The sequence below is a fragment of the Vibrio sp. R12-SG2-ISO1 genome (assembly GCF_059834045.1).
Map to the genome: position 1 here is coordinate 1 of NZ_JCBDGO010000010.1, position 57,671 is coordinate 57,671.

At 49.9% G+C, this 57,671-nt stretch carries 42 protein-coding genes, 9 tRNA genes, 1 rRNA gene and 2 pseudogenes (1 of these 54 running past the window's edge); 21 read left to right on the forward strand and 33 right to left on the reverse strand.

Annotation, left to right across the window (positions count from 1 at the left end):
- The 3 genes from AC6R10_RS09140 to AC6R10_RS09150 all read right to left on the reverse strand — a co-directional run.
- Positions 1 to 1,140, reverse strand: a 16S ribosomal RNA gene (locus AC6R10_RS09140); the annotation flags it as partial.
- Positions 1,141 to 1,650: 510 nt separating this feature from the next.
- The gene (locus tag AC6R10_RS09145) at positions 1,651 to 2,910 is read right to left on the reverse strand and encodes a cyclic di-GMP phosphodiesterase (RefSeq protein ID WP_500627061.1); all 1,260 of its coding nucleotides are present in this window, start codon (positions 2,908 to 2,910) and stop codon (positions 1,651 to 1,653) included.
- 146 nt (positions 2,911 to 3,056) lie between these two features.
- Positions 3,057 to 3,461 (reverse strand): VOC family protein, encoded by a 405-nt coding sequence (locus AC6R10_RS09150; protein ID WP_334555126.1) that lies wholly within the window; start codon positions 3,459 to 3,461, stop codon positions 3,057 to 3,059.
- Positions 3,462 to 3,727: 266 nt separating this feature from the next.
- Between AC6R10_RS09150 and ahpC the strand changes: the two genes are divergently transcribed.
- The 6 genes and pseudogenes from ahpC to AC6R10_RS09180 all read left to right on the forward strand — a co-directional run.
- Positions 3,728 to 4,285: an alkyl hydroperoxide reductase subunit C gene (ahpC, locus tag AC6R10_RS09155; protein WP_334555125.1), complete on the forward strand. Its 558-nt coding sequence runs from the start codon at positions 3,728 to 3,730 to the stop codon at positions 4,283 to 4,285.
- A gap of 154 nt (positions 4,286 to 4,439) precedes the next feature.
- A complete protein-coding gene (gene ahpF / locus AC6R10_RS09160; RefSeq protein WP_500672058.1) occupies positions 4,440 to 6,008 on the forward strand; it encodes an alkyl hydroperoxide reductase subunit F in 1,569 nt (522 codons plus the stop codon).
- 298 nt (positions 6,009 to 6,306) lie between these two features.
- Complete coding sequence (locus AC6R10_RS09165; protein ID WP_500672059.1) at positions 6,307 to 7,773, forward strand: methyl-accepting chemotaxis protein; 1,467 nt, start codon at positions 6,307 to 6,309, stop codon at positions 7,771 to 7,773.
- Positions 7,773 to 8,192 carry a hypothetical protein gene (locus tag AC6R10_RS09170; RefSeq protein WP_500672060.1) on the forward strand — a complete coding sequence of 140 codons (420 nt, stop codon included), beginning with the start codon at positions 7,773 to 7,775 and terminating at the stop codon, positions 8,190 to 8,192. The genes AC6R10_RS09165 and AC6R10_RS09170 overlap by 1 nt, the downstream gene beginning before the upstream one ends.
- Positions 8,193 to 8,269: 77 nt before the next feature.
- A pseudogene (locus tag AC6R10_RS09175) lies at positions 8,270 to 9,046 on the forward strand (PAS domain-containing protein); the annotation flags it as partial.
- Positions 9,047 to 9,148: 102 nt separating this feature from the next.
- A pseudogene (locus AC6R10_RS09180) lies at positions 9,149 to 9,571 on the forward strand (methyl-accepting chemotaxis protein); the annotation flags it as partial.
- 127 nt (positions 9,572 to 9,698) lie between these two features.
- Here the strand turns inward: AC6R10_RS09180 and AC6R10_RS09185 are convergent.
- A tRNA-Leu gene (locus AC6R10_RS09185) sits at positions 9,699 to 9,783 on the reverse strand.
- A 191-nt stretch (positions 9,784 to 9,974) separates the two neighbouring features.
- On the opposite strand from AC6R10_RS09185, the gene AC6R10_RS09190 reads away from it, so the two are divergent.
- The gene (locus AC6R10_RS09190; RefSeq protein ID WP_334555102.1) at positions 9,975 to 10,451 is read left to right on the forward strand and encodes an RDD family protein; all 477 of its coding nucleotides are present in this window, start codon (positions 9,975 to 9,977) and stop codon (positions 10,449 to 10,451) included.
- Between the two features lie 87 nt (positions 10,452 to 10,538).
- On the opposite strand, the gene luxS is transcribed toward AC6R10_RS09190, so the two are convergent.
- The 22 genes from luxS to pncC form a co-directional block, all read right to left on the reverse strand.
- Entirely contained in the window at positions 10,539 to 11,057 is a 519-nt protein-coding gene (luxS, locus tag AC6R10_RS09195; protein ID WP_334555101.1) for an S-ribosylhomocysteine lyase, read from the reverse strand.
- Between the two features lie 130 nt (positions 11,058 to 11,187).
- Positions 11,188 to 12,765: a glutamate--cysteine ligase gene (gene gshA / locus AC6R10_RS09200; protein ID WP_500672061.1), complete on the reverse strand. Its 1,578-nt coding sequence runs from the start codon at positions 12,763 to 12,765 to the stop codon at positions 11,188 to 11,190.
- Between the two features lie 51 nt (positions 12,766 to 12,816).
- Positions 12,817 to 15,675, reverse strand: a complete 2,859-nt coding sequence (locus AC6R10_RS09205; RefSeq protein WP_500672062.1) for a M16 family metallopeptidase — start codon at positions 15,673 to 15,675, stop codon at positions 12,817 to 12,819.
- 8 nt (positions 15,676 to 15,683) lie between these two features.
- A complete protein-coding gene (locus AC6R10_RS09210) occupies positions 15,684 to 16,145 on the reverse strand; it encodes a YqaA family protein (protein WP_334555098.1) in 462 nt (153 codons plus the stop codon).
- The gene (locus AC6R10_RS09215; protein WP_500672063.1) at positions 16,139 to 17,089 is read right to left on the reverse strand and encodes an NADP-dependent oxidoreductase; all 951 of its coding nucleotides are present in this window, start codon (positions 17,087 to 17,089) and stop codon (positions 16,139 to 16,141) included. The genes AC6R10_RS09210 and AC6R10_RS09215 overlap by 7 nt, the downstream gene beginning before the upstream one ends.
- A 117-nt stretch (positions 17,090 to 17,206) precedes the next feature.
- Entirely contained in the window at positions 17,207 to 18,337 is a 1,131-nt protein-coding gene (locus tag AC6R10_RS09220; protein ID WP_334555096.1) for a sodium ion-translocating decarboxylase subunit beta, read from the reverse strand.
- A 9-nt stretch (positions 18,338 to 18,346) separates the two neighbouring features.
- Positions 18,347 to 20,122 carry a sodium-extruding oxaloacetate decarboxylase subunit alpha gene (gene oadA, locus AC6R10_RS09225; protein ID WP_500672064.1) on the reverse strand — a complete coding sequence of 592 codons (1,776 nt, stop codon included), beginning with the start codon at positions 20,120 to 20,122 and terminating at the stop codon, positions 18,347 to 18,349.
- Positions 20,123 to 20,153: 31 nt separating this feature from the next.
- Positions 20,154 to 20,411 carry an oxaloacetate decarboxylase subunit gamma gene (locus tag AC6R10_RS09230; RefSeq protein ID WP_334555094.1) on the reverse strand — a complete coding sequence of 86 codons (258 nt, stop codon included), beginning with the start codon at positions 20,409 to 20,411 and terminating at the stop codon, positions 20,154 to 20,156.
- 452 nt (positions 20,412 to 20,863) lie between these two features.
- Positions 20,864 to 20,940 (reverse strand) — tRNA-Arg (locus AC6R10_RS09235).
- A gap of 71 nt (positions 20,941 to 21,011) precedes the next feature.
- Positions 21,012 to 21,088: transfer RNA gene (locus AC6R10_RS09240), tRNA-Arg, on the reverse strand.
- 51 nt (positions 21,089 to 21,139) lie between these two features.
- A tRNA-Arg gene (locus AC6R10_RS09245) sits at positions 21,140 to 21,216 on the reverse strand.
- 70 nt (positions 21,217 to 21,286) lie between these two features.
- Positions 21,287 to 21,363, reverse strand: a tRNA-Arg gene (locus AC6R10_RS09250).
- A 51-nt stretch (positions 21,364 to 21,414) separates the two neighbouring features.
- Positions 21,415 to 21,491, reverse strand: a tRNA-Arg gene (locus AC6R10_RS09255).
- Positions 21,492 to 21,575: 84 nt separating this feature from the next.
- Positions 21,576 to 21,668 (reverse strand) — tRNA-Ser (locus AC6R10_RS09260).
- A gap of 24 nt (positions 21,669 to 21,692) precedes the next feature.
- Positions 21,693 to 21,769: transfer RNA gene (locus AC6R10_RS09265), tRNA-Arg, on the reverse strand.
- 65 nt (positions 21,770 to 21,834) lie between these two features.
- Positions 21,835 to 21,927: transfer RNA gene (locus AC6R10_RS09270), tRNA-Ser, on the reverse strand.
- Positions 21,928 to 22,108: 181 nt separating this feature from the next.
- Entirely contained in the window at positions 22,109 to 22,306 is a 198-nt protein-coding gene (gene csrA / locus AC6R10_RS09275) for a carbon storage regulator CsrA (RefSeq protein WP_009847619.1), read from the reverse strand.
- 92 nt (positions 22,307 to 22,398) lie between these two features.
- Positions 22,399 to 23,586, reverse strand: coding sequence for an aspartate kinase (locus AC6R10_RS09280; RefSeq protein ID WP_334555093.1), 1,188 nt, complete (start codon positions 23,584 to 23,586; stop codon positions 22,399 to 22,401).
- Between the two features lie 193 nt (positions 23,587 to 23,779).
- Positions 23,780 to 26,362: an alanine--tRNA ligase gene (alaS, locus tag AC6R10_RS09285; RefSeq protein WP_500672065.1), complete on the reverse strand. Its 2,583-nt coding sequence runs from the start codon at positions 26,360 to 26,362 to the stop codon at positions 23,780 to 23,782.
- Between the two features lie 133 nt (positions 26,363 to 26,495).
- Positions 26,496 to 26,960 (reverse strand): recombination regulator RecX, encoded by a 465-nt coding sequence (recX, locus tag AC6R10_RS09290; protein WP_500672066.1) that lies wholly within the window; start codon positions 26,958 to 26,960, stop codon positions 26,496 to 26,498.
- Positions 26,961 to 27,130: 170 nt separating this feature from the next.
- Entirely contained in the window at positions 27,131 to 28,177 is a 1,047-nt protein-coding gene (gene recA, locus AC6R10_RS09295) for a recombinase RecA (protein WP_334568429.1), read from the reverse strand.
- 180 nt (positions 28,178 to 28,357) lie between these two features.
- Entirely contained in the window at positions 28,358 to 28,858 is a 501-nt protein-coding gene (gene pncC, locus AC6R10_RS09300) for a nicotinamide-nucleotide amidase (protein ID WP_500672067.1), read from the reverse strand.
- Positions 28,859 to 28,930: 72 nt separating this feature from the next.
- On the opposite strand from pncC, the gene mutS reads away from it, so the two are divergent.
- Positions 28,931 to 31,495, forward strand: a complete 2,565-nt coding sequence (mutS, locus tag AC6R10_RS09305) for a DNA mismatch repair protein MutS (protein WP_500672068.1) — start codon at positions 28,931 to 28,933, stop codon at positions 31,493 to 31,495.
- Between the two features lie 94 nt (positions 31,496 to 31,589).
- Here mutS and lptG read toward each other — a convergent pair whose 3' ends face one another.
- Positions 31,590 to 32,660: an LPS export ABC transporter permease LptG gene (gene lptG / locus AC6R10_RS09310; RefSeq protein ID WP_334555074.1), complete on the reverse strand. Its 1,071-nt coding sequence runs from the start codon at positions 32,658 to 32,660 to the stop codon at positions 31,590 to 31,592.
- A gap of 3 nt (positions 32,661 to 32,663) precedes the next feature.
- Positions 32,664 to 33,770, reverse strand: a complete 1,107-nt coding sequence (lptF, locus tag AC6R10_RS09315; RefSeq protein ID WP_500672069.1) for an LPS export ABC transporter permease LptF — start codon at positions 33,768 to 33,770, stop codon at positions 32,664 to 32,666.
- Between the two features lie 191 nt (positions 33,771 to 33,961).
- Here lptF and pepA point away from each other — a divergent pair, with 191 nt between their 5' ends.
- From pepA to AC6R10_RS09335, 4 genes are all read left to right on the forward strand, one after another.
- Positions 33,962 to 35,470 carry a leucyl aminopeptidase gene (pepA, locus tag AC6R10_RS09320; RefSeq protein WP_500672070.1) on the forward strand — a complete coding sequence of 503 codons (1,509 nt, stop codon included), beginning with the start codon at positions 33,962 to 33,964 and terminating at the stop codon, positions 35,468 to 35,470.
- Positions 35,471 to 35,530: 60 nt separating this feature from the next.
- Positions 35,531 to 35,980 carry a DNA polymerase III subunit chi gene (locus AC6R10_RS09325; protein WP_500672071.1) on the forward strand — a complete coding sequence of 150 codons (450 nt, stop codon included), beginning with the start codon at positions 35,531 to 35,533 and terminating at the stop codon, positions 35,978 to 35,980.
- Between the two features lie 171 nt (positions 35,981 to 36,151).
- Positions 36,152 to 39,025: a valine--tRNA ligase gene (locus tag AC6R10_RS09330; RefSeq protein ID WP_500672072.1), complete on the forward strand. Its 2,874-nt coding sequence runs from the start codon at positions 36,152 to 36,154 to the stop codon at positions 39,023 to 39,025.
- A 163-nt stretch (positions 39,026 to 39,188) separates the two neighbouring features.
- Positions 39,189 to 39,902, forward strand: coding sequence for a substrate-binding periplasmic protein (locus tag AC6R10_RS09335; protein WP_500672138.1), 714 nt, complete (start codon positions 39,189 to 39,191; stop codon positions 39,900 to 39,902).
- Position 39,903: 1 nt separating this feature from the next.
- On the opposite strand, the gene AC6R10_RS09340 is transcribed toward AC6R10_RS09335, so the two are convergent.
- Together AC6R10_RS09340 and rluA are read right to left on the reverse strand one after the other, a co-directional pair.
- The gene (locus AC6R10_RS09340; RefSeq protein WP_500672073.1) at positions 39,904 to 40,863 is read right to left on the reverse strand and encodes a D-2-hydroxyacid dehydrogenase; all 960 of its coding nucleotides are present in this window, start codon (positions 40,861 to 40,863) and stop codon (positions 39,904 to 39,906) included.
- A 35-nt stretch (positions 40,864 to 40,898) separates the two neighbouring features.
- A complete protein-coding gene (gene rluA / locus AC6R10_RS09345) occupies positions 40,899 to 41,636 on the reverse strand; it encodes a bifunctional tRNA pseudouridine(32) synthase/23S rRNA pseudouridine(746) synthase RluA (RefSeq protein WP_500672074.1) in 738 nt (245 codons plus the stop codon).
- 216 nt (positions 41,637 to 41,852) lie between these two features.
- Between rluA and AC6R10_RS09350 the strand changes: the two genes are divergently transcribed.
- Positions 41,853 to 43,124: an NRAMP family divalent metal transporter gene (locus tag AC6R10_RS09350; RefSeq protein WP_500672075.1), complete on the forward strand. Its 1,272-nt coding sequence runs from the start codon at positions 41,853 to 41,855 to the stop codon at positions 43,122 to 43,124.
- Between the two features lie 87 nt (positions 43,125 to 43,211).
- Here AC6R10_RS09350 and rapA read toward each other — a convergent pair whose 3' ends face one another.
- Positions 43,212 to 46,121: an RNA polymerase-associated protein RapA gene (gene rapA / locus AC6R10_RS09355; protein ID WP_500672076.1), complete on the reverse strand. Its 2,910-nt coding sequence runs from the start codon at positions 46,119 to 46,121 to the stop codon at positions 43,212 to 43,214.
- A gap of 663 nt (positions 46,122 to 46,784) precedes the next feature.
- On the opposite strand from rapA, the gene AC6R10_RS09360 reads away from it, so the two are divergent.
- The 5 genes from AC6R10_RS09360 (at position 46,785) to AC6R10_RS09380 (ending at position 51,603) form a co-directional block, all read left to right on the forward strand.
- The gene (locus tag AC6R10_RS09360; protein WP_487901762.1) at positions 46,785 to 48,161 is read left to right on the forward strand and encodes a PhoH family protein; all 1,377 of its coding nucleotides are present in this window, start codon (positions 46,785 to 46,787) and stop codon (positions 48,159 to 48,161) included.
- Between the two features lie 165 nt (positions 48,162 to 48,326).
- Entirely contained in the window at positions 48,327 to 49,331 is a 1,005-nt protein-coding gene (locus AC6R10_RS09365) for an ornithine carbamoyltransferase (protein WP_500672077.1), read from the forward strand.
- A 269-nt stretch (positions 49,332 to 49,600) separates the two neighbouring features.
- Entirely contained in the window at positions 49,601 to 50,530 is a 930-nt protein-coding gene (gene pyrB / locus AC6R10_RS09370) for an aspartate carbamoyltransferase (RefSeq protein ID WP_487901764.1), read from the forward strand.
- A gap of 18 nt (positions 50,531 to 50,548) precedes the next feature.
- The gene (gene pyrI, locus AC6R10_RS09375) at positions 50,549 to 51,010 is read left to right on the forward strand and encodes an aspartate carbamoyltransferase regulatory subunit (RefSeq protein ID WP_334555061.1); all 462 of its coding nucleotides are present in this window, start codon (positions 50,549 to 50,551) and stop codon (positions 51,008 to 51,010) included.
- Between the two features lie 203 nt (positions 51,011 to 51,213).
- A complete protein-coding gene (locus AC6R10_RS09380) occupies positions 51,214 to 51,603 on the forward strand; it encodes a RidA family protein (protein WP_500672078.1) in 390 nt (129 codons plus the stop codon).
- A gap of 168 nt (positions 51,604 to 51,771) precedes the next feature.
- Here AC6R10_RS09380 and AC6R10_RS09385 read toward each other — a convergent pair whose 3' ends face one another.
- Together AC6R10_RS09385 and mdh are read right to left on the reverse strand one after the other, a co-directional pair.
- Positions 51,772 to 51,948: a hypothetical protein gene (locus AC6R10_RS09385; RefSeq protein WP_500672079.1), complete on the reverse strand. Its 177-nt coding sequence runs from the start codon at positions 51,946 to 51,948 to the stop codon at positions 51,772 to 51,774.
- A 116-nt stretch (positions 51,949 to 52,064) separates the two neighbouring features.
- Positions 52,065 to 52,997 carry a malate dehydrogenase gene (gene mdh, locus AC6R10_RS09390; RefSeq protein ID WP_334555058.1) on the reverse strand — a complete coding sequence of 311 codons (933 nt, stop codon included), beginning with the start codon at positions 52,995 to 52,997 and terminating at the stop codon, positions 52,065 to 52,067.
- A 331-nt stretch (positions 52,998 to 53,328) separates the two neighbouring features.
- On the opposite strand from mdh, the gene argR reads away from it, so the two are divergent.
- From argR to AC6R10_RS09405, 3 genes are all read left to right on the forward strand, one after another.
- Positions 53,329 to 53,799 (forward strand): transcriptional regulator ArgR, encoded by a 471-nt coding sequence (gene argR / locus AC6R10_RS09395; RefSeq protein WP_334555057.1) that lies wholly within the window; start codon positions 53,329 to 53,331, stop codon positions 53,797 to 53,799.
- 335 nt (positions 53,800 to 54,134) lie between these two features.
- Positions 54,135 to 55,103: a TAXI family TRAP transporter solute-binding subunit gene (locus AC6R10_RS09400; protein WP_334555056.1), complete on the forward strand. Its 969-nt coding sequence runs from the start codon at positions 54,135 to 54,137 to the stop codon at positions 55,101 to 55,103.
- A gap of 335 nt (positions 55,104 to 55,438) precedes the next feature.
- A protein-coding gene (locus tag AC6R10_RS09405; RefSeq protein ID WP_500672080.1) for a TRAP transporter permease crosses the window boundary here: on the forward strand, positions 55,439 to 57,671 show its 5' portion. Its footprint extends 347 nt past the window's final position; only the first 2,233 of its 2,580 coding nucleotides appear in the window; its start codon is at positions 55,439 to 55,441; its stop codon lies off the right edge, out of view.

Sequence of the window (57,671 nt, forward strand, 5' to 3'; positions counted from 1 at the left end):
TGGCAAACAAGGATAAGGGTTGCGCTCGTTGCGGGACTTAACCCAACATTTCACAACACGAGCTGACGACAGCCATGCAGCACCTGTCTTACAGTTCCCGAAGGCACCAAAGCATCTCTGCTAAGTTCTGTAGATGTCAAGAGTAGGTAAGGTTCTTCGCGTTGCATCGAATTAAACCACATGCTCCACCGCTTGTGCGGGCCCCCGTCAATTCATTTGAGTTTTAATCTTGCGACCGTACTCCCCAGGCGGTCTACTTAACGCGTTAGCTCCGAAAGCCACGGCTCAAGGCCACAACCTCCAAGTAGACATCGTTTACGGCGTGGACTACCAGGGTATCTAATCCTGTTTGCTCCCCACGCTTTCGCATCTGAGTGTCAGTATCTGTCCAGGGGGCCGCCTTCGCCACCGGTATTCCTTCAGATCTCTACGCATTTCACCGCTACACCTGAAATTCTACCCCCCTCTACAGTACTCTAGTCTGCCAGTTTCAAATGCAATTCCGAGGTTGAGCCCCGGGCTTTCACATCTGACTTAACAAACCACCTGCATGCGCTTTACGCCCAGTAATTCCGATTAACGCTCGCACCCTCCGTATTACCGCGGCTGCTGGCACGGAGTTAGCCGGTGCTTCTTCTGCAGCTAACGTCAAACAAGCACGCTATTAACGTACCTGCCTTCCTCACTGCTGAAAGTACTTTACAACCCGAAGGCCTTCTTCATACACGCGGCATGGCTGCATCAGGCTTGCGCCCATTGTGCAATATTCCCCACTGCTGCCTCCCGTAGGAGTCTGGACCGTGTCTCAGTTCCAGTGTGGCTGATCATCCTCTCAGACCAGCTAGGGATCGTCGCCTTGGTGAGCCCTTACCTCACCAACTAGCTAATCCCACCTGGGCATATCCTGACGCGAGAGGCCCGAAGGTCCCCCTCTTTGAGCCGAAGCTATTATGCGGTATTAGCCATCGTTTCCAATGGTTATCCCCCACATCAGGGCAATTTCCCAGGCATTACTCACCCGTCCGCCGCTCGACGCCCTTAACGTTCCCCGAAGGTTCAGTTAAGTCGTTTCCGCTCGACTTGCATGTGTTAGGCCTGCCGCCAGCGTTCAATCTGAGCCATGATCAAACTCTTCAATTTAAGATTTTGTCGGCTCAATGAATACTGATAAGTTCCTAGTGACTAGAAGCTAGTTCCTAGAAAACTTGAATTGACTGTGCTGAGTCGAAGACTCAATGGTCACTTCGTATCATTGAAACCTAATTTGAAGCCTAAGCTTCCAATTGGATTATCATCAACGAGTGCCCACACAGATTGATAGGTTTATATTGTTAAAGAGCGGTGCTTTTCAAGAAACTTTCTCTCAAAGCGGAGGTGCATTCTAGCGAGTTAATTTGAAGAGTCAAACACTTTTCAAATTTATTTTTTCAAGACGCTTTTACCTCTCTTAACACTGCTGAAGCCTTGTGGCATCTGCCGTGTCAGTGGATGCGCATTATAGGGAGCAACAGAAATAGCGCAAGCGAAAAAAGCCTTTTTTTTATCAAAAAACGCCTGACCGACTACTTTTCGATCAGGCGCTATTTTATACCTAGTTTACGCGCACACTATCCTAAGCATATACACAAATGCCTGTGGATAACTCAACCTCTAACTGTCTGAATCAAAGAAGTATGAAATGCGTGAGCGTGGGTTTAAGTACTCTTTTACTTTATCTGGTAGCTTAGCAGGCAAAATTGCATTCACTATTTTCAGTTCTTTCTCCGCTAAATCGAGAATCGGGGCTTGAGTCCTTGGCACAGAAGGGTCGTACATCAGCACATTCGGGTAGAGAATATTGCGCGCGTTGACTGAAATGACCAAACCAACCATGTTGTTGGACAGTTGGACAACGGTACCTGGTGGGTAGACGCCCATAAACTTGATTAAAATGCCGAGGTTTTCGTTGCTATAGAGATGCTTGCAGTTTTTATAAAGGTGAGACAGCGCAACATAAGGGATCTTTTGTTCTGCTTCGATATTGCAGTGACAGAGATTGTCATACGCATTCGCCACCGACACTATTTGCGTCATCATATCTATCTCTTCTTCTTTTAACCCTTGAGGGTATCCAGAACCATCATTCAGTTCATGATGTTGAGTAATGACCGTTTTGGCACTTTCCGGAAAGCTCTCTATTTTATCGGCTAAGTCAAAACCATACTTGGTGTGCAGTTTGAGGTAGTTTTTCTCTGGCTCCGTCAAGGCCGTCTTTTTGCGGACTATTGCCGTTGGGATTTTAACTTTTCCCATATCATGGAATAGCGCAGCAAACGCGACTTCTTTTATCTTGTCTGCATTGAGCTTTTTAGCCTTGGCAATCATCATCGCGATAACCGCAACATTGAGGGAGTGAAAATAGATGTCCTCAAATTCACTCTTACCGTTCATGAGGTGTAACGTCACGTTGTCATCGCTAAGCAATTTGTCGACCACATCGCTGACTAACTCCGATGCTTCATCAATGGCTTGTTCTGGTCGGCTGCGAATTTTATTCATCACCGCTCGCATCTTTGACAACGATCGTTCGAACTCTTTTTCACACTGAATCACTCGGCGTCGATAGGCATTGAGCTTTTCTATTTGCTCTTGTTTCTGCTGCCAGAGTTTTTCTGCCTCACTATCAACGCCGGAGTGGTCATTGTCGGCCTCTTCTTCGGGTTGCGCTTTCTGCGGTGGCAGTGGTTCAACATCACTTTGCGCAGGATTGATATAGACGTGCTTAATTCCCAAGTGGCGAATGAGTCGCACTTGCTCTTCGTCTTTTATCTTGAAGCTATTCAATAAGAAAGGGTGCTCATTCCATTTGAGCGGCAGTCGAATGTGCAATCCGGGTTGGAGACGATCGACGGTAATTTTGATGCTAGCCACGACGTTTATACAACTGAATCATTTTGATAACCCAATAATCTTAGATGAATTAGGTGGCGATTTCATCACAAAAAGCCACCCTACCTGACCAACTCATCAACAGACGTGAGCAACGGATTGCTGACGCGACATGACACCTCAGCAGATTAGACTAGATTGCAGTGCAGCATCCAACGGATGCCAAACTGATCTTCCACTTTACCAAAGCGTGCTCCCCAAAATGTGTCGGCCAAAGGCATCATCACGCGACCTTGCGTCGCGAGCTTATCGAACAGCCTCGCTTGTAAGTCGAGATCGTCAAGCACAATGGATAAGGCGATGGTGTTTCCGCTCAGCTCTTTCGCCACCACACCATCAGAGAGCATCAATTTATTGCCCATGATGTCAATTTCTGCGTGCATAATCCAATGAGGCTCCGCCCCCTCAATGACCTGTGGTGAATCTTTGAAATATTGCACTGATGTGACGTCTGCCTCAAAACTGTCACGATAAAAATGGAGCGCCTCGGCACATCTTCCAGCGAAAAAGAGATACGGTGTGATTTGATACATTGTCTGACTTCCTGTTGTTTTCTTTAAAAGATAGCTGACAATTCACTAACTCGCGGATAAAGCGAAGAAAAATTCCACCGTACTTATCTTGCGCGCAAAGCGCCGACTCGAACCACACTGCGCTAGACGAGGCCTTGTTAATTTCTAATAGGATTTCCCTATCAATAAGATAGCTACAAGCAATTTTATTTAGTCTACGGGGGATGAGAATATACTTTCCGACAGCAAGAACTGCTCACCCAAAACATTCTGAGGAAAGTAAAGATATGATTAACACTAAGATCAAACCATTCAAAGCGACCGCATTCAAACAAGGTGAATTTGTTGAAGTCACAGAGCAAGACGTTCTGGGTAAATGGGCGGTATTCTTCTTCTACCCAGCAGACTTCACCTTCGTATGTCCAACTGAACTTGGTGACCTAGCAGACCACTACGAAGAGCTTCAAAAGCGCGGCGTAGAAGTGTACTCAGTCTCTACTGATACACACTTTACTCATAAAGCATGGCACGATAGCTCAGACACTATTGGCAAAATCAACTACTACATGCTTGGCGACCAAACTGGCAACATCACCAACAACTTCGGTGTTATGCGTGAAGGTCAAGGTCTTGCAGACCGTGCAACATTCCTGATCGACCCAGAAGGTACGATTCAAGCGATGGAAATCACTGCTGAAGGTATCGGCCGTGACGCAGAAGACCTACTTCGCAAAGTAAAAGCCGCTCAGTACGTCGCTGCTCACCCAGGCGAAGTTTGCCCAGCGAAATGGAAAGAAGGTGAAGAAACACTGGCACCATCTCTAGACCTAGTTGGCAAAATCTAATCTCACTGAGATTGTTGTTCCTCCCCTATTAGGAACCTAATTAAGAGAGCATTCTGGGTCTGATACCTGACGACCTTCTACCCGGTTTGCTCTCTTCCCAACCTGTTTTTATCCAGAGTAACCACTCTTTTGTTTATTTAAGGTAAGTACCACCATGCTAGACCAAGCGATTCAACAACAACTCAAACAATATCTCGCCAATGTAAAAGAAGAGGTTCGTCTAGTGGTTAGCCTAGATGAAAGCAAAGCCGCCAATGACATCCTCGCCTTGGCCAATCAAATCGCTGAGATGAGCGATCTGATCAGTGTTGAACGAGATGATAATGCTAGCGCACGCAAACCTGTGATGGCTGTGACCAACCCGGCCAAAGGTACGTCATTGCGCTTTGCCGGCTTGCCAATGGGACATGAATTTACTTCTCTCGTTTTGGCGCTGCTGCACTCTGGCGGTCACCCAATCAAGCTTGAGCCTGAGGTGATTGAGCAAATCGCCGCATTAGACAAAGATCTTGATGTCGAAATCTTTATTTCACTCTCGTGTCAAAACTGTCCAGACGTGGTTCAAGCGTTCAACATGATGGCGGCGATCAACCCGAAAGTGAACGCGACCATGATCGATGGCGCACTCTTCCAAGATGAAGTGAAACAACGTGATATCATGGCCGTACCGAGTGTCTTCGTTAACGGCGAGCTATTCGGTCAAGGCCGCATGTCTCTAACTGAGATTCTTAACAAAGTGGATGACGGCGCGAGCGAGAAAGCCGCGAAAGCTCTGAGCGAAAAAGACCCATATGATGTCTTGGTTGTCGGTGGTGGCCCTGGTGGTAGTGCTGCGGCTCTTTATGCGGCGCGCAAAGGGATTCGCACTGGCGTTGTCGCTAAACGCTTTGGCGGTCAAGTCATGGACACCATGGCGATCGAAAACTTCATTTCAGTGAAACGTACTGAAGGTCCAAAACTGGCGACTGATCTTGCTGAGCACTTAAAAGAGTACGATGTGGACGTCGTAACAGAACAGCAAGCAGAAAAGCTGATGGGCGCAGCGCACACAGAAGATGGTCTGATTCATATCCAACTTGAGAGTGGCGCAACTCTGAAGAGTAAGAGTGTCATTCTAAGCCCAGGTGCACGTTGGCGTGAAATGAACGTTCCGGGTGAGCAAGAGTACCGCAACAAAGGCGTTGCCTACTGCCCACACTGTGACGGCCCACTGTTCAAAGGTAAGAAGACTGCCGTTATCGGTGGTGGTAACTCAGGTATTGAAGCCGCTATCGACCTTGCAGGTATTGTTGAGCACGTGACCGTGTTGGAGTTCGCGGATGTCCTTCGCGCCGACCAAGTCTTGATCAACAAGGCGAACTCGATGCCTAACATCGACATTATTACCATGGCGCAAACCACAGAAGTGATTGGTGATGGGAAACGTGTCACGAGCTTGAAGTACAAAGATCGCAACACAGATGAGATCAAAGAGATTGAGCTGTCTGGTATCTTCGTGCAAATCGGCCTCGTACCGAACACAGAATGGCTGAAAGATTCAGAGGTTGCCCTGTCAAATCGTGGCGAAATCGAAGTCGGTAGCCGTGGTGAAACAAGCCTAGAAGGTGTATTTGCGGCGGGGGATGCCACAACTGTACCGTACAAACAGATCATTATTGCGATGGGAGAAGGCGCAAAAGCAAGCCTTGGCGCATTTGACTACTTGATTCGCAAACAAGGATAAATCCCCTTCTCGAACATCATTGGCACCGCGTGAAATTTTCACCTCAGAGGAAATTTATCGGGACGCAGTGATCGAACTTTGTGACGAGAAGTATAACAACAAAGGAAGCCCAAAAGACTTAGCCAGCAGCTGCCAACCTGCTGGTTTTTTTTGTCTACAATTTTTTATCAGCAAAACAGAATTTATCAGCAAAACGGCTTTTAACAGTAATACGGATTGTTGGTACAACCACTGAGCATGAGTGGTGTACATATACTCCTAACATGCACATCGTTTATTTTGCTAAGAGTAGATTGGTATGATTAAGCTAGAGCGTGAGTTGTCGTTCTCTCAAAAAACGTACATTATCGGCCTGCCTATGATGGCACTTTCGTTTATCTATTTTGCTCGCTATGGGTATGCGACGCCCGACCTGATTGCCACTCTGGTCTTGTCTGCCTTAGTCGTCATTCTCAATCGCCCCACCACTCGCTATGCCCTGCCGTACGTGCTGTACGGGTTTGTTGCTTTGCATATTCATCAGGCCTATGGCGACATCATGCTTCATTTTGAAGTCTTCATCATGTTGGCGTTGATGACGCTCTACAATAACTGGCTGATGGTATTACACGCACTGGTTGCCGCCGCTCTGCATCACGTTGTCTTCTTTTGGATGCAGTCGTCTGGCGTACCGGTATACATTTTCCCACCGAACAGCAGCTACACCTTAGTTATTGAGCACTGCCTGTATGCTATTTTCCAAGCTAGCGTATCCATGTACGCCTGTCTTGTACTGGATAAAAACCTGCAACGCTTGAAATACGTCAGCCGCACCGTCGATCATGTGGTGCAAGGTTCGACGTTCAACTTAAATGTGGAACTGCAAGAGCGGGATGAGTTTTTCACTCGCTTTAACCAAATCATTCTACAGTTACAAGACACCGCCAGAATCCAACGCGAATCCGTTGCCGAGCTTTCTCATGTATCCGAGGATTTTGCGGCCAACACCACACGAATTGATCGTGAGATCTCTCGCAATAGTAACAATATTAAGCAAGTCGCGAGCGCGGTGAGCAATCTCGGTGATTCGTTCTCCCATGTCTCACAAACAACCCAAGCTTGCCATCAAAGTGCCCAGCATGCCGCCGAGCTTAGTGATGCATCGCTTTCTCAATCGGCCGAATGTCAACATCGCTTAGCCCGCATGACTGATATTGTTGACCAAACACGCAGCAACGTCAGCCAAGTCGTACAAGACGCCAACAGCATTCACCAGATTCTCGAAGCGATCACGAGCATCTCTGAGCAGACAAACTTGCTCGCTCTCAACGCTTCCATCGAAGCGGCAAGAGCCGGCGAAGCCGGGAGAGGCTTCGCTGTGGTGGCAGACGAAGTCCGCCAGCTAGCGAATCGCACCAGCGCAAGCGTTGAGGAGATTGGTGTGTCTCTAGGTCAATTAGAGAAAGCGGTCAAACTCTCCACGGGCAACATCAGTGACATGACGGAACTATCGACGCAAGTCTCTAGTGCCGTGGACAATATCATCCAATCGACCGGACAAATCTCGCACAATATCAGCCAAGTGAATCTCCAGATGTCGCAAGTCGCCGATTCAGTCGATGAGCAACACCGCTCATTAGACCGGCTACAAAGCAATATGTCGGAAGTGGATAACGCCAGTGCTGTGATTGCCGAGCAATCGCAGGCGCAAAGCGCCTCGATTTCAGAGCTCACCCAAGCCACCAGCAAATTGGCGAGCCTAAGCCAGCGATTCCAGCTCTCTTAATGGCCTACCGCTATTTTTTGATCCCGCTGCTGTTTGCAGCGGGTTATTTCGCGCCGACCTGGTTCAAGTTTGAACCGAAAATGGAGTTCGCCTCGGCGCCTCAAGGGCTCACATTGGTCGACTGTCCAGTGAATGATGGAAGATGCCAAGTCGATGGGTATCACGTGACGATAAAAAGCGGCCAGTTTTCACCGCTAGAGAGAACCGAGTTTGAGCTCACTTATGAGGATGAGGCTCCACGCGCTGACGTACTCGTTACCTCTGATGATCAACAATTTGGCACCTTAATTGGCCAACCGACACTCGATACGAGCCACTCCTACTCCGTGCTGATCCCCTACTGCACCAATAGCGCTATGCAAATCGTCCTTATTGACCCCTCGCGCTTGGTTGGCTTACGCCTCTCATCGCTGTTATAACCATTGTACAAACGCATCAGGTTACCTACACTAAACTCAATACAGTGCATAATAAAAACAGTGGTTAGGAGACAAGGATGTTTAATTTCGCTCGCGCCAAAAATGACAAGATTACTCAGTTAGAAAATCAACTTAGCAGCGCTAATCAATTCAAGGAATCGGTCAAAGAATCGGTTCCTTATATCGAATTTACACCCGATGGGCACATCCGTTTTGCCAACGCTCAGTTTCTCTCTGTTACCGGTTATAGCTTGGAAGAAGTGCAAGGCAAACATCACCGCTTCCTTTGTTTCCCGGAGGACGTTGAGACAGCTGAATACAAGCAACTTTGGAAAGATCTCAATCAAGGCATCCCTAAAACAGGCCGATTCATTCGCAAAAACAAGCAAGATCTCGCATTTTGGGTCGAGGCCACCTATTTTCCGGTCCGCGATCAACATGGGAAAGTCGAGTATGTCGCCAAAGTGGCCTCTGACGTGAGCGATGCTCAGCGAGAGCGTGAGCGCAATCGAGCGCTGTTAGACGCCCTAGATAAATCGTTAGCCGTCATCGACTTTGAACCCGACGGCACCATTATTACCGCCAATAAAAACTTCCTCGCGCACATGGGCTACTCATTGGCCGAAATCAAAGGTCAGCACCATCGTATGTTTTGCTTGCCAGAGTTTTATCAGTCCAACCCCAATTTTTGGGCAGAGTTGTCGACGGGTGCCATCAAAACCGGTCTGTTCCAACGGATTGATAAGCATGGGCAACGTATGTGGTTAGAAGCGACTTATAACCCGATTTTCAACCATGAAGGCAAAGTGGTTAAAATCATCAAACTTGCGAGCGATATTACCGATCGTGTCGAAAAAGCCGAGCGAGTCAAAGAAGCCGCCACCACCTCATTCGAGATAGCCCAGCAAACCGTGAACTCCGCGTGTGAAGGGAAAGAGAGCATTGCGCAGCTTCTGACCAACTCTCAAGAGATCAACCGCTCCGTCGCCGAAATGAATGAGTTGGTGACCGCCTTGAATGGTCAGTCGAAAAGCGTTGAAACCATCGTCTCGACCATCAGCGCCATTGCCGAGCAAACCAACCTGCTCGCATTGAACGCTGCAATTGAGGCGGCTAGGGCCGGAGAACAAGGCCGCGGATTTGCCGTTGTGGCCGATGAAGTGCGCAACCTCGCGGCCAGGACCTCTGAATCTACCTCAGAGATTGCCGACGTTATCGGCGAGAACAGTAAGATCACGCAAAAACTCGATGGCAAAATCCAAGCCGTCACCGAAAAAACGTCCCACGGCGAATCTCAAACTGAGCAGATCTCACAAGTGATCGACAGAATCATCGATGACGCAGAAAAAGTATCTCGAACGGTGGAAAACCTGTCTTAACCCTCTATCGTGATACTGCTAAGCGTCGTTCAAACAAAGCCTCGTTTCAACACGGGGCTTTTTTGAAAATGGCGAATGCTAGAAACAACAAAGCCCCGACTTTCGTCGAGGCTTTGTTGTTTAAATATGGTACCGGTGGGCGGACTTGAACCGCCACGCCCGAAGGCAACGGATTTTGAATCCGTCGTGTATACCAATTTCACCACACCGGCATCTTGGGGATGACTCCCTGTTGATGTCTGGCATTATACGTAAGCTTTGCCATCGCGCAAGTGCAAAAAGCTGATTTGCTTATTGTTTGCTGATAAATTCGCCACAAAGTCGTAAGCTGTGCGCAAGCTCTCTTTTCATCACCAGTTTGACACTATATTCTGGCGCCAGTTTTTTAAGGGTAAGTCGTTTTATGTCTAGCAATAGCACCTTGCCACCAGCGGGACTTTTTCGCCGCTTAGGGGCACTTTTTTATGATGGATTGATCATCATTGCCATCGAAATGATGGCGGCCGGTATCGTTATCGCCATTTTACATGCGCTAATGGCCCTCGGCGTATTTCATGTTGGCCAATACCAAGACGTCAGTGATTTCCTTACGCAGCATCCGGTATGGAGCCCTCTCTACACCTTCTATCTCGCGGCGGTGTGGGTCTACTTCTTTGTCTACTTTTGGACAAAAGCGGGCCAAACATTGGGGATGCGTGCCTGGAAACTGCAACTGCAAAATGAGCAAGGCGGGCGAATCACGGTGACGCAAGCGCTGATTCGCATTGGCACATCCGGTTTCGGCCTGGCTAATCTTAGTGTGCCTATCGACCCCAAAAAGCGCGGCTTTCACGATATATGGGCCAAAACGCGCGTCGTGGTATTGCCTAAAGCGCAATAACAATCTGATAGGTAATAAAAAAGGAAAGCGATGTGCTTTCCTTTTTTGGTTTCTGTCCCAGCCTAAATCAGCTGGTCTATTCGGGGCTTAGTCAACACTGAGCTCTTTCAGCATCGAATCTGGTAGCGCCAACTCATCGTTCTTATTAACCGAAATGCCCGCGTCAATAATCGCTGTTGCAATCGCTTTGGCTTCATCCAGTGAGTGCATCGCTGCCGTACCGCATTGGTATTCGTTGAGCTCTGGAATCTTGTTCTGGCTTTCCACTTTCAGCACATCTTGCATTGCCGCGAGCCATGCGTCAGCAACTTGAGACTCGGTCGGTGTGCCAATTAGGCTCATGTAGAAGCCTGTACGACAACCCATCGGTGAAATATCGATGATTTCCACGCTCTCACCGTTAAGGTGGTTACGCATGAAACCAGCGTATAGATGCTCAAGGGTGTGGATGCCTTTTTCTGACAAGATGTCTTTGTTTGGGGCGGTAAAACGCAAATCAAACACTGTGATGGTATCCCCTTTAGGCGTGGTCATCGTTTTTGCCACGCGAACGGCTGGGGCGTTCATACGAGTGTGATCTACGGTAAAGCTATCTAGTAACGGCATGGTCCGTCTCCATTGGTTCCAAGCTCTTGGGAGCTGTTCTATTCTTTTTCTTCGCCCAGCGATAACAGCTAGGCAGATAGTCAAAGCCTAGCAAATCGACGATGATTGAGCGAGCCTATTGTGGCACGGATTACGCCTGCTGCGGCGTTTTTAAGTACGCGAAGTAGTCTTCTAAAAACGCATCAAATGACAGGCTATCTTTGGCTTCAATATCGACTTGTGCCTCCACTGAGCGCGCGACTTCTTGTTCCATCAGAGACTCACTGTAGGTACGGTATTGGTGAGCTTGATGACGCGCTTTGTACTGCCGACCAAACTCTCGGCCCACACTTCCTAAACCGCCTAGGCGCTTGGTGTCTGCCAGCAGTTGCCCTGAAATGGTCAGCTCTGGGTTATCAATCCACTTAAGCAGTGTCTTAGCCACATCTTGGTACGCCTGACCACCGGCTGCCTCATCCATGACTTTGGCGATCGCCGTCAATTCAGAAAATACACGCTTAGCCCAGGTTTGCAACGTTAAGACTTCACCTTTGCAGCCAATCTGCAACTCAAGACCCGGCTTGCGACCTTCGACAATCACTTTGTTCCAGTTCTCTCGCCAGCACGCTTGCTCACAAAAATCCATCGGCTCAGAGTCACTTAATGCAGCCCATGCTAAGAAGAGGTCGAGGAAGCGAACCTGATCTTCGGTAATACCCACCGAGCTGTACGGGTTCACATCCAGTGAGCGCACCTCAATGTACTCAACCCCGCCTCGGCGCAACGCTTCAGACGGTTTCTCACCGCTTTTGGTCACTCGTTTCGGACGGATAGGCGCGTAAAGCTCATTTTCAATCTGTAAAACGTTGCTATTGAGTTGACGGTACTCACCATCCACTTTCACGCCTATCTTGGCAAACTTGTCTGAAGGCGTGCGAATCGCTTCATTAAGCCCTGCTAAATACTCATCAATGCTATTGAATCCGATCTTGAGGACACTTTGCGCGCTATTGGTGTAGCCCAAATCACTCAAACGCAGCGAGGTGGCGTTCGGCAAATAGAGGGTTTCACCAATGTTTTCAAACGGCAGTTTTGTCTCTCGGCCACGAATAAACGAAGAGCAGAGCGCCGGTGACGCGCCAAAGAAATAAGGAATCAGCCACCCAAAGCGGTAGTAATTGCGAATTAAGCCGAAGTACGCCTCAGATTTGCTCTCTTGGCGCGCCTGCTCATCTTGCTCTCCATAGAGGGCCTCCCAGAAACTGTCTGGGAAAGAGAAGTTAAAATGCACACCGGAGATAATTTGCATCAAACTGCCGTAGCGACGCTTCAACCCTTGGCGATACAGCGTTTTCATCTTGCCTGAGTTTGAGTCGCCATATTGAGCAAGGTTGATCAACTCCTCATGCTCGACGTAACAAGGCATCGACAGTGGCCACAGTTTCTCTTCCCCCAGTTTGGTTTGAGTGAAGTGGTGGATGTCTTCAAGCTGCGCCATCAGTTGATCGATGTCGTGCGACACCGGAGTGATGAACTCGAGCAGCGATTCAGAGAAATCCGTCGTGATCCATTGGTTGGTCAACGCCGACCCTAACCCTTGAGGGTGCGGAGTGGTCGCCAAACGCCCGTCTTGATAGCGCAAAGTCTCTCGCTCGACGCCACGGCTAAAGTGTTGGAATACTTCTGGGTTACGAGCGACTCGCTCTAATCGCGCAGCAAAATCTGTCAAAATGAAGTTCACTTATGTTTAATCGTTTCTACGTTCTCAGTTATGTGTACTCTAACGGATGATTTCAAGCTCTTCTATCGGAATCTGTAAACTTTCTAGCTGGGGTTTTAACGATTTCGCATCGCCCACCACGATGATTTGATACTGGCTGGGATCAAACCACTTCGCCGCGAGTGCGTTTAACGTCTCCTTGCTGACCGTTGCCACAATCTGATTTCGTTGCTGTAAATAGTCTTCATCCAATCCGAACGCCAATATACTGCCTAGCAGTTGCGCTTTTTGCGCCGGCGTTTCGTAGTTGAGTGCATCTTGTTGACCGACGGCAAGACGCAAAAATTTCATCTCCTCATCGCTCATTCCCTGCTGGGCAAACTGTTCAAGCTCGTTACGCATCTCCACCAGTGCAGGCTGTGTGGCATCTGCTCTAACTTGAGCGGAAAAGACCAAGGCACCCACTTCGCGGTTGGAGGCCAAATAGCCACTGGCACCATAGGTATAGCCTTTATCTTCCCTTAGGTTTTGATTCAGGCGGCTATTGAAATTGCCAGCCAAGTTAAAGTTGGCCAGTTGCGTAAGATAAACCTCTCCGGTTGCGTCAAATGGTAAGCCTTGTCGCACCATACGAATAATCGCTTGTGGCGCTCCCGGCTTATCCACTAGGTAGATCTTTTTCTGGGCAAGGGGCTCAACCGACTGAGGTCGCAGCAATGGCGCCGCCTCGCCTTGCCACTCTGTCAAAAACGCGAGCTGTTTGACGATCTGTCTGCGGCTAATGTCCCCCACAACCACCACTTGCGCACCTTGCGGCGTGTAGTGCTGCTGATAAAACGCCTTCACATCGTCTAGGCTAATCGCCTCGACCGAGGCTTGGGTGCCATCGCTCGAACGTTCATAGACACTGCCAGAAAACAGAACTTGTCGCGTGGCTTGTGACGCCAGCCAAGTCGGTTTCTGATGTTGATACACTAGCCCTTCTAATGTCTGCTTTTTAATCCGCTCGAAGTCGTCAGCATCAAAAGCGGGCTTGAACAGCACTTCTTCGACAATCGCCAACGTTGGCGTGAGGTTTTTCTCCAAGGTGGAGATCGACAGTGAGGTAGTGTAATTGCCCGCACTCACCGAAAGCGTACTGCCCAACGCATCCAGTTTGGCTTGCAACTCTTCCACACTCGACTCAGTGGTGCCCTCTTCGAGTAACGACGCCGTTAAGTTAGCCAGCCCCTCTTTACCTTGCGGGACATATCGCTCCCCTGCCGGGAAACTTATCTCAAGCTGAACCGTCGGCGTTTCTGAGCTCACGGTACCAATCAGCTCAGCGCCATTGTCAAAATAGACGCGGTACAGCTCAGGCATCGTTGCTTCGACACCCTTGGCGACCTCTGGCATCACCGAGCGGTCAAAATCATCCTCTGCACGTCGATACGCCAGTTGGCTCTCGTCCACTTTTTGGTATTCAGGTAACTGGCGCTCAGGGGTGACAAACGTCGCCGGCGCGGCTGCAAGCTCTGTTTTCCCTCGCGGCACAACACTTAATGTCACTTTGTGTTGGTCTTTGATAAAACGCTGATACGCAGCTTGCACGGACTCTGGCGTCACGTTGCGGATCTGCTCTAGCTGAGTCTGCATTCTATCTGGCTGACCAAAGAAGGTTTGATTGGATGCCAACTGTGAGACTTTACCGCGCACACTTTGCAAGGCAAAGACGGCGTCAGCTTCCGCCATACCGGTAATCTGGTCAAGGCGCGCTTGAGTGGCCCCTGTTTGTTCGAACTCCTCAAGAGTGTCCATCAGCGCTTGGTAGAGTGGCGTCAACTGCCCTTTGTCACCGGATGCTCCCATGGCATAAACGTAGAAGGTACAGGCAAGTTCAGCGCAATCTTGGAAGGCGCCCGCATCCACAGCCATCTCTGTCTTGACTAAGTTTTGATAGAGCAAGCTATTGGCACCACTGCCCAAAATATTCGCCAATGCATTGAGCGAGGCCTGATTTTGCTCGCCATTGTAAGTGGTTGGCCACCCCACCAACACCATAGGTTGAGAAATGCGATCCTCTAGCGTGACATGGCGATCTTCATTGAGCTGAGCCGGCTGTTTCGGCGCTTTCTCTACCTCTGGCCCTGCCGGAATTGAAGCAAAATACTGGTGAACCCATTCAAGCGTTTGATCCACCTCGATATCGCCACCGATCGTCAGCACGGCATTATTCGGCCCATACCAGCGCAAAAAGAAAGCTTTAAGATCGTTGACATCCACACGATCCAAATCCTCTACATAACCGATCGTTTGCCACGAATAGGGATGGCCTTCTGGGTACATGGCTTCCGCCATCTTTTCCCACATCAAGCCATACGGGCGATTATCGAAATTCTGCGCTCGCTCGTTTTTCACCGTATCACGTTGGACTTCAAACTTACGTTGTGAGACCGCATCAAGCAAAAATCCCATACGATCGGACTCAAGCCACAACATTTTTTCTAGCTGATTTGAAGGGACAGTTTCGAAGTAGTTGGTTCGGTCACGGTTGGTCGTACCGTTTAACGTGCCGCCCGCTTCAGTGATAATTTTAAAGTGTTGCTGATCGCCAACATGTTCGCTGCCTTGGAACATCATGTGTTCAAAAAAGTGGGCAAAGCCGGATTTACCGACTTCTTCCCGTGCCGAGCCTACATGGTAAGTGACGTCCACATGGACAAGAGGATCTGAATCATCCGGAGAGAGGATGACCGTCAACCCGTTATCGAGGCGATATTTGGCATAAGGAATCATCGCAACGCCAGGCTGAGGCTTTACCTCTTCGATCAGAGAAACGCCCGGAGGGAGAGAAGAAAACAGCGATACTGAAGGAATCGTGCTGCTCGCGCAGCCATACAAAGCAAGGAGAGAAAGGGCACCAAGCCAGAGTTTTCTCATGACATCTCCTAGAAAAGTCCAAAATAAAGCGCAGCTAACGCGCTGTAACGTAATGCCTTACCTAGCAAAATAAGCCAGCAACATGGCCAAAAACGCATTCTCAGCCACCCAGCGGCTAAGCAGAGAGGATCGCCAATAATCGGCAGCCAACTGAGCAGCAATGACCAATAGCCGTACTTTTGCAGCCAAGCTACGGCTTTATGACCGTGTTTTTCATCTTGAGTTCGATTTGGTAACCAGAGCCCGAGCCAATAATTGGTGAGCCCGCCCAAGGTGTTACCTAGGCTGGCAACGACGATCACCATCATAGTGGAGAATTGATTGAGACTGAGGGTGGCGACGAGCCCCGCCTCGGAGCCACCCGGCAGCAGAGTCGCACTGAGAAACCCTGTGATGAAGAGTACCCACAGAGCCGAATCAGAAAACCACAATGCGACCGACTGAAATGCGTGATTAAACGCGTCTAACATTGCATATCAAGCAAGACTTTCCCGCGCGTTCTGCCTGTCTCGATTTGTCGATGTGCATCAGCGACATTATCCATTGGGTAGACGTGCTGGATTTCCGTTTTAAGTAAGCCAACGCTAACCATATAGACGAGGGCATCTAACTGTTCAGGATTTGGGTCGACCAGCATCCCGGTCGCCTCAAAACCCAGCATCTTGGCTTTTTCGCAAATCATCTCAGCACTGATGGTCGGGACCGTAACGACGGTCGCGCCATCTTTTAGGCATTTTAGCGCATCTAATGCGGCGTCACCGCCCACTAGGTCAATCAAGACATCTACGTCTTCAACGCGCTCAGAGACCGGGGCAAACTGATAGTTGACCGCATGTGCGCCCAATGTCGCCAAGTAATCCAAATTGGCTTCCGAACAGGTGGTAAACACTTCCGCTTTCGCCGCGAGCGCCACTTGTACAGCGATGTGCCCAACCCCGCCAGCCCCCGCAAGAATAAGCACGCGTTGCCCTTCTTTGACGCCGGCTTTATCCAGCGCCTGAACAGCGGTTTGCCCAGCCAAAGGCAGAGCGGCAGCCGCCTCCAACGTGATGGCATCAGGCACTAAGGTTAGTAGCGTCTCTGGTACGGCGACATACTGGCTGTAGCCTCCACCTTGCAAAGGAAAGCCAATAAATCCCGCCACTTTATCGCCAACAGCAAAACGCTGCGCGTCATCGCCCGCTGCGATGATCTCTCCCGCGATATCGTAGCCGGGCACCCAAGGGAGGTTGTCTTTGTTTTGCGCGGCAGCCCAACCGAGCCCTGCACGGGTTTTTACGTCGATAGGGTTAACCCCAGCGAATGCCACTTTAACCAACACTTCGCCGGCTTGAGGCTGAGGCACCGCTGAAGATTGAATCGCTAAGACATCCGGCTCGCCAAATTTCGTGATTACGATTTGTTTGTTTTCCATGTGTACTTTCCCTATCGATAAAAAAAGGGATGCGAAAGCATCCCTTTGAATATATACCAATTCTTAGTGAGAAGTTAACCGAACTGTCGCAATTTCGCCTTGCGTCACTCCCTCGACCTATTGAACCAGTGCCAGCAATATACCGGCAGCCACGGCCGAACCGAGCACGCCGGCCACGTTCGGGCCCATCGCATGCATCAGCAAGAAGTTTTGTGGGTTGGCTTGCAAGCCGACTTTATTCACCACGCGCGCAGCCATAGGTACCGCCGATACACCAGCAGCACCAATCAATGGGTTGATGTCCTCTTTTGACAGCTTATTGAGTAGCTTCGCCATCAAGACACCGCCTGCGGTACCGATACTGAAGGCAACCGCACCCAGCGCCAAGATCCCCAACGTTTCGATGTTGAGAAACTCTTGTGCTTGAAGCTTGGAGCCGACACCCAGACCAAGGAAAATGGTCACTATGTTGATCAACTCATTTTGCGCCGTTTTCGATAAACGCTCCACCACGCCAGCTTCACGCATCAAGTTACCTAGACAGAACATACCCACCAACGGCGTCGCCGCTGGCAGAAAGAGGATCGTCATCAACAAGACCGCCAATGGGAACAGGATCTTCTCTGCTTTACCCACATGACGCAGTTGCGCCATTTGGATCTTGCGCTCTTCAGGCGTAGTCAGCGCTTTCATAATCGGCGGCTGAATGATCGGCACTAACGCCATGTAGCTGTAGGCTGCCACGGCAATCGCGCCGAGCAGATCGGGCGACAATTGGCTGGCAAGGAAAATCGCCGTTGGACCATCTGCACCACCAATAATGGCGATCGAGGCCGCATCAGGCATACTAAATTCCATACCCGGCACATAGTTAAGCAAGATCGCACCAAACAAGGTAGCGAAAATACCAAACTGCGCCGCAGCACCTAGCCACAAGGTTTTAGGGTTCGCGATCAAAGCGCCGAAATCCGTCATCGCGCCCACACCCATAAAGATCAACAACGGGAAAATACCCGATTCGATCCCCACGTAGTAGACGTAATAGAGCAAACCGCCCTCTTCGGTAAAACCCGCATTCGGAATATTCGCTAAGATCGCACCAAAGCCGATCGGCAGCAGCAGCAATGGCTCAAAACCTTTGCGGATAGCCAAAAACAGCAGCACACAGCCGACCAAGATCATGCAAATCTGGCCAAATTCGAAGTGAGCGATCCCTGTCTCTGACCACAGAGTCATTAAACCTTCCATGTTACTCCCTTACGCCAAGCTTAATAACGGGGCGCCTACCGTCACGGCATCACCTTCTTTGACATGCAGATCTTGGACGATGCCAGCACGCGCCGCGCGGACTTCGGTTTCCATCTTCATGGCTTCTAAGATGAGTAGGACATCACCTTCTGCCACTTCAGCGCCGCTTTGTACGTTCACTTTGAAAATGTTACCCGCCAGTGGTGCTGGCACTGTTTCGGCATTGCTTTCTGCCGCAGGTGCAGGAGCCGACGACGCCGATTTCGCTGGTGTGACGGAGCTGAGCTGACCTTGAGGGCCCACCTCAACATCGTACACTTGGCCATCGACCTTAACGCTGTAGGTTTCAATTCCACCTTGAGCGGCAACGCTAGGGGCTGCAACAACAGGCTCTTCTTTACCCGGCGCAGGCTCAAACGCATCTGGATTACGACGGTTTTTAAGGAACTTCAGCCCCACTTGTGGGAAGAGTGCGTACGTCAATACGTCATCAACGGTGTCTTGCGCCAACGCGATACCTTCCGCCTTCGCTTTTGTCAGTAGATCGTCAGTGAGGGTGTCCATCTCATCAACCAAAAGATCCGCAGGGCGGCAAGTGATCGCTTCCGCGCCATCCAGCACTTTCGCTTGAAGTTCTGCATTAAGCTCTGCGGGCGCTGCGCCATACTCGCCTTTGAGTATGCCTGCCGTTTCTTTGGTAATGCTCTTGTAACGCTCGCCAGTAAGCACGTTGATCACCGCTTGGGTACCAACGATCTGTGAGGTTGGGGTGACGAGAGGAATGTAGCCAAGATCTTGACGAACACGTGGGATCTCTTCCAGCACTTCATCAAGACGATCCGCGGCACCCTGCTCTTTAAGCTGGCTCTCCATGTTGGTCAACATGCCGCCAGGTACTTGAGCAATCAAGATACGAGAATCGACGCCTTTCAACTGACCTTCAAATTTCGCGTACTTCTTACGAACCTCGCGGAAATACGCCGCAATAGGTTCAAGCTGATCCAACTTGAGGTTTGTGTCGCGCTCTGTCCCTTCTAGCATTGCCACCACAGTTTCTGTTGGCGTATGGCCATAGGTACAGCTCATCGAGGAGATCGCCGTATCGAGAATATCCACGCCCGCCTCTACCGCTTTCACTGCCGTGGCCGTAGATAGACCAGTCGTCGCGTGACAATGGAGAGCCAATGGAATGTCCGTTGAGGCTTTAATGCGCGTGATCAGCTCTTCGGCTTCGTAAGGCTTAAGCAATCCAGACATATCTTTAATACAGAGAGAATGACAGCCCAAATCTTCTAAGCGCTTGGCCAGATCCACCCAAGTATCGGCGTTGTGCACAGGACTGGTGGTGTAAGAGAGCGTACCTTGAGCGTGCGCACCCACATCGACGGTTGCTTTGACCGCTTTCTCGAAGTTTCTCACATCGTTCATGGCGTCGAAAATACGGAACACATCCATACCATTGGCATGGGCACGCTCGACGAATTTCTCCACCACATCATCCGCGTAGTGGCGATAGCCCAATAAATTTTGTCCACGCAGTAACATCTGCATCGGCGTGTTTGGCATCGCTTGTTTCAATGCGCGCAGACGCTCCCAAGGATCCTCTCCTAAGAAACGGATACAGGCATCAAAGGTGGCACCGCCCCATGTTTCTAAAGACCAATATCCAACTTTATCGAGCTCAGCTGCGATAGGTAACATATCTTCAAGGCGCATACGGGTCGCAAACAGCGATTGATGGGCGTCACGAAGTACCACGTCGGTTAACGCTAGTGGTTTAGACATGCTCATTAACTCCTTTTAATCCAGTCCAATACTAATTTGCCGTCTTGGTGCGATATTGATGCACCGCAGCGGAGATCGCCGCTACAACAGTCGGGCTCACCGTAGAAGAGCTGGGTTGAACTTTATTATTTTTAAGTGGGGTGGCGATCGGCTCTGGCACCTCTTCGGGGACCAGTTTCGACATCAGCCGAACGAGATAGACAAGAATAGTGAGGAACAGAAACACAACCGTCATCCCTGTTAACATCAGGGCGGCCGCGTCTACTAGCAGGCTTCCAACATTTTCCATTTTTGCATCCTTTCTTTGTCATCCTGACAAGGAGATAGGCCTCAATGTGGACGTCATTATCCTAAGAGTCGAATAAAAAGTCCTTATGGCCTAATAAAACCAGCGCAAAGCCGGCCCATCATTGTTCAGGATAAACCGTTTAATCCCGACAAGAGGTTTAGGATTATCTCGATTGGCTAAACTTTGTCAATTTTGATTCCTGCACTCTTGAGGATAATGCACATTTCTAAGGACGAACACGTCTTACAAATCACATAAATCTGCAATTTCACCGTATCCGAGCACAAATAACTGCTGATTTTATGACGTTATTGCAAATTTGGAGCAATTACTGGGATAGACTTAATGTTTCACAAAAAACTTCATAAAAAACATCAAGTTGTAAATGGAAGGTTGGAATAATATTGCGAAGATGTTAAAAAGCCCCGTTATCACTAGCGGGGCTTATAATATGGCGCGCTCGGAAGGATTCGAACCTTCGACCGCCTGGTTCGTAGCCAGGTACTCTATCCAGCTGAGCTACGAGCGCGCATTCTTCTCATTACGAGAAATTTGTGACTATTGGGACATCAATAGTGGTCGGGCTATTGCCCTAAAGAGTGGCGCGTCCTGGAGGATTCGAACCTCCGACCGCCTGGTTCGTAGCCAGGTACTCTATCCAGCTGAGCTAAGGACGCGTCGGTTTCACTGACTTTGGCCTATTCGCCATCATCAATCAAACGTTATAGTGGCGCGCTCGGAAGGATTCGAACCTTCGACCGCCTGGTTCGTAGCCAGGTACTCTATCCAGCTGAGCTACGAGCGCGCAATGTTCTCATTACGAGAAATTTGTGACTATTGGAACACCAATAGTGGTCGGGCTATGCCCTAAAGAGTGGCGCGTCCTGGAGGATTCGAACCTCCGACCGCCTGGTTCGTAGCCAGGTACTCTATCCAGCTGAGCTAAGGACGCGTCGGTTTCACTGATTTTGGCCTATTCGCCATCATCAATCAAACGTAATAGTGGCGCGCTCGGAAGGATTCGAACCTTCGACCGCCTGGTTCGTAGCCAGGTACTCTATCCAGCTGAGCTACGAGCGCGCAATATTCTCATTACGAGAAGGTTGTGAAGTATATCACACAAATTTTCGTCTAAAACAAAAAAATTGACCAAAGGCCAATTAATGGCGGTGAGGGAGGGATTCGAACCCTCGATACGGCTACAAACCGTATACTCCCTTAGCAGGGGAGCGCCTTCAGCCTCTCGGCCACCTCACCGTTTTATTCCCTGGTAAGGAAATATGGCGCGCTCGGAAGGATTCGAACCTTCGACCGCCTGGTTCGTAGCCAGGTACTCTATCCAGCTGAGCTACGAGCGCGCAATGTTTTCCGCTGTTCTTCCAAAGAACGCTTTAAACGAATGCTCTAACGAGCAGTGCAAGAATGGCGGTGAGGGAGGGATTCGAACCCTCGATACGGCTACAAACCGTATACTCCCTTAGCAGGGGAGCGCCTTCAGCCTCTCGGCCACCTCACCGTCTTGCGGAGGCACATATTACGATTTACCAAAAATATGTCAAACACTTTCTTGGCAAAAACGCCATTTTGTCCGCCAACCGTTGGGTATTTAATCAAAGCGATGTTAATTCGCTCTTTTCATTCACTTTGTCACAGTTGTCGATACAAAAAAGGCTGACAATCGTCAGCCTTTTCACAGGTTAGTAGTTACCTGGTGCAACGTTACCGTTGCCTTTTTCCGCTTGAATTCGCATGTAGATTTCTTCGCGGTGAACGGATACTTCTTTCGGAGCATTGACGCCGATACGTACCTGGTTACCTTTTACACCCAGTACAGTTACTGTTACTTCGTCACCGATCATTAGAGTTTCGCCCACTCGGCGAGTTAAAATTAGCATTCTGTGCTCCTTGAGTAATCTCTGATTTATCTTGCTACTGGGTTATTATCCAACAAAAGGGTTATTTACGTAAACTCTATTGTTGTGACTAATCAACCCCAAAAGGCATGTTTTTCTAAGCAGTCGATCGCCTTTGCAGAAGTGATGTAATGCTCATGCAGTACATTAGCCGCTTTATCAACAGACTCAGGTTCCACCACCAAAGTTAACGATTGCGGGTTAATCGATACATGAATCACGTCAATGGCAACTTCTGACAATAACGCACACGACTGTTCTACCAATCCTTCGACATGCAAACCTACTGCGGTGAGTAAGCTAACAGACCCACTATTGCGGATTTTGTCTTTGAAAACCAGTTCCAGTTTAGAGTATGCGTCCTCTTTTAACACCACGTCGACCCATTCTGCATGCTCGATCACATTCCAGAGATGAATACCTAACATTAAACACTGTTTCTTCAGGCTCTCAAGTGACTCTTTTTCAATACTGATCAGACGCATATCTCGCTGCAGCGCAATACCACAAACCGCATCTTGGCACTCTTCCCCTTTGACTAAGCTGCCAGGGTTAGTGTCAAAGGTCGATAACACACGCAGAGGTACATTGTGTTGCCATGCGTACTGTACAGAGGGCAAGTGCAACACCTTCGCCCCTTTACGTGCCATCTCTTCCATGGATGGGAAGTCGATCACTTCTAGCTTTTTCGCGTTGGCCACAACACGAGGGTCACAGGTATATATGCCATCCACATCGGTAAAGATTTGGCACTCATCGGCTTGCAAAGCGCCCGCCAGAGTCACTGCGCTGGTGTCCGAACCGCCACGTCCCAGTGTGGTGATGTCCCCTTTTTCATTGATCCCCTGAAAACCAGCCACGACCACAATATGGTCTTCCGCCAGCAGTTCATCGATAAGTTGGGTATCAATCTGTTTAATCGTCGCATCATTGTGAACATTATCCGTCACAATACCTGCTTGTGCTCCGGTAAGTGAACGGGCCGGATAGCCAAGTTTATTGAGCGTCATCGCCAATAAAGCCATCGATACTTGTTCACCAGCAGAGAGCAAAACATCAAGTTCTCTCGCCGTCGGTACGCTGTCTACCTGCTTCGCCAAATCCATCAATCGATTGGTTTCACCAGACATCGCAGACACCACGACAACCACTTGATTACCATCATTTTTCGCGTTAATGATGTGTTTGGCTACCGTATGAATTCTCTCAATAGAACCCACTGAGGTTCCGCCAAACTTTTGCACGATAAGGGGCTTTTTCACCAGTCTTCACCTTCCCAAGACTATGTCTCATTAGGACTGCATTCAATGCGTTGAATATTGTTTGCAGTAGTTAAAACAAAAACCAAGCGGCTTATAGGCTTGATTCATCAGGCCCAATTAAACCACTTGGCTTACAAAAATAAATTACGCCCAATCAAACTAATGATTGAGCGTGATAATTACTCTCGCGATTTTAGAGGCGCTCTTCCAGCCACCCTTGAACGGATTCAAGCGCTTTCGGTAGTGCCGACACATCCGTACCACCGGCTTGAGCCATATCAGGGCGACCGCCGCCTTTACCACCGACTTGTTGCGCGACCATGTTGACCAACTCACCCGCTTTTACTTTGCCGATGAGATCTTTGGTCACGCCTGCGATAAGGCCGACTTTGTCATCGTTGATGTTCGCCAGCATAATGATGCCACTGCCCATCTGATTTTTGACATCGTCTACCATAACGCGCAGATTTTTGTTGTCCGCACCTTCTAGTGCTGCAATCAGGACTTTAGTACCGGCAATATCCTGTACTTTACCCATGATGTTGGCACTCTCGGCTGCAGCCATCTTCTCTTTGAGCTTCTGGATCTCTTTTTCCAAAGATTTGGCTTTCTGCGCAGATTCCGCCAGCTTCTCTTCGTACTTCGCCGCTTGAGCTTCAATCGCATCTAACGCCGCTTCACCCGTTACCGCTTCAATACGACGGATACCCGCTGCAATACCACCTTCTGACGTGATCTTAAAGAGACCAATATCACCCGTATTAGCCGCGTGGATACCACCACACAATTCGGTCGAGAAGTCACCCATCGATAGTACACGCACTTCATCATCGTATTTTTCGCCGAACAGAGCCATTGCCCCTTTCTTCTTCGCCGACTCGATGTCCATGATGTTAGTTTCAATCGTATGGTTGCGACGAACCTGAGCATTAACTACGCGCTCCACTTCTTTCAGTTCAGTCGCGGTTACCGCTTCTAAGTGAGAGAAGTCAAAACGAAGGTTCTCAGGTTTAACCAGTGAACCTTTTTGCGTGACGTGCTCACCAAGGACTTGGCGCAGCGCGGCATGAAGTAAGTGCGTGGCTGAGTGGTTGAGAGAGATAGCCGCACGACGCTCAGCGTCAACCAGCGCTTCAACGTGATCGCCTTTCGCCAGTACACCTTCAGCCAGAACGCCGTGGTGCGCAATCGCATTACCCAACTTCTGGGTATCTTCGACTTTGAATAGGCCTGATTCTGTTTTCAGAACACCCGCATCGCCACATTGACCACCAGATTCTGCATAGAAAGGCGTTTCACCCAGGATGATGATCGCTTTGTCACCTGCCGATAGAGATTCTGCCACTTCACCTTCAACGAAGATTTCAGCCACATGGCTCTTACCTTGAGTGCCGGTGTAACCGCAAAATTCGGTTTCCGCTTCCGTTTTAATGGTTGCGTTGTAATCCGTACCGAATTGGCCAGCTTCACGTGCACGCTGACGCTGCTCTTCCATCGCTTTCTCGAAACCTGCTTCGTCGATGGTGAAATCACGCTCACGAGCCACGTCGTTAGTTAAGTCAGCCGGGAAGCCGTATGTGTCGTAAAGCTTAAATACGGTCTCGCCATCAAGCTCTTTACCTTCAAGTGCATCCAGTGCTTCATTGAGGATAACCATGCCACGCTCGAGTGTGCGGCCAAAGTTTTCTTCCTCAATGCGAAGTACTTTCTCAACAACCGCTTGTTGCTTCTTAAGTTCGTCAGCGGCGCTGCCCATCACTTCTGCCAAAACGCCGACAAGCTTGTAGAAGAAGACGCCTTTGGCACCTAGCTTATTACCATGACGCACAGCACGACGAATAATACGACGCAAAACGTAACCACGGCCTTCGTTTGAAGGCATCACGCCATCTGCGATTAGGAATGAACAAGAGCGAATGTGGTCAGCAATCACGCGTAGCGATTGGTTTGAAAGGTCTTCGCAACCGACCACTTCTGCCGCCGCTTTGATGAGCTTTTGGAATACATCGATTTCGTAGTTTGAATGAACGCCCTGCATGATGGCAGAAATACGCTCAATACCCATGCCCGTATCAACAGCTGGCTTAGGTAGTGGCTCCATCGTACCGTCAGCATGACGGTTGAACTGCATGAATACGTTGTTCCAGATCTCGATGAAACGGTCGCCATCTTCTTCAGGCGTACCCGGACGGCCCCCCCAAATGTGCTCACCGTGATCGTAGAAGATTTCGGTACAAGGACCGCATGGGCCCGTATCACCCATGGTCCAGAAGTTGTCTGACTCGTATTGCTTACCGCCCTCTTTGTCACCAATGCGTACGATACGATCGACGGGAACACCTACTTTTTTGTTCCAGATTTCAAATGCTTCGTCATCGGTCTCGTAGACAGTGACTAAAAGACGATCTTTTGGCAATTGCAATGTTTCGGTCAGAAACTCCCAAGCGAACGCAATGGCATCTTCTTTGAAGTAATCACCAAAACTGAAGTTACCGAGCATTTCGAAGAAGGTGTGGTGACGAGCCGTGAAGCCGACGTTCTCTAGGTCATTGTGTTTACCACCCGCACGTACACAACGCTGAGCCGTAGTTGCTCGCGTGTAGGCACGTTTTTCTGCGCCCAAGAAGCAATCTTTGAATTGGTTCATGCCTGCGTTAGTAAATAGCAGGGTTGGGTCGTTATGCGGTACTAACGATGAACTTTCTACGATTTGGTGTCCTTTGCTTTCAAAGAACTTGAGGAACGCGTTACGAACCTCATCAGTGCTCATGTACATGCAGCTCTTCCTGAAAATAGTCGAGTTAGAATTTTGCCGTATTGTAGATCATGCAGTCAGCTACGACTAGTTTTCTTGAAAAAATGCCGCCGTTGACGCTACTTCACGCTTAGATTGATGAAAGCGTGTTGAATTAAGAGTCACAATGGTCGTTTAAGGCGTAACTGATTTGTTCAAAGCTATATCCACGATACTGTAGGAAACGCACTTGTTTAGCGTACGCTTTTTGATCTTGTGCTTTGATGCCTTTGAATTTTTTCTCTGCCGCAAGCTTGGCAAGCTCAAACCAGTCTTGAGGTTCTTCCTCAAGGGCTTGATTGACTGTCGACTCAGCCACTCTTTTTTGTTGCAGCTCTTGGCGAATTCGACGCTCACCATGGCCTTTGTAAACCTGTTGGCGAACCTGGCTCTTGGCATAACGCAGGTCATCGAGATAGCGGTGCTCTAGGCAAAAATTCACCGCCTCTTGAACGTCGGCGTCCTTATAGCCTTTGAGGCTTAACTTCTGTTGCAGCTCATGCACGCCGTGATCTCGGCGGCTAAGCAATTGCATCGCAGCTTCTTTACTGGACAGTGTCGGAGGTTGACGTTGATACATAATCGCACAGTGATCCATGACAAGTGAGAGGATGATTCAGTGACTCTCGAATTCAGTAACTCTCGAGAAGATACCGCCTACTTTTCATATCGAGAATGTAGCGAACATTGAGAGTACAAGAAACGACAAAGCCCCGCATAAGCAGGGCTTTGATGAATGACGCTAAAAGCTTATAGCTCTTCTTGCTCTGGCGCTTGGCCAAATTCTGGCTCTTCAGCTGGGATTTCAGCCGGAGAAAGCAGAAGGTCACGCAGCTTTTTATCCAGTGTTTTCGCCGCTTCAGGGTTCTCACGCAGGAACTTACACGCGTTCGCTTTACCCTGACCGATCTTGTCACCGTTGTAGCTGTACCATGCACCGGCTTTTTCTACCATCTTGTGTTTCACGCCAAGGTCAATAAGCTCGCCTTCACGGTTGAAACCTTGACCGTACATAATTTGCGTTTCAGCTTGCTTAAACGGCGCAGCAATCTTGTTCTTAACCACTTTGATGCGCGTCTCGTTACCGACCACTTCATCGCCTTCTTTGATAGAACCCGTACGACGGATATCAAGACGGACAGAAGCGTAGAATTTTAGTGCGTTACCACCCGTGGTGGTTTCAGGGTTACCAAACATCACACCGATCTTCATACGAATCTGGTTGATGAAGATACACATACAGTTAGATTGCTTAAGGTTACCCGTCAACTTACGCATTGCTTGTGAAAGCATACGCGCTTGAAGACCCATGTGGCTGTCGCCCATTTCGCCTTCGATTTCAGCCTTTGGTGTCAAGGCAGCAACGGAGTCAATGACCATCACGTCAATCGCTCCAGAACGTGCGAGCGCGTCACATATTTCAAGCGCTTGCTCACCTGTGTCTGGCTGAGACACTAATAACGCATCGATATCCACACCCAGTTTTTTCGCGTAGACAGGGTCAAGCGCGTGCTCGGCATCAATAAAGGCACACGTTTTACCTTCACGTTGCGCAGCGGCAATCAGTTCAAGCGTTAAGGTTGTTTTACCTGATGATTCAGGGCCGTAAATCTCAACGATACGACCCATTGGTAGACCACCTGCACCCAGTGCAATATCAAGAGAAAGAGAACCAGTAGAAATCGTTTCCACATCCATTGCGCGGTTGTCACCAAGGCGCATGATTGAACCTTTACCGAATTGCTTTTCAATCTGGCCTAGCGCAGCGGCGAGCGCTTTCTGTTTGTTATCGTCCATTACTTTCTCCAAAACTTTCACCTGAAATCAGGTAAAAATGAATACTTTCTTCAAATCGGGGATGGCCCGAACACTCTATAAATGCCATTATACTGTTGATTCATACAGTGTCTATAGCTGATCAACGTTTTTTTGAAATTCAATCGTATGCTATTGATAAATAATAATTAACTGTTTTAGCTACGACGTTTTCACTCTCTGTTGCAACTCTTTATACAGCACTTCTAAAGCGGTTTCGACCGCAGCGGAGCGAACTGCGTCACGGTTCCCATTAAAATGGCGCGTCTCGATTTTTTGCCATGAGTGACGGTCACACCAAGCAAAACAGACCGTGCCTACCGGCTTCTCTTGTGTTCCGCCTCCTGGGCCCGCGATGCCGCTAATCGCTATCGCGATGTCTGCCCGTGAATGAGCCAATGCTCCCTGCGCCATTTCGCGCACCGTCGGTTCGCTCACCGCGCCATATTGTTCCAAAGTATCGGCACTCACGCCCAGCATCTCAATTTTCGCTTCGTTGCTGTAGGTGACAAACGCTCGATCGAACCACGCTGAGCTGCCAGCGATGTCTGTGATCGCTGTCGCGACACCGCCACCGGTACAGGACTCTGCGGTCGTTAGCACCAAGCCATGTTGAGCCAAGGCTTCCCCAACTTGGTGAGATAAATTTTGTTTGCTTTGCATCCTTTGCACCTTTTACCCATTTGGTGATTCACGTATCCTAAGCCGCAATAACCACAAACGAAAGATGTAACCGTGAAAGCAGAACAAAAACATACCCCAATGATGCAGCAGTATCTCAAGTTAAAGGCAGAGAACCCTGACATTCTGCTCTTTTACCGCATGGGGGATTTTTATGAACTGTTTTACGATGACGCAAAACGCGCCTCGCAATTGTTAGACATTTCCCTCACTAAGCGTGGCGCGTCAGCCGGTGAGCCCATCCCGATGGCGGGCGTGCCTTTCCACGCGGTCGAAGGCTATCTCGCCAAGCTGGTTCAACTCGGTGAATCCGTTGCAATTTGTGAGCAGATCGGAGATCCAGCCACCAGCAAAGGCCCTGTGGAGCGTAAGGTAGTGCGCATCGTGACACCCGGCACAGTGACCGATGAAGCCTTACTCTCTGAACGGATCGATAACTTGATTGCCGCGATCTACCATCACGATGGTCGATTCGGCTACGCGACGCTCGATGTGACTTCCGGTCGCTTTCAGTTGATGGAGCCGCAAAGCGAAGAAGCGATGGAGGCAGAGCTGCAGCGCACTTCGCCAAGAGAGCTTTTGTTCCCTGAAGATTTTGAGCCCGTGCATCTGATGTCTTCGCGCAGTGGTAATCGCCGCCGACCAATCTGGGAGTTCGAGCTCGATACGGCCAAGCAGCAGCTCAACCAACAATTTGGCACGCGAGATTTGGTCGGCTTTGGTGTTGAACATGCCAAACTGGGCCTCTGTGCCGCTGGCTGTTTGATCCAGTACGTCAAAGATACGCAACGCACCGCCCTGCCTCATATTCGCTCGCTGACGTTTGATCGCCAAGATCATTCGGTGATCTTAGACGCGGCGACAAGACGCAATTTGGAAATCACGCAAAACCTCGCGGGCGGCACCGACAACACGTTGGCTTCCGTACTCGATCACACCGCAACCCCTATGGGCAGTCGAATGCTCAAACGTTGGTTGCACCAACCGATGCGCGATATCGACACGCTCAATCAGCGTCTCGATGCCATCACAGAACTTAAGCAGCTCGCGCTCTTTACTGAGTTGCAGCCCGTACTCAAACAAGTGGGCGACATTGAACGCATTCTTGCACGCTTAGCGCTACGCAGTGCTCGACCTCGCGATATGGCAAGACTGCGCTTTGCCATGCAACAGTTGCCAGAGCTCGCTGATGTGATGAAAAGTGCAGAGCATCCTTACCTTAAAAAGCTCGCCCAGTATGCTGCGCCGATGGATGAGGTCTGCGAACTGCTTGAGCGCGCCGTTAAAGAAAATCCGCCCGTCGTCATTCGTGACGGAGGGGTGATTGCACAAGGCTACGATGCAGAGCTCGATGAATGGCGTAAATTGGCCGATGGCGCCACCGAATACCTGGACCAACTTGAGCAAGAAGAGCGCGAACGTCACGGCATTGATACATTGAAAGTCGGCTACAACAATGTGCACGGCTTCTTTATTCAGGTCAGCCGTGGCCAAAGCCACCTTGTGCCGCCTCACTATGTTCGCCGCCAAACGTTAAAAAATGCCGAGCGCTATATCATTCCAGAGCTGAAAGAGCATGAAGACAAGGTCTTAAACTCCAAGTCAAAAGCACTGGCGCTCGAGAAGCAGTTATGGGAAGGCCTGTTTGATCTGCTGCTGCCTCATTTAGAGCAGATGCAAAATCTGGCCTCAGCATTGTCACAAATCGATGTGTTGCAAAACCTAGCAGAGCGCGCTGATAGCCTCGACTACTGCCGCCCGATACTCAATGGTGAGATTGGTGTTCATATCCAAGGCGGTCGCCATCCAGTGGTGGAGCAGGTAATGGATGAGCCGTTTATTGCCAACCCCACAGAACTGACGCCACAACGTAAGATGTTGATCATTACCGGGCCTAACATGGGCGGTAAATCGACCTACATGCGCCAGACCGCCCTTATCGCTTTGATGGCGCATATCGGCTCCTATGTGCCCGCTGAATCGGCAACCATAGGCTCGATTGATCGTATATTTACCCGTATTGGCGCCTCCGACGATCTGGCCTCTGGGCGCTCAACCTTTATGGTCGAAATGACAGAAACCGCCAACATCTTGCACAACGCCACGGAGCGCAGCTTAGTGTTAATGGATGAAATTGGCCGTGGCACCAGTACCTACGATGGCTTGTCGCTTGCTTGGGCAAGCGCTGAATGGCTTGCCAAAGAGCTCGGGGCGATGACTCTGTTCGCCACCCACTATTTTGAATTAACAGAGCTGCCCAACCAGATCGCAACCTTAGCCAACGTCCACCTTGATGCGGTGGAGCATGGCGATAGCATTGCCTTTATGCACGCGGTGCAAGAAGGGGCGGCAAGTAAATCCTACGGTCTCGCCGTTGCCGGGTTAGCTGGCGTACCAAAAAGTGTCATCAAGCAAGCACGGGCTAAATTGCAGCAGTTAGAATCAATCTCGTTAACCGATGCGCCAGCACCTGCGCGATCTGGCGTTGATGTGGCTAACCAGCTCAGCTTGATCCCCGAGCCGAGTGAAGTGGAGCAGATGCTGGCCAATATTGACCCTGATGATTTAACGCCTCGACAAGCGTTAGAAGCGCTGTACCGTTTAAAGAAACACCTCTAAAGCTCGTTACACTATCAAGCCTACAGACAACAAGGCCTCCCGAATTTGGGAGGCCTTGTTGTTAACATGCTAGTGAAAGATCACGCCCCGTGGGCTACAACTTACGGCGTAACAGCAACAGCGCAATGGTCAAGAACACCACGCTCGGCATCACCGCACCAAAAACAGGCGGAATGCTGTACACCAAGCTGAGCGGGCCAAAGAATTCACTCGAGATGTAAAAGGTGAAGCCGGCCACCACACCCGATAAAATGCGTGCGCCCATGGTGACACTGCGCAGCGGACCAAAGATAAACGACAGCGCCATCAACATCATCACGGCAATGGAGAAAGGCTGCGTGACTTTACGCCACAGCGCCAATTCATAGCGTGAAGAGTCCTGCTCTGAGGCTTTTAAGTAGGTCACGTAATCGTACAAGCCACCCAGTGACAACTCTTCAGGTTTCACCGTTACCACGGCGAGCTTGTCGGGGGCGAGTGACGTCGTCCAACGATACTCGGGCAGCGCCGTTTTATTGATCTCGACATCGTCCATCATTTCCGTCACTTGGACCTCTTTCATGAGCCAAGTGTTGTCGGACAGGTAATCCACTTTGTTGGCGTACACGACGGTTTGCAGCTTTTTATCGCTGTCAAATCGCCACATGTTCATGCCATAAATCGTGTCGTCTTCGACTTTACCCATAAAAATAAAATCGTTGGCATCACGCGCCCAAACACCAGTGCGCACAGACATAATCGCACCACCAGAGGTGGCAAACGCTCGTAAGTCACGCGCCATTTTTTGCGCTTGCGGTGCGCCCCACTGACCGAGCAACGTCACCAGCACCATTAACGGCACTGCGGTTTTGAGCACCGACAAACCGATATCTAACTTCGAATAACCCGACGCCTGCATCACCACAAGCTCGGAGCTTGAAGCCAGCATACCAAGCCCTATCAAAGCGCCAAGCAATGCCGCCATTGGGAAAAACATCTCGACGTCACGCGGAATACTGAGGACGACAAAAAACAGCGCTTGCAACAAGTCATAGGTGCCACTGCCGACCTTACGCAACTGCTCGACATATTTGATGATGGCCGACAAGCCAACAAACGTAGCCAACACCAGAGACGTCGTGGCAATAATGGTTCTACCTATGTAGAGATCAAGAATCTTAAACACGACTTACGCTGCCTTCTTTTTTCTTTGTCTGAGTCTATCTTTAAAGCGACGAACCGCAATACTGTCCATCGAGTTGATGCCCACTGCGGTCAGCAACAACGCCGCGTTAATTGGCCACATGCCGATCATCGTAGGAATAGAGCCATCTTCAAGAGCCGATTTCGTCGCACTGATGGCTAAGAAGTAGGCCAAGTAAATCAATATCGCCGGCCCCATTTTCGCGAAGCGCCCTTGACGTGGGTTAACCGCCGATAACGGCACCACCAGCATGGTAAGCAAAGGGATACAGACCACTAACGAGAGGCGCCATTGTAACTCCGCTTGTGCGCGTCGGTCAGGGTTGGAAAACAGCTCCATAGTCGGAATTGCTTCCCAGTCACGCCCTTTCGCTTTCACATCGCGCTGACCAATCAGTCCCTCGTACTGATCAAACTCAGTGATCATATAATCCACACGCGTTGGCACCCCTTCATAGCGTGTACCGTCATACATGCGAATAACCTGACGCCCATCGCTCAGCTCTTTCACTTCACCAGATTGAGAGAAAGAGACGCTCGGTAAAATGGAGTCTCTCGGGCGCATTTGTGCGACGAAAACGTGTTTGAGTTTTTTACCGTCTATATCATCAATAAACACAACAGATGATCCATCCGGCGTACCTTGGAAGTGGCCTTTTTTGAGGAGGTCAACGCTATTTTCCGCTTCGACTTCTTCTTGCAATTGAATCAGCTTTTCTTGGCTGTAAGGCGCAAAAACAAACGCGTTGGCGGCGGCAATTAACCCGGTGATCACCGCCAAGTACAAAGCGGCGCGAATGAGGAATTTGTTGCCAATCCCCGTCGCGTTCATCACGGTAATTTCACTTTCTGCGTAGAGACGGCCAAAGGTGAGAAGAATGCCTAAGAATAGACTGAGCGGCAGCATCAAAAGCCCCATTGATGGCATGCTTAAGCCGACATAGTGCATGACCAAACTTGCGGGGATATCACCATCGGATGCATCGGCGAGCACTTTGATCAGTTTTTGGCTGAGAAACACCAAAAACAGGATAAAAAATATCGCTAATTGGCTCTTGAGTGTCTCGCGGATCAAATATCTAACAATAATCACGCTGAAATTACCTATACAAAACTTGTTTTTTTAATTGAATCACTATAATTTCCCGATGAACCTTTTGTTTTTAAATTTTTTGGCTAATTGTTAACGCGCTTATTTAAAGATAGTTCCGGTGTAGGAATCAACAAGTAAGACGCCATTATCTAACATTTAGTTCGATTTGTCTTCAGGATGTAGGAGTACGCATGGAGTTCAGTGTAAAGAGTGGCAGCCCAGAGAAACAACGTAGCGCATGTATCGTTGTCGGGGTGTTTGAGCCACGTCGCCTTTCTCCAGTTGCTGAGCAGCTAGATAAAATCAGCGATGGCTATATCAGTTCACTACTTCGCCGTGGTGATCTAGAAGGAAAACCTGGGCAGATGCTACTTCTGCATCAAGTACCTGGTGTGTTGTCTGAGCGTGTTCTGCTTGTCGGTTGCGGCAAAGAGCGCGAGTTGGGTGAACGTCAGTACAAAGAGATTATCCAGAAAACCATCAACACCTTGAACGAAACGGGCTCTATGGAAGCGGTGTGCTTCTTGACTGAGCTGCATGTGAAAGGTCGTGATACCTACTGGAAAGTGCGCCAAGCGGTCGAAGCGACCAAAGATGGCCTCTACACCTTTGATCAGTTTAAGAGCGTCAAGCCTGAAACTCGTCGCCCACTGCGCAAGTTGGTGTTCAACGTACCGACGCGTCGTGAGTTGAACTTGGGTGAAAAAGCGATCGCGCACGGCTTGGCCATCTCGTCGGGCGTCAAAGCGTGTAAAGATCTTGGCAACATGCCACCCAACATTGCGAACCCAGCTTACCTCGCCTCTCAAGCGCGCCGCTTAGCGGACGACTACGAGACGATTACGACAAAAGTGATCGGCGAAGAAGAGATGGAAAAACTGGGGATGAACTCTTACCTAGCGGTAGGCCGCGGTTCAAAAAACGAATCGATGATGTCAATCATGGAGTACAAGGGTAACCCAGACGCACAAGCTAAGCCTATCGTATTAGTCGGCAAAGGTCTGACGTTCGATTCAGGCGGTATTTCACTCAAGCCTAGCGAAGGTATGGATGAGATGAAATACGACATGTGTGGCGCTGCCTCCGTGTTTGGCACCATGAAAGCGCTCGCGAAACTCAACCTGCCTATCAACGTGATTGGTGTGCTGGCCGGCTGTGAGAACATGCCAGGCAGCAACGCTTACCGTCCGGGTGATATCCTAACCACAATGTCAGGTCAAACGGTCGAAGTATTGAATACCGATGCCGAGGGCCGTTTGGTTCTGTGTGATGCACTGACCTACGTTGAGCGCTTTGAACCAGAATGTGTCGTGGATGTCGCCACCCTCACTGGTGCGTGTGTGATAGCACTGGGTCACCACATCAGTGGCGTGATCTCAAACCATAACCCGCTGTCTCACGAGCTTATCAACGCTTCTGAGCAAGCGAGCGATCGCGCATGGCGCTTACCGATGGCCGATGAGTACCATGAACAGCTGAAAAGCCCATTCGCCGATATGGCGAACATTGGTGGTCGTCCTGGTGGCACCATTACTGCCGGCTGTTTCTTGTCGAAATTTGCGAAGAAGTACAACTGGGCTCACATCGATATCGCGGGCACTGCTTGGAAATCTGGCGCAGCGAAAGGCTCAACAGGCCGACCAGTCTCTATGCTTGTCCAGTTCCTGCTCAATCGCAGCGGTCAAGATACTGAGGAGTAATCCTCAACCACATCGAAGGGCCGCAAGGCCCTTTTTTGTATAAAGGCATCAGCAAATATCATGGCTAACGCGACCTTTTATCTGATTCAATCGGATTCTCCCCAAGCCACCCCTGAGGGGTTGGATGCGTATGCGGTCTTTTTGGCGCAGCACTTTGCCAAACAAGGGGCAAAAGTGTACGTCAACTGCCAGCACAAAGCCCACGCGGAAGCCCTTGCAGAGCGGTTTTGGCAAGTGGAACCTGAGCAGTACATCGGCCACAACTTGGTAGGAGAAGGCCCCAAGTATGGCACACAGATTGAGATCGGCCATCAGCAGGTCCGCCCTTCTTGGCATCGCCAGTTGGTGATAAATTTGGCTGAAAATGAGACAACCTTTGCGCATCCGTTTACAGAGGTGGTAGACTTCGTCCCTTGCGACGAAAAAGCCAAGCAGCAAGCGCGAGAACGGTATAAAATTTACCGTCAATCGGGCTTTCAAATGCAAGCGATCGCACTCGAACACCACTGATCGTCAATCCTTATAGTTAAGCTCTCTTTTCAGAGAGTTCACTTATAAAGATTGACCTAGATTTACCATTAACCAGAATCAAACCTCCAAGGGGTAGAACGTAGGCTGGCCCTAATCATTAGGTGAATGCACGCCGCCTAGGTTCCATCATCACGAGGCAAAATGAGCGCTATGGAAAAGACATACAACCCAACTTCAATTGAACAAGCTCTATACCAGGCTTGGGAAGAAAAAGGCTACTTTAAGCCGCACGGCGACACGACGAAAGAATCATACAGCATCATGATCCCGCCACCGAACGTCACCGGTAGCCTTCACATGGGCCACGCATTCCAAGACACCATCATGGATACCTTGATCCGTGCCGAACGTATGAAGGGCAAGAACACCCTTTGGCAAGTCGGTACTGACCACGCGGGTATCGCCACACAGATGGTGGTTGAGCGTAAGATCGCGGCAGAAGAAGGCAAAACCAAGCACGATTACGGCCGTGATGCGTTCATCGACAAAATCTGGGAATGGAAAGGCGAATCAGGTGGCACCATCACTAAACAGCTGCGTCGCCTAGGTGCTTCTGTCGACTGGGACCGTGAACGTTTCACTATGGATGACGGCCTATCAAACGCCGTTCAAGAAGTGTTCGTGCGCCTCTACGAAGATGACCTCATCTACCGTGGTAAGCGTCTGGTTAACTGGGATCCTAAACTGCATACCGCAATTTCTGATCTTGAAGTTGAAAACAAAGATAAAAAAGGCCACATGTGGCACTTCCGCTATCCACTAGCGGATGGGGTGAAAACGGCAGACGGCAAAGACTACATCGTTGTCGCTACCACTCGTCCAGAGACGATGCTGGGTGATACGGGCGTTGCGGTGAACCCAGAAGATCCTCGCTACAAAGACTTGATCGGCAAAGAGATCCTGCTTCCTATCGTTGACCGCCGCATCCCTATCGTCGGTGATGAGCACGCGGACATGGAGAAAGGCACAGGCTGTGTGAAAATCACCCCTGCGCACGACTTCAACGACTACGAAGTGGGTAAGCGCCACCAGCTACCGATGATCAACATTCTCACCTTTGATGCCAACATCCGTGACGCAGCCGAAGTGTTTAACACGAATGGCGAAGCGAGCGATGCTTACTCAACAGAGATCCCGGCTAAATACCAAGGGTTGGAGCGTTTTGCCGCGCGTAAAGCCATCGTAGCGGAATTTGAAGAGATTGGCCTGCTAGACGAAATCAAAGACCACGACCTCACCGTGCCATACGGCGACCGTGGCGGCGTGGTCATCGAACCTATGCTGACCGACCAATGGTATGTGCGTACTGCTCCTCTCGCAGAAACCGCAACTAAAGCCGTGGAAGACGGTGAAATCCAATTCGTACCTAAGCAATACGAAAACATGTACTTCTCTTGGATGCGTGACATTCAAGACTGGTGTATCTCTCGTCAGCTTTGGTGGGGTCACCGTATCCCTGCATGGTACGACAACGACGGCAATGTCTACGTTGGTCGCACTGAAGACGAAGTGCGTGAGAAGAACGGCCTAGCACCGGTTGTGGTACTGCGCCAAGATGACGACGTACTGGATACCTGGTTCTCTTCTGCACTGTGGACGTTTGGCACACAAGGTTGGCCTGAAAACACCGATGACCTGAAAACATTCCACCCTTCAGATGTGCTGGTCACCGGTTTCGACATCATCTTCTTCTGGGTTGCTCGCATGATCATGATGACGATGCACTTCTGTAAAGATGAAAACGGCAAGCCACAAGTGCCATTTAAAACGGTATACGTTACTGGCCTCATCCGTGACGAGAACGGCGACAAGATGTCGAAGTCTAAGGGTAACGTGCTTGACCCAATCGACATGATTGACGGCATCGACTTAGAGTCTCTAGTTGAGAAGCGCACCGGTAACATGATGCAGCCTCAACTTGCCGCGAAGATCGAAAAGAACACGCGTAAGACGTTTGAAAACGGCATCGAACCCTACGGTACGGATGCACTGCGCTTCACTCTTGCTGCTATGGCTTCAACTGGTCGTGACATCAACTGGGATATGAAGCGTCTGGAAGGTTACCGTAACTTCTGTAACAAGCTATGGAACGCGAGCCGTTACGTGCTGATGAATACAGAAGATCAGGATTGTGGCTTCCATTCATCTAACGAACAGGCAGGTGAGATCGAGTACTCACTCGCAGACAAGTGGATCGAGTCTCAGTTTGAGCTAGCAGCGAAAGAGTTCAATAGTCACATTGATAACTTCCGTCTGGATATGGCAGCAAACACGATTTACGAATTCATCTGGAACCAATTCTGTGACTGGTACCTAGAGCTCACTAAGCCGGTTCTTTGGAAAGGGAACGAAGCACAGCAACGTGGTACACGTCGCACGCTGATCACCGTTCTAGAGAAGACGCTTCGTCTTGCGCACCCAGTGATCCCATACATCACAGAAACTATCTGGCAGAGCGTGAAACCACTGGTTGACGGTGTTGAAGGTGACACAATCATGCTTCAAGCGCTTCCTCAGTTCGACGAAGCGAACTTCAACCAAGCAGCACTGGATGACATCGAGTGGGTGAAGTCATTCATCACTAGCATCCGTAACCTACGTGCGGAGTACGACATCAACCCAGGTAAGCCGCTTGAAGTGATGCTAAAAGCCGCAAACGCGGAAGACGCAGCTCGTCTAGAAGCGAACAAGCAAGTTCTTGTTTCCCTGGCGAAGCTTGAGTCTGTACGTGTACTGGAAGCGGGTGAAGAAACGCCAGCATGCGCAACGGCATTGGTTGCTAAGTCGGAGCTAATGATCCCAATGGCGGGCCTAATCGACAAAGACGCAGAGCTTGCTCGTCTAGATGGTGAAATCAAGAAGACACAAGGCGAAATCAAACGTATTGAAGGCAAGCTAGGTAACGAAGGCTTCGTGGCTAAAGCACCAGAAGCAGTGGTGGCCAAAGAGCGTGAGAAGCTAGAAGGCTACAAAGAAACGCTCGTGAAGCTTGAAGAGCAAAAAACGACGATTGCCGCACTGTAAGTGCACAAATCAAGTCTGGGAGGCTGGTCATGATGACCAGCCTTTTTTATGTCTTGCTCTTTATCGACTGAGAACTAAAGTTAAAGTAAAAGCGACAAAGGAGTGACTTGTGCACGCGCTCGCAGTATCCCTTTCTAGTGCCCTGTTCGCATTGTGGTTCGCCATGAGTGCCTACGCCGCGGCTGAAACCAATAATGGTGAATTGAATAATGATGAAGACAATAAGATTGTCAAAATCGCCGCAGGTGAGTGGCCACCTTTTATCGGCCAAGAGTTGGAAGAGTTCGGTTTTGTCGGAAAAACCATTGAGCAGGCGTTTGCTACACAAGGCTATCAAGTCGAATTCCACTTCTTTCCTTGGAAGCGGGCCTACAAAGAAGCGAGTGAAGGCGAATTTGTCGCCACCGCGATCTGGATGTTTGCCCAAGAGAGAACCGAGCATTTTTACTTCAGCGAACCAGTGGCACAGGAGGAATTTGTTTTCTTTCATCGCAAAAGTGATGACTTTTCTTGGCAGCGTTTAGAGGATTTAGAGGGTAAACACCTTGGCGGTGGGCTGGGCTACAGCTATGGTGAACAACTGGATGCACTGATCGAGGATGGGCATGTCACCATGCACCGCGTCGCCGACCCTACCAAAGCGTTTCAATTTCTCAAATATCGCCGGGTTGAGCTCGTGCCAGAAGAGAAACACATCGGTCTATTTACGCTCAACAAACTCCCCTATGAAACCCAGGCTCTGATCAGTTTTCACCCTAAGCCATTTTTGACTAATAGTAATTATTTGATGTTCTCCAAAGCGCACCCCGATGGCGAAAAGCTGCTGCGTGTCTTCAATCAAGGCTTGAATCAATTGAAGGCCAGCAGCAGCGAGTAAATCACACCACGCGATTTTGCTCTCGACCGTCAAGAAATGCGTCGATGTTATCAATAAGAATGTCGGCGAGTTTCTGAATCGCGGAGTCGCTACCCCAAGCAACGTGTGGTGTAAGCAGCAGGTTTGGGAGCGAAATATTCGCCAACAAAGGGTTACTCTCATCGGCTGGCTCACTCGTGAACACATCGACCCCCGCCGCCCCTATCTGACCAGACGTCAACGCCGACACCAATGCATGTTCATCAACCAATCCCCCTCGCCCAGTATTGATCAATATCGCGCTCGATTTCATCAAGCCCAGCTCTGGCTCACCGATGAGGTGAAAGGTCTCATCACTCAGTGGACAGTGCAAACTCACCACATCCGCTTGAGAAAGCGCCGTCTCAAACGGGACATAGCCCTCACGGCACTGATGTTCACCCTTATGCTCAGCAAAGATCACGTGCATACCGACCGCACTGGCCAGTTGCGCGGTAGCGCGTCCTAATGCCCCGCCGCCCACAATCGCAAGGGTTGCCCCTGCTACATCCCTTATCGGGTGGGTAAAAAAGCAGAACTGCTTGTTGCGCTGCCACTCCCCTTGGGCAATGTCGTGATGGTAGGCACTGAGGTGACGACTCAAGCTAAAGATCATACCCAGCACGTGCTCAGGTACCGATTGGGTGGCGTAACCTTGAACGTTGGTCACCGCTATGCCTAGGCGGCGACACGCTTCAATATCAAGGTTATTGTATCCTGTCGCCGAGACGGCGATGAGTTTGAGTGAAGGAAGCTGCGCAAGCACCGCTTCATCGAGTACCACCTTATTGGTGATCGCGACAGTGGCGCCTTGCAGGCGCTTAACTACTTGTTCTGGTGCGGTGAAGTCGTAAGCTTGCCAAACGTGCGGATGGCGAGGGGTTGGCAAGGTGATTTGACTTGGAATGGTGGCTCGGTCAAGAAAAACAAGGTTGGGCAGCATAAGGTCTCCTTCAACTGCCCACTCTGTGTAACCGATTATGGTTTGGGCAGTGTTTTATAATCGGGTAATTTTCGCACAGGATCGAAATAATCAAACAGCATCTCTTGTGCCTCGGGATAGAAGTCACAAGGAACAAAAATACTTTTCAGCCAATGACTGCGTGGATGATAAAAGCTCAACTCAGCCGCGTGAAGGGCTAAGCGATCCGAACAGAGCAGCGCCTCACCGCTGGAGTAGAACTCATCACCGACAATCGGGTGGCCGAGTGCTTGCATATGAACGCGCAGTTGATGAGAGCGCCCCGTCACCGGCAACAAGCGCACGATGGTGGTTTTCTCTTCTCGTTTCGCCACTTGGTATAAGGTTTTTGACGGTTTGCCAGTCTCTACACACACTTTCTGCCGCGGGCGATTTGGCCAGTCACAAATCAGCGGTAGATCAATGACGCCCTCTTGCTCACTCACCTCTCCCCATACTCGTGCATAGTACACTTTGTGTGTGAGACGAAACTGAAACTGCTTCTTTAACGCACTTTCTGCGCGTTTGTTTTTTGCTAATACCATTAAGCCGGAAGTGGACATATCTAAGCGATGCACCACTTGAATATCCGGGTGCGTCTCTTGCAGTCGTGACCACATGCTGTCGCGATGAGCAGGATCGCGCCCAGGCACAGACAGCAGTCCTGACGGCTTATTGACCGCAAGGATATGTTCATCTTCAAAAACAACCTCCACCCAGGGCTCCCTTGGTGGGTTGTACTCCAGCATGGCCATAAACACTCTCAACTACTATGAATTCGGGCGAAGTATACCCGAAGCCACTCGCAAGGGCACCAGTCTGGCATTTTTTGTCGATTATTCACGCTTGAAAAGAAAGTCTCACTCAAAGTGTAAAAAATCTATGACAGATAAGGCAAATGTGTTATTCCTTAATGACCTTGACAGGTAATAAATACAATAAAACACAACATTTCACCCATAGGCAGTAGTATGGAAAGTATCACTTCAGCGCCCCCGAAGGCGCGTTTCTCGTTAGCCCACCTTATTCGCTCGTTAGGCCCAGGAATTATGATGGCCGCCGCTGCTGTCGGTGGCTCTCACTTAGTCGCCTCCACCAAAGCGGGCGCCATTTATGGCTGGCAGTTGGCGGCGCTCATTTTGCTCGTCAACGTATTCAAATACCCGTTTTTTCGCGCCGGTGTGCAATACACTATGGGCACCGGCACCAGTTTAGTCGAAGGCTACTCAAAACTTGGCAAACCATACTTGTGGCTGTTTGTCGGCTTAAGTGCGGTCTCCGCTGTGGTCAATACCGCTGCACTGCTGATGTTTAGCGCTAGCTTGCTCGCCTATTTCGTCCCCTTTGATCTCTCGATGCCCGTGCTCAGCATCCTTGTACTGACCACCTGTTTAGCGATTTTATTTGCTGGCCACTACAAGGCGTTGGATGCGTTATCGAAAACCATCATGGCGGTTCTAACCATTGCCACACTCCTCGCGGTGTGCATCGCATTAGGTAAACCTGCCGATCCCGTAGTGGGCTTCGAATCCCCATCGCCTTGGACATTAGCCGCAATCGGATTTCTCGTTGTGACCATGGGTTGGATGCCAGCACCGATTGAAATTTCCAGTATCACCTCAATGTGGCTAAAAAGTCAGTGCAAGCAGCAAACCGTCACGCCGCGCTCTGCGCTGTTTGATTTCAACGTGGGCTACATAGGGACAGCTCTGCTGGCGATTGTCTTTCTTTCCTTGGGCGCTTTGGTGCTGCATGGGACAGGCGTGGAGCTTTCAAGCTCTGGCGTCGGCTTCTCGCATCAACTGGTAGGGCTCTATGCATCGACCATTGGTGAGTGGTCTCGCTACTTGATTGCTGTGATTGCGTTCTTCTGTATTTTTGGTAGTACGATCACCGTGATTGACGGTTATGCGCGTCTGTTGTCTGAATCTCAACGTTTAGTGCAAAAGCAACCAGACATGAAGAACGGCGTGACGCTGACTTGGATGGTGATCATCTCTGCAGCAGCTCTTGCGATCATCTTGTTTTGGGCTAAAGCGCTGCTGCCAATGCTCAATTTTGCGATGATCCTTGCCTTTATCACGACTCCATTTTTCGGTTTACTCAACTACATTCTAGTGACCAAAACCGATCTGCCTAAGCCGCTCGCAATGACATCCTCGCTAAAGTGGCTCTCTATCGCCGGTCTGATTTATCTGTTCGGCTTTTTGGCGGTCTTTATTTGGTGGAAATGGCTTCTTTAGTCATCGGTTTCGTCATCTTTATTAACGATCAAAAAGGCCCTCAACGTTGAGGGCCTTGTACTAATACGTTACTCGCGTTGCGATCACTTAGTTGTGCGCGACGACAATCATACGCAGTGAGTCGAGCTGGTATTGCGCTTGGCGGATGTAACCGGTCAGCGCGGTAATCTGCTCATCAATCGCTTCAATCTCTTCATCACGAATGTTCGGGTTCACCGCTTTCAGGGCCTGCAAACGCTCAAGCTCGCCATTTAGACTCGATTGCATCTCTTTTTGCGCTTGCTCGCGTACGGCTTCCACTTTTTCGACCACCAGCTTGTCACCTGCGGCAATCAGCTGATGCACCTGCGCCTGTACCGAAGAGACCAGTTTAGCCGCAATATGGCGGCCGACCGGGCTGAGCTGACGGTTGAAACTGTCAAACTCCACTTGCGCCGATAAATCATTGCCTTTGCCATCAAGCATGATGCGAATCGGCGTGGTCGGTAAGAAACGGCTGATGCCAGTGCGTTTTGGCGCTTGCGCATCCACTTTGTAGATCAGTTCAAGCAGCAGCGTCCCTACGGGCAGAGCCTTGTTTTTCAGCAGTGACACCGCACTGGTCCCCACGCCCTCACTCATCAGCAGATCAATACCGCCTTGAATCATCGGGTGTTCCCAGCTGATAAAGTGCATGTCCTCACGAGACAGCGCCGTATCACGGTCAAAGGTGATGGTTGCGCCTTCGTATGGCAGCCCTGGGTAACTGGGCACCATCATGTGCTCAGAAGGGGTGACCACGAGCGCATTTTCGCCTTTGTCGTCTTGGTTAAGACCAATGGTATCAAACAGGCTCAAGGCGAACGTGACAAGATTCGTATCGCCATCGGTCGCGGCAATCGTATCGACAATCGCTTGCGCTTTCTCACCGCCGTGCGAGTGCATTTCAAGCAGACGGTCACGCCCTTGCTCCAGCTCCGCTTTGAGCGCTTTGTTCATTGCCGCAGATTGAGCAATCACATCATCCAGCTCACTGGTATCTCCACTGGCCAGCATAGTGATCAGCGCATCCGACACCTTGTCGTACACCATGCGACCGGTTGGACAGGTTTGGGCAAACGCATTCAAACCTTCATTAAACCAACGCGCCAAAATCGCTTGCGAGGTGCCTTCAAGGTAAGGGACATGAATATCGATATCGCGCTGCTGACCAATTCGGTCTAAGCGACCGATGCGTTGCTCAAGTAAGTCTGGGTTGAACGGCAGGTCAAACATCACCAGTTGGTTTGCGAACTGGAAGTTGCGCCCTTCAGAGCCAATTTCGCTACAGATGAGAACCTGTGCACCTCCCTCTTCTTGGGCAAAGTACGCCGCCGCTTTGTCGCGCTCTAAAATCGACATACCTTCATGGAATACCGTGGCACGGATGCCTTCACGCTCGCGCAGCGCTTGTTCCAGTTGCAACGCCGTACTGGCGCGAGAGGCGATCACCAACACCTTTTCACTGCGTTTTTGCGTGATCTTCTCAAGTAACCAATCAACGCGACTATCAAACTGCCACCAGCTCGATTCGTCACCTTCAAATTCTTGGAACAGCTCTTCAGGGTAGAGATTTTTCAGCGCACGCGCTTCTGGGCTCATCTTGCCGCCTATCATGCCAGAGACGCGCATCGCCGTGGTGTATTGGCTCGGAATCGGCATCGGCACCAAATGCACATTACGCACTGGGAAGCCTTTGATCGCCGCACGCGTGTTACGAAACAGCACGCGCCCCGTACCATGACGGTCCATCAAATTATCAATCAACTCTTGACGTGCAGCGGAAATCGCCTCGTCATCACTGTTGCTCTCGATAATACGAAACAGTGGCTCAACATCTTGCTCAGATAAGAGCTCAGTAATCTGGTTTTTCGCCTCATCGGCCAAGGATTCGCCAGAGAACAGCGCACTGACCGAATCGGCCACTGGGGCGTATTGCTGCTCTTCTTTGACAAACTCTTCATAGTCAAAGAAGCGATCCGAGTCGAGCAATCTCAAGCGTGCAAAATGGCTTTCACGCCCTAGCTGTTCAGGTGTCGCGGTGAGCAAGAGTACACCAGGTGTACGCGCAGCCAAGCCTTCAATCACTTGATATTCACGGCTCGGTTGCTCTGGGCTCCACTCTAAATGGTGCGCTTCATCGACCACCAAGAGATCCCAATCGGCGTCAAGCGCTTGCTCGAAGCGCTTGCGGCTCTTGCGTAGAAAATCGAGTGAACACAGCACATATTGCTGGGTATCGAATGGGTTATCTGCTTCCGCGAACGCTTCAATGCAACGCTCTTCATCAAAGATAGAGAAATGCAGATTGAATCGACGCATCATCTCCACCAACCATTGATGCTGAAGCGTTTCTGGCACCACGATCAAAATGCGTTCCGCACGACCCGCCAGCACTTGCTGATGGATGATCATGCCCGCTTCAATGGTTTTACCTAAGCCCACCTCATCGGCCAACAACACGCGCGGCGCGTGACGACGCCCCACTTCATGGGCGATGTAAAGCTGATGAGGAATCAAACCTGCACGCATACCACATAAGCCGCGCATTGGGCTCTTGTGCTGCTCATATTGGTTCATCAGTGCACGATAACGGAGCACAAAGTTGTCCATACGATCGATTTGACCGGCAAACAGCTTATCTTGAGGCTTGTTAAAACGAATCTGGTTGCTGAGCATGATTTCACGCAGCTCGACATCTTTCTCGTCGTTGTCTTCACGCGTACCGATGTAGGTCAGCAGCGACTGCTCCTCAACCACTTGCTCAATGCGCAATGACCACCCTTGTTGGCTATCCACAACATCCCCTGGGTTAAACGTCACACGAGTCACCGGCGCATCATTGCGCGCGTACACGCGATTCTCTTCGGATGCGGCAAACATCAATGTGACCGTTCTAGCATCCAGTGCGACTACAGTACCTAAACCTAAATCACTCTCTGTATCGCTGATCCAACGCTGGCCCAAAGCAAATGTCATCTATCGACTACCTCTTTCAATCGGTCTGTTGTGAGTCGGGGTGCGGCTTATTGATGATAGTGTAGACAATGATTCTCATCATCCCAACCAACAATCAAAATCTGCCCCCAATGCGCCGCTAGAACAGGACTCAGGCCTTTTCCAGCCACACATAAAAAAGGTCGCTAATGGTACTCGAAGCTGTGATATTGGTCACGCACAAACACCTCAATTCTCAACAAATTTTTTGCCACTTTCTGGCTGACATCAAAGTGTAAAAAAGAAGTGGCATTTCTAAAGTAGAGGAGATGGAAACTGACTTATACTTTAAGGGCAGGCGCATCTCTGACAATGGGTTAGTACCTTGGCACTTTCTTGGCTTTACCCCTAACACGGCACAAGAAATGCAATCCATCGAGAGAGCGGTACAGTGAACCAAACGGTCAGCACGAAAAACGCTGACTCACTACGTTGATGATCCACTCGGGTTTGTAGCGACGCCTTGTTAGGCGGCATGTTGAATCGACAGGGCAACGACTAAGCCATGTCAGCTTCCTGCTCACTGAAGGTGTCACTGCAAAATGACTGCAAGTTACCTCACACGATGAGGATACACCTGACATGGCGCACACGCCGTGCTGCGTATGACAGGTAAGCAAGCCGCGCTGCGGCAAGGAGACGCTTATGGGTGATACGGAACGGAAACTCTTCGTTTTAGACACCAACATCCTTCTTCATGAACCTCACGCAATCTACTCATTCCAAGAGCACGATGTCGTCATACCGATGACGGTCCTCGAGGAGCTCGATAAAATCAAAGACAGCAAACGCGATGTGGCTCGCGACGCCCGCGTCGCCATTCGCGCGCTCGAAGCACTGTTTAAAGACGCCACGCCCGATGAAATATCAGAAGGCATCCCCATCAACCGCGATAAAGAAAGCACCGGTCACATCGCCATTTTGGCGGATTTCGAACTGCAAGAAACCGTCAAAGCCTTCGCAGACAAAGCCGGTGATAACCGCATTCTCAACGCCGTACTCTACTTACAAAACAAGCGTGCGCCGCGAGAAGTGATCCTCATTACCAAAGACATCAACATGCGTTTACGCGCCAAAGGGGCGGGAGTACGTTTTGTTGAGGACTATCGCACCGACCAACTGATCGATGATGTCCAATACCTCACCAAAGGTTACCAACAGATCGAAGGAGAGTTTTGGAGCAAGGTCGATGAAGTCGACAGCCAAACCATTCACGGCCGCACTTACCACACATTGCCGCGCGAGCCGTTTGAACCCACTTACATTAATCAATATGTCTTGGACGATTCGAGCGACTTTGCCGGTCGAGTCGAGGACATCACCAGCGACAAGATCACCATTAAAGATCTCAGCCGGGAGCGATTAATGCACCGTAAAGCGTGGGACATCACTCCAAAAAACATTTACCAAGGCATGGCCCTTGATGCGCTGCTCGATCCCAATATCGATTTAGTCATCTTGACGGGTTCTGCGGGCAGCGGGAAAACCTTGTTGGCGCTGGCCAGTGCACTTGAGCAGACCATCGAAAAAGGCATGTTTGATAAAATCATCGTCACCCGAAACACGCCCGATATTGGCGAGTCAATCGGCTTCTTGCCCGGCAGCGAGGAAGAGAAGATGATGCCTTGGCTCGCGGCGGTCACCGATACCTTGGAAGCGCTACACAAACATGATCACTGTACGGAGGGATCGCTCAAGTACATTTGCGACAAAGCCAACATCCAGTTCAAATCGATCAACTTTATGCGCGGGCGCTCCATTCAGAATGCGTTCGTGCTGCTGGATGAGTGCCAAAACCTCACGGCGTCTCAAATTAAAACCATCATCACCCGTTGTGGCGAAGGGACGAAAATTGTCTGCTCCGGTAACTTAGCGCAGATTGACTCCCACTACCTCACGCCGGTGACCTCGGGGCTTACCTACATGGTCGAGCGATTTAAAAACTTTGAAGGCAGCGCCAATATTCACCTCAACGGAGTGGTGCGCAGTCGCTTGGCAGAATTTGCAGAAGAGAACTTGTAACCTCACTAAGCAGTCCTGTCACTCACAACCACATTAAGCATTAATAGTCACAAAAAGCGGGATATTATCTATATCTCGCTTTATTTTTAAAATAATTATTCACAAACAACCGTCAGGTATGTTTAACTATTGGCAAATAATGAATACCGATTCAAGGACTGGTGTATGGCTTTTAATCTTCGTAATCGTAACTTTCTCAAGCTGCTTGATTTTACCCCCAAAGAGATCCAATTTTTGCTCGACCTTTCTGCGGATTTAAAAAAAGCGAAATATGCCGGGACGGAGCAAAAGAAGCTCATGGGTAAAAACATTGCCCTTATCTTTGAAAAGTCATCGACACGAACTCGCTGCGCGTTTGAAGTCGCCGCGTTTGATCAAGGCGCGCAAGTCTCTTACATCGGCCCATCGGGTTCACAGATTGGCCATAAAGAGTCGATGAAAGACACCGCGCGCGTACTGGGTCGCATGTACGATGGCATTGAATATCGCGGTTTTGGTCAAGCGATCGTCGAAGAGCTGGGTCAATACGCTGGGGTACCAGTTTGGAATGGTTTGACCGATGAGTTTCACCCGACGCAAATTTTGGCCGACTTCCTTACCATGCTCGAACATGGACGAGGTAAACAGTTGCACCAAATGCGCTTTGCTTACCTCGGTGATGCACGCAACAACATGGGCAACTCTTTGATGGTTGGCGCAGCCAAAATGGGCATGGACATTCGCCTAGTCGCACCGAAAGATTTTTGGCCCGAGGCTGAGTTGGTGGACACTTGCCAAACCATCGCTGCGCAAACAGGGGCACGCATCACATTGACCGAAGATGTGGCGCAAGGCGTGGAAGGCTGTGATTTCCTTTACACCGACGTTTGGGTATCGATGGGCGAAGCGCCTGAAGCGTGGGATGAACGCGTGGCCAAAATGACCCCGTATCAAGTCAATGCGGCAACGCTTGAAAAGACCGGCAACCCGCACGTCAAATTCATGCACTGCCTGCCCGCTTTTCACAACGATGAGACCACCATTGGCAAACAAGTGGCCGAGAAATATGGCATGAACGGCCTCGAAGTGACCGACGAGGTGTTTGAATCTGAGCACTCGATCGTCTTCGATGAGGCAGAAAACCGAATGCACACCATTAAGGCTGTGATGGTTGCCACATTGGGTAGCTAGTATCGAACACAGATCGACACAAAAAACCGCGATGCAATCGCTTGCTCTGCGCAAAGTTCGGCGTATAATGCTCGGCAATTTGTCTGGAGATAGTGAAATATGTCACGTCGTTGGTGTGTTACAAAGCGTGTTACTGCACATAAGCAAAATGGCTTATTGATGCGACGTTTCTCTATCTTCATTGATTTGTAAAGCCTCCCGTTATGGGGGGCTTTTTTATGCCTAACACTTATTATTCATGCCTAACGCATACAACTGGGAAGATGATTATGACAAACTCGCTTTACAACAAGCACATTATCTCCATTCCTGAGCTTTCACGTGAAGAGCTGGAATTGATTGTCAAAACCGCAGGTCAACTCAAAGCTGAGCCAAACCCAGATTTAATCAAAAATAAAGTGGTCGCGAGCTGCTTCTTTGAACCCTCGACACGCACTCGACTCTCATTTGAGACTGCGATTCAACGTATTGGTGGCGACGTGATTGGCTTTGACAATGGCGGCAACACCTCTCTGGCGAAAAAAGGCGAAACCCTAGCTGACTCCGTACAGGTCATCTCCTCTTATGTGGATGCGTTTGTGATGCGCCACCCTCAAGAGGGCGCGGCGCGTCTGGCGTCAGAGTTTTCTAAAGGTGTACCTGTGATCAATGCAGGCGATGGTGCCAACCAGCACCCGACGCAAACCTTGCTCGATCTCTTCTCGATTGCCGAAACCCAAGGCCGTTTAGACAACCTCAACGTTGCCTTCGTCGGTGATCTTAAATATGGCCGCACGGTACACTCGCTGACTCAAGCGCTGGCGAAATTTGATAACGTTCGCTTCTTCTTTATCGCACCTGAAGCGTTAGCGATGCCTGATTACATCTGCGAAGAGCTCGAAGAAGCCGGTATTCGATTTAGCCTTCATACCGATATGGAAAGTGTCATCCCTGAGCTGGATGTGCTGTACATGACACGCGTGCAAAAAGAGCGCTTTGATGAATCTGAATACGCCCACATCAAATCGGCCTACATCTTAACGGCAGCGATGCTTGAAGGCGCACGTGACAACTTGAAAGTGCTTCACCCGCTGCCACGCGTCGACGAGATCACCGTGGATGTCGATAAAACACCCCACGCGTACTACTTCGAGCAAGCTGAAAACGGCGTCTATGCTCGTGAAGCGCTACTCGCCCTTGTTCTTAATCCAGACCTTTAATCGCAGGAGACTCCCATCATGGCAAAAGAAAAACAGTTGCAAGTTGAAGCCATCAAAAACGGCACCGTGATTGACCACATTCCCGCGAAAATGGGCATCAAGGTCCTGAAGCTATTTTCAATGGATGAGTCAAACCAACGCGTGACCGTTGGGTTGAACCTCCCTTCCTCCGCACTGGGCCATAAAGACTTGCTCAAGATTGAAAACGTCTTTATCAGCGAAGAGCAAGCCAACAAACTGGCGCTGTACGCCCCTCATGCAACCGTCAATCAGATTGAAGATTACCGCGTAGTGAAAAAGCTCGCTCTTGAGCTTCCACGTCAAGTCAACAATGTGTTTGCCTGCCCGAACAGCAACTGCATTACCCACAATGAACCGGTAGAAAGCAGTTTCGCGGTAATTGAGAAAAAAGACGAGTTTCGCCTTAAGTGTAAGTACTGTGAGAAAGTGTTCTCACGCGAAGTGGTCACTGAGCGCTAAGCTCACTCAAAGCTTAGTCATTTCATCCCCGCCGCTGCGGGGATGTTTCTTTACCCTTCATTTTTTCTTTACTCTTCATTTTTCTTTACCCATCAAGGGATTCACGGCACACTGCTCTATTAAGCGAACGCCTCACTCGTCGAGCACTCGGCCCTGTAAGCGTTACTATCTCATCAGCTAAACACTCATTCAGGAAGAGAGACATGACCAAAGTACTTCATACAGAATCAGCACCAGCAGCGATTGGCCCATACGTACAAGGCGTTGACCTTGGCAACATGGTTCTGACCTCTGGACAAATCCCAGTCAATCCTGCAACCGGTGAGGTCGCAGAAGATATTGCCACTCAAGCACGCCAATCACTAGAAAACGTCAAAGCCGTGGTAGAAGCATCAGGCTTGACGGTATCAGATATCGTGAAGATGACGGTGTTTGTCAAAGATTTGAACGATTTTGGCACGGTAAACGAAGTGTACGGTCAGTTTTTTGATGAGCACAACGTCGCCAACTACCCTGCACGTTCTTGTGTAGAAGTGGCACGTCTACCCAAAGATGTCGGGATTGAAATCGAAGCGATTGCGGTGCGCAAATAACGGCAATGTTCAGGTTGCCTTAGGGGACTCTAACCTGAGGAACTCTAAACAAAAAGCGAGCCTAACCCGGCTCGCTTTTTCGCTTTTATTGTCCGTAGATATTGCTCGGCAAGAGAGGTTGATGAGCAAGATTAAGTAAGGGAGAAGATGAGCCCTTCCCCAAGCGCGTCATTCGCCGTACGACTCTCGCACATTGGCAAGCTCACTCACCAGCGCTGCGAACTGAAAGCCTGACTTTGGATCTTGGATTAAGGCGATGTTGGTCTGCCTGTCGACCACCAGTACCTCGCCTCGGCCCTCATCGCATTCGACCATCATACCTTTTGTAACTTGACACACGTCCATTGGGTGACTCCTCTTTTTTGCCTATCTACGAGAAGTGCCATCGTCAGGATCACCGTCAGACACGACAAATAAAAACGGCCTCACAAGGAGGCCGCTCAAATCAGAGTGGTTGGTCGTTATTTCACGAACTCAACACCAGTTTGGATATCACCGTTTAGTGTCTCTAGCATCCCGTCAAGCGCGTCTTTCTCAAACGCACTGAGCGCACCGTAGCTAAGCACTTCTTCAACACCCTCTTTACCCAGTTTCACTGGTTGAGCAAAGAATGGGGCGTGCTCACCATCACCTTCAACGTACGCGTACTCGATGACTTCTTCACCTTGCAGTGCTTTCACCAACGCAAGGCCGAAACGACACGCAGCTTGGCCCATAGAGAGCGTTGCGCTACCGCCACCCGCTTTCGCTTCAACCACTTCTGTACCTGCGTTTTGAATGCGTTTGGTGAGAGCGGCCACTTCTTCCGCGCTAAATTCCACACCTTCTACTTGAGACAGTAGCGGAAGAATCGTCACACCAGAGTGTCCACCGATCACCGGTACACGCACTTGACCTGGATCTTTGTCTTTCAATTCAGCCACGAAGGTTTCAGAGCGAATCACGTCCAGTGTCGTTACACCAAACAGACGACGCTTGTCGTACACGCCCGCTTTTTTAAGCACTTCAGCTGCGATAGGCACTGTCGTATTCACTGGGTTAGTGATGATGCCCACTAAGGCTTTCGGGCAGACCACCGCGATCTTTTCTGCCAACGACTTAACGATACCTGCGTTGACGTTGAACAAATCGGCGCGATCCATACCTGGCTTACGAGCCACACCTGCAGAAATAAGAACAACATCGGCACCTTCAAGTGCAGGTGTTGGATCTTCACCGGCGTAACCTTTAATAGACACAGGCGTTGGGATGTGGCTTAGATCCGCAGCTACACCCGGCGTCACTGGCGCAATGTCATACAAAGCCAGATCGCAGCCTGCAGGAAGGCGGTTTTTCAGTAAAAGGGCTAGGGCTTGACCGATGCCACCAGCGGCACCAATAACAGCTACTTTCATTGTAGTTCTCCTTGAGATGGATCTCTTATATGTATCTTGTAGGGTATTCTGTACTCAGGTGTGTCCAAGCTAAACCAATCACATCCTGATTACAATCAATTAACGTCAGCTTTGCGACCTTGCGCAATCCACCATTAACGTGCTACAAATTTCACGCGCATTATCCCCTGTTCTACCTTGTATGACAAAGGGTTAAGCCCTCTTTTGTCCTTGGCGCTTTTCGCCAGTTTACAGTGATACGCTAGACAGAATTTCAGCTTTTCCATAGCTATAACTGCATAGCTATGCGAGAATATTCACTTCCTGTATAGACACTACTGGTGGAAGAAACATGCGCCATTCAGAAAAACAAGATAGCTTAGTGAGAGCGTTCAAAGCCCTATTGAAAGAAGAGCGATTTGGCTCGCAAGGTGACATCGTTGATGCACTGAAAAATGAAGGGTTTGACAACATCAACCAATCAAAAGTCTCACGGATGCTGACTAAGTTTGGCGCAGTGCGTACTCGCAACGCCAAAATGGAGATGGTCTACTGCTTGCCCGCCGAACTGGGTGTCCCTACCGTTTCAAGCTCACTGCGTGAGTTAGTGCTCGATATCGATCACAACGAGGCCTTAGTCGTGATTCACACAGGTCCAGGCGCGGCGCAGCTGATTGCCCGTTTGTTGGACTCTTTGGGCAAGGCGGAAGGTATTTTGGGCGTGGTCGCCGGTGATGACACCATCTTTATTACCCCAACGCTGAGCATCACGACCAAGCAACTGTTCAAATCGGTGTGCGAATTGTTCGAGTACACGGGCTAACGTTTCATATTATTGACGCTTTTGATGATCGCGCTGACGCTTATTCAGCGTGATCTGTATCACATCCTGATTAAAATCCAACAACCCCGACAAAGCAACTGTAAGTAATTGATTTACTGAAAAAATCATCACAGAACAATCCCTATACATTCTCCTCACAATCAGCCCAAATCGCTACATTAGTTAACATACGTGTAATTATGTGCCAATTTTTTGGTATTATTCAGCCACTTTTTCAACATACGGATTGAAAAAGATGCCGTTTCCAGTAAGAGGAAACGCCCAAAGCAACTACACTTGCTAAGGGGCTAATAATGAATAAGGAAGGGAAATTCATGGCATTGAACAAACTTATTAAAGTCGGTGCGATTGCAGCTGCTGTAATGGGTGCTGGCGCCGTTAACGCACAAGAGTTCATCACAATTGGTACAGGTTCGGTTACGGGTGTTTACTACCCGACGGGCGGCGCTATTTGTAAACTGGTGAACAAAGGCCGTAAAGAACACAATATTCGTTGTTCTGTAGAATCAACCGGTGGTTCGATCTACAACGTGAACACCATCCGTGCTGGTGAGCTGGATTTTGGTATCGTTCAGTCTGACTGGCAATATCACGGTTACAACGGTACAAGTAAGTTTGCTGAACAAGGCCCGTACAAAGATTTACGCGCTATGTTCTCTCTACACACTGAACCATTCAACATCATCGCACGCAGCGATGCGGGCATCGACAACGTGTCTGACCTAAAAGGTAAGCGCGTCAACATCGGTAACCCGGGTTCTGGCGACCGTGCAACCATGGGTGTGGTCATGGAAGCCATGGGTTGGACCAACGACGACTTCAAATTGGCGTCTGAGCTGAAAGGCTCTGAGCGTTCTCAAGCGCTGTGTGACAACAAAATCGACGCGTTCGTTTACGTTGTGGGTCATCCAAATGGATCGATCAAAGAAGCGACCACATCATGTGATGCGAAGCTAGTGTCTGCAACAGGCGAGAAAATCGATGCCATCGTCGCAAACAACCCTTACTACGCATACAGCACAGTACCTGCCGGCATGTACCGCGGCACTGAAAACGACGTAAACAGCTTTGGTGTGGCAGCGACTATGGTAACCACAGCCAACGTGTCTGACGACGTCGCGTACAACGTAGCGAAAGCGGTATTTGAAGATTTCGATACCTTCAAGCGCCTACACCCTGCGTTTGCAAACCTGAAGAAAGAAGACATGGTGAAAGCTGGTCTTTCTATCCCTCTTCACCCAGGTGCAGAGAAATACTACAAAGAAGTTGGCCTACTGAAATAAGCCACTTTATACAAACCCGGGACATGGCGCTCGGGTTTGTAGCGTCCGCATAAGGGCCGCTCCCAATGTCTCTTTTAGGGTTTCACATTTTTGAAACCCTTCTTCGTTTTATAGTAATAACCCAACGGTACTGAGAATGCAGAACTCGCCGCGCATGGCACGTCGACGATGCAATCAAGGTCACTCTTCCCCACACAATGCCAATACGCTGGGCGGCGCGTGGGCAGGAATAAAGCAATATGGCTTCTTTTCGCTACACTGAAAGAGGCCAATAAAGATTCTGACTGCGACTGACGTCGTGACCGAATGAATCATTTATAACAAGGATAAAGACCATGTCGAAGACAACCACTCCGTCTCCTGATGTGCAAGAAATGGTTGCCCAAGCCGATACTGGCGCGCGTGCCCCTAGCGGTATCGCCGGACGTACCTTATGGTTTGTGCCGCTTTGTTGGTCACTCTTCCAACTTTGGTATGCCTCACCTTTGCCGTTTATTTTCAATTTTGGCGTACTGAACGACACCGAAGCTCGTTCCATTCACCTCATGTTTGCGGTTTTTCTTGCCTTTACTGCCTATCCGGCCATGAAAAACTCTCCGCGCGATACCATTCCCGTGGTGGACTGGTTATTAGCGCTGGCTGGCAGCTTCTCTGCTGCCTACATCTACTTGTTCTACACCGAGCTCGCGGGTCGCTCTGGCGCTCCGACTACATTAGATATTGTGGTCGCGGTCACTGGGATGATTTTGCTCCTTGAAGCGACACGCCGAGCACTTGGGCCACCATTGATGGCGGTAGCCGCGGTATTTTTACTCTATACCTTCGGCGGCCCTTACATGCCAGATGTCATCGCTCACAAAGGGGCGAGCCTCAATAAAGCCATGTCTCACCTTTGGCTCACTACCGAAGGCGTATTTGGTGTCGCACTGGGCGTCTCGACGTCGTTTGTTTTCCTTTTCGTCCTCTTTGGCGCCATGCTTGAGCGCGCTGGGGCTGGCGCTTACTTTATTAAAGTGGCCTTCTCGCTACTTGGTCACATGCGTGGTGGCCCAGCAAAAGCCGCCGTTGTCGCTTCTGGCCTCTCAGGTCTGGTATCGGGCTCTTCGATTGCCAACGTAGTGACCACGGGGACCTTTACCATACCACTAATGAAACGTGTTGGCTTCCCTGGCACCAAAGCCGGGGCCGTGGAAGTGGCTGCCTCGACCAATGGTCAGTTGACGCCACCGATCATGGGTGCGGCGGCATTCTTGATGGTGGAATACGTCGGGATCTCTTATGTCGAAGTGATCAAAGCAGCGCTGCTACCAGCGCTGATCTCCTACATTGCGCTGATTTACATCGTTCACTTAGAAGCGTGTAAAGCGGGCATGACAGGTCTACCTCGTCGTCACAATCCGACCTTAGTTCAAAGCCTGCTGTCGTTTACTGGTACCATTTTGGGGCTGTGTATCATCAGTGCCTTGGTTTACTACGGCGTGGGTTGGACCAAGGATGTCTTTGGTGCTGCGGCGACGCCGATTGTCACTGTCGCCCTACTGGTCGCCTACGTGGCTTTGGTTAAGATCTCCGCCAAGTACGCGCACGAAGGCGCCATCGAGATTGATGCTGAACTGACCGAAGTGCCCGATCCCGGCCCAACGGTGAAATCTGGCCTGCATTACCTGCTACCCATTGTGGTCCTAGTGTGGTGCTTGACGGTGGAGCGCTTCTCTCCAGGTCTGTCCGCGTTCTGGGCGACCGTGTTTATGATCTTTATCTTGATCACCCAACGTCCATTAATGGCGTTGATGGCGAAACAGAGCAATCTGCTTGAGCCAGCAAAAGAAGGCTTCGTCGATTTGGCTGAGAGTCTCGTCTCTGGTGCGCGCAACATGATTGGTATCGGCGTCGCCACGGCGGCAGCGGGTACGGTCGTCGGTGTGGTCACCTTAACCGGTATTGGCCTCGTCATGACAGACTTTGTCGAGTTCATCTCCGGCGGTAACATCATCTTGATGCTGCTGTTTACTGCCTTGATCAGTTTGATCTTAGGAATGGGTCTTCCGACGACAGCGAACTATATTGTGGTCTCTACCCTGATGGCACCCGTTATCGTTACCTTGGGCGCACAGCACGGCTTGATCATCCCACTCATCGCAGTGCACTTGTTTGTGTTCTACTTCGGCATCTTAGCCGACGATACGCCACCGGTCGGTTTGGCGGCGTTCGCAGCGGCGGCGATTGCCAAATCGGATCCTATCCGTACTGGTATTCAAGGCTTTACCTACGATATTCGAACCGCGATATTGCCGTTTATGTTCATCTTCAACACGCAACTGCTGTTGATGGGGATTGATACCTGGTGGCATCTCGCCTTAACCATCATCTCCTCCATTATTGCGATGTTGATATTCTCCGCCGCGACACAAGGTTGGTGGTTCACCAAGAACAAATGGTGGGAAACGGTACTACTACTGGTGCTGACCTTCTCCTTCTTCCGCCCGGGTTTCTGGTGGGATATGTTGTACCCCGCAAAAGTTCTTTCACCGGGTGTTGAGGTGGCTCAAATTACTGAAACACTAAAAG

Excerpts from the sequence above, each read along its gene's own strand:
- AC6R10_RS09150 (WP_334555126.1), bottom strand. The coding sequence starts at position 3,461 with ATGTATCAAATCACACCGTATCTCTTTTTCGCTGGAAGATGTGCCGAG.
- recA (WP_334568429.1), bottom strand. The coding sequence starts at position 28,177 with ATGGACGATAACAAACAGAAAGCGCTCGCCGCTGCGCTAGGCCAGATT.
- rluA (WP_500672074.1), bottom strand. The coding sequence starts at position 41,636 with ATGGCCATGCTGGAGTACAACCCACCAAGGGAGCCCTGGGTGGAGGTT.
- pepA (WP_500672070.1), top strand. The coding sequence starts at position 33,962 with ATGGAGTTCAGTGTAAAGAGTGGCAGCCCAGAGAAACAACGTAGCGCA.
- AC6R10_RS09330 (WP_500672072.1), top strand. The coding sequence starts at position 36,152 with ATGGAAAAGACATACAACCCAACTTCAATTGAACAAGCTCTATACCAG.
- AC6R10_RS09360 (WP_487901762.1), top strand. The coding sequence starts at position 46,785 with ATGGGTGATACGGAACGGAAACTCTTCGTTTTAGACACCAACATCCTT.
- luxS (WP_334555101.1), bottom strand. The coding sequence starts at position 11,057 with ATGCCGTTACTAGATAGCTTTACCGTAGATCACACTCGTATGAACGCC.
- AC6R10_RS09325 (WP_500672071.1), top strand. The coding sequence starts at position 35,531 with ATGGCTAACGCGACCTTTTATCTGATTCAATCGGATTCTCCCCAAGCC.
- AC6R10_RS09190 (WP_334555102.1), top strand. The coding sequence starts at position 9,975 with ATGTCTAGCAATAGCACCTTGCCACCAGCGGGACTTTTTCGCCGCTTA.
- ahpF (WP_500672058.1), top strand. The coding sequence starts at position 4,440 with ATGCTAGACCAAGCGATTCAACAACAACTCAAACAATATCTCGCCAAT.
- AC6R10_RS09335 (WP_500672138.1), top strand. The coding sequence starts at position 39,189 with ATGAGTGCCTACGCCGCGGCTGAAACCAATAATGGTGAATTGAATAAT.
- AC6R10_RS09220 (WP_334555096.1), bottom strand. The coding sequence starts at position 18,337 with ATGGAAGGTTTAATGACTCTGTGGTCAGAGACAGGGATCGCTCACTTC.
- AC6R10_RS09385 (WP_500672079.1), bottom strand. The coding sequence starts at position 51,948 with ATGGACGTGTGTCAAGTTACAAAAGGTATGATGGTCGAATGCGATGAG.
- rapA (WP_500672076.1), bottom strand. The coding sequence starts at position 46,121 with ATGACATTTGCTTTGGGCCAGCGTTGGATCAGCGATACAGAGAGTGAT.
- AC6R10_RS09350 (WP_500672075.1), top strand. The coding sequence starts at position 41,853 with ATGGAAAGTATCACTTCAGCGCCCCCGAAGGCGCGTTTCTCGTTAGCC.
- mdh (WP_334555058.1), bottom strand. The coding sequence starts at position 52,997 with ATGAAAGTAGCTGTTATTGGTGCCGCTGGTGGCATCGGTCAAGCCCTA.
- csrA (WP_009847619.1), bottom strand. The coding sequence starts at position 22,306 with ATGCTAATTTTAACTCGCCGAGTGGGCGAAACTCTAATGATCGGTGAC.
- AC6R10_RS09170 (WP_500672060.1), top strand. The coding sequence starts at position 7,773 with ATGGCCTACCGCTATTTTTTGATCCCGCTGCTGTTTGCAGCGGGTTAT.
- AC6R10_RS09215 (WP_500672063.1), bottom strand. The coding sequence starts at position 17,089 with ATGGAAAACAAACAAATCGTAATCACGAAATTTGGCGAGCCGGATGTC.
- alaS (WP_500672065.1), bottom strand. The coding sequence starts at position 26,362 with ATGTACATGAGCACTGATGAGGTTCGTAACGCGTTCCTCAAGTTCTTT.
- argR (WP_334555057.1), top strand. The coding sequence starts at position 53,329 with ATGCGCCATTCAGAAAAACAAGATAGCTTAGTGAGAGCGTTCAAAGCC.
- AC6R10_RS09205 (WP_500672062.1), bottom strand. The coding sequence starts at position 15,675 with ATGAGAAAACTCTGGCTTGGTGCCCTTTCTCTCCTTGCTTTGTATGGC.
- recX (WP_500672066.1), bottom strand. The coding sequence starts at position 26,960 with ATGTATCAACGTCAACCTCCGACACTGTCCAGTAAAGAAGCTGCGATG.
- oadA (WP_500672064.1), bottom strand. The coding sequence starts at position 20,122 with ATGTCTAAACCACTAGCGTTAACCGACGTGGTACTTCGTGACGCCCAT.
- pyrI (WP_334555061.1), top strand. The coding sequence starts at position 50,549 with ATGGCAAAAGAAAAACAGTTGCAAGTTGAAGCCATCAAAAACGGCACC.
- AC6R10_RS09400 (WP_334555056.1), top strand. The coding sequence starts at position 54,135 with ATGGCATTGAACAAACTTATTAAAGTCGGTGCGATTGCAGCTGCTGTA.
- AC6R10_RS09340 (WP_500672073.1), bottom strand. The coding sequence starts at position 40,863 with ATGCTGCCCAACCTTGTTTTTCTTGACCGAGCCACCATTCCAAGTCAA.
- pncC (WP_500672067.1), bottom strand. The coding sequence starts at position 28,858 with ATGCAAAGCAAACAAAATTTATCTCACCAAGTTGGGGAAGCCTTGGCT.
- AC6R10_RS09165 (WP_500672059.1), top strand. The coding sequence starts at position 6,307 with ATGATTAAGCTAGAGCGTGAGTTGTCGTTCTCTCAAAAAACGTACATT.
- AC6R10_RS09210 (WP_334555098.1), bottom strand. The coding sequence starts at position 16,145 with ATGTTAGACGCGTTTAATCACGCATTTCAGTCGGTCGCATTGTGGTTT.
- AC6R10_RS09230 (WP_334555094.1), bottom strand. The coding sequence starts at position 20,411 with ATGGAAAATGTTGGAAGCCTGCTAGTAGACGCGGCCGCCCTGATGTTA.
- AC6R10_RS09380 (WP_500672078.1), top strand. The coding sequence starts at position 51,214 with ATGACCAAAGTACTTCATACAGAATCAGCACCAGCAGCGATTGGCCCA.
- ahpC (WP_334555125.1), top strand. The coding sequence starts at position 3,728 with ATGATTAACACTAAGATCAAACCATTCAAAGCGACCGCATTCAAACAA.
- AC6R10_RS09365 (WP_500672077.1), top strand. The coding sequence starts at position 48,327 with ATGGCTTTTAATCTTCGTAATCGTAACTTTCTCAAGCTGCTTGATTTT.
- pyrB (WP_487901764.1), top strand. The coding sequence starts at position 49,601 with ATGACAAACTCGCTTTACAACAAGCACATTATCTCCATTCCTGAGCTT.